The following is a 55,687-nucleotide window of genomic DNA, read 5'->3' on the forward strand; positions in this document are numbered from 1 at the left end:
AATTTCCCCCGGGGGAGATTGCAGGGCGGGTGATGCGCTGGGGGTCGGATCGCCGCGATGCTGGCGGCACGTTCATTCGCGGCGGCCTGGTCGGCCGCGACCCTATGCGGAAAGGAGGCCAGCAATGGCCGCCACCCATGCAGTTCCCCCCGCGGGCGCTGTGGCTCGGAGTTACGAGCACACCGAGCGCGTCGTCTGCGCGATCTTCATGCTCGTCTCCCCGCTCATCCTCCTTGTCGCGACGATCGTGCATCCCAAGCACGGCATCGCGAAAACGGACGGGGCGGAGTACTACGGCGCCGCATACGAGCACACGACCCGGTTCTACATTGCGCACACGGGCTACTTCTTGACAGGGGTCACCCTGATCGTCGCGTTCATCGGGATGAACCGGCTGGTGCGGCCGACCCATCCCAAGGCGGCCTTCTGGGGGCTCGTGCTCTCGGCCATGGGGTTCGTGGGCTGGGGCGCGATCGACGGCATGGACTTCATGACCTTCAACGCCGGCAGGTTCACCGCGGGGTCGCAGTGGGCGGGGAGCCTGGGCGGGAGCCTGGACCACAACACGATGCAGACCTACATCGACAACGCGCTGGGCGACAACTTCGTCCTGATCCCGGTATTCGGCGTCTTCTTCTTGCTCATCATCGGACTCGTCGTGAACGCCGTCGGACTGCACCGCTCCGGCATCGTCAACTTCTTCCACGCGCTGTTGCTGCCGATCGGCGTGACCGGCGTGATCAGCTTCCTCGACTATCCGCCGCTGGAGATCGGCTCCGGCCTCTGCGTGTGCGCCGCCGTCATACCCATCGGGGTGCGGCAGCTGCGGGCGCGGCACGACGCGACGGCAGCTCAGGCGGCCGCGAGCTGATGGCCGCCCGCTAACCACTACTCCACAAACAGGACGATGAACTCGAATCCAGCCCGATCCCGTGCCGGTCGGCCTCCATCCTCAGGCGTGGTGAACGTCGAGTGATCGCGTCGATCGCGCCGCCGCTCGCCCACGCCGGGCACGTGTGGCCCACACTGCTCTCCCTCGTTCCAATACTGTTCGCCATCGCCCTGCTCGCCGTTCAGAGCGTGCGCGATCGGCGGCGCGGCAGGCAGCCCGCGGACACGGCCGACTGGCCTGACCCCTCGGGCGACCGCCTCGAACGCTGAGCCCAGCGGCGGTTCAGCGCCGACCCGCGTGCAGGCGGCGGGCTGTCTACCTCCGCCGACGCGTGCCGCGCAGGAGCCGCCGCTGCTTAGGCGGACTCGATCAGGCCGAGGTCGCGAGCGTGGTCGAGGACCTGGTCGCGGGAGGTACCGTCGAGCTTGCGGTAGATCGACTTCGTGTGCGAGTGGATCGTGCTGTAGGAGACGAAGAGCATCGCCGCGACCTCGCGTTTGGTCCGTCCTTGGGCGAGGAGCCGGAGTACCTCAAGCTCGCGCTCCGTGAGCACGCTGCCAGGGCTCGCCCGGACATGCGCCGTCGTCAGTCGTCGCGCCACGTCCTCGACGCGCTCGGCCAGGATTCCCGGGTCGGGGCAGCTCTCGATCACGGTGCGCGCCTCCGTGAGCATCGCCCGCGCCTCGGGACCCGCGCCGAGGGCTCGGCGGACGAGCGCTGCTTCTAAGAGCGCCTCTGCGATCAACAGCGATTCAGTGTGGCCTCGCAGCTGTTGGAGTCCCAGGCCGATCGCGCGGTCGGCTGGCTCCAGTTCCCCGCGGCGCGCATGTAGCGCACCGCGTATCACGTGGTAGTAGCCGACGTGAGGGAGGTCCGCGATGCCGTGTGTGCGCGCCAAGTCGAGTGCCTCGTCGATCCAGCGATCAGCTTCGGCGAGGTCGCCGGCGACCAGCGTGGCCTTGGCCAGAATGCAATGCGCATCGGCGGCGACGATCCACTGCTCGTGCCGTGGTGCCAGCGCGACCGCGTGCTGTAGCGGCGCGATCGCCGCGTCGCTCTCGCCCGTCAGAACGAGCGCCCAACCGAGGTTGAAGGCGGCCAATGGCTGCCACCCGGACTCCCGCCTGGTCTCGGTCAGGTAGGCGGCGCGGGCGGCGGCGAGCATGGCGCCGACATCAGACCACGACCATGTCGAGCGTGCCAGCGTCGCACTCTCTTCAACCGTTCCGGAGCCGTCGGGAAGCTCTCCCTCGTAGTCGGCCTCCCGCGCAGCGGCCAGGGCCTGTCTGGCCTGCTCAGCGTCGCCGACGAGGCTGAGCATCCATGCCTGAACGATGCAGAGGCGAGCATCCGTCCGGACGGCGTTTGGTGGGAACGCTTCGAGCCAGTGCGCGAGGGTCGCGAGCCGCCCCGAATTCAGATACGCGAACCAGTGGGTCGCGACGAGGGTCGCAGCCGTCTGGAAGTCACCGCCCGTGATCGCATGCCGGATCGCTTCATCGACGTCGCCTGCGGACGCAAACCATGCGCAGGCCCGCTGGTGGAGCTCGGGCTCGCTGTCGTCAGCCCGCCGGCGGAGCTCGTCGCGCAGCAACTCAGCGAACAGATGGTGATAGCGAAACCACTCACGGCGCTCGTCCAGCGCAACGAGAAAAAGATTGGCTCGCTCGATCTCGGCCAGCACCCTGGCCGCGTCGCCTCTGCCCGTCACGCTGTCGCACAGCGACGCACACATGCGATCGAGAATTGAGGTCTCCAGCAGAAACCGGCGATGCTCGTCGCTCTCGGACGCCAGCACGACCTCGGTCAAGTACTCGACGATGTGGCGGCTCGAACCGCCGAACTCCGCCAGCGCGGTCGTCGGATCGCTCACATCCCGAACTGAAAGAAACGCGAGATACAGGCCCGCCGGCCAGCCCTCGGTGCGCCGCTGCAGGCTCGCGATCGAGTCCGGCGCAATATCAAGCCCGAAGGCGTCACCGAACAGCTCCGCGGTCTCGGCTTCGGTGAACGCAAGCTCGCCTGCGCGAAGCTCGAACAGCCCGCCGCTGGCGCGCAAGCGCGCGAACCCGAGTGGCGGGTCCAAACGCGACGCCACCACCAGCTGAACATTCGGCGGCCCTCGCTCGATCAGCATCGCGATCGATTCGTGACACGCCGGGTTCGTCACCCAGTGGTAGTCGTCGAGCACGAGCGCGATCTCGCGCTCCATCGACTCCAGCTCGTTCAGCAGCCGAGGGACGATCGCCTCAAGCATCATGCCGCCCGCCGAGCGCAGCGCCGGCTCGACCGCAGCGCCGAAGCCCGGCTCGATGCCACGAATCGCCGCGACCACGTAGTCCCAGAGCACCAGCGGATCGTTGTCCCCGCGATCCAGCGACACCCACGCGAACGACCGCGAGTCAAGCTCCCGCCACTGCGCGAGCAGCATCGTCTTCCCGAAGCCAGCCGGAGCAACGATCGAAACGACGGGCAGACCGCACGCCGCCGCAGCGTCCGTGAGCCGCCGCCGCGGCAAATTCCCCGAACGCAAACCGGGAGGATGCAACTTGCTACCGAGGACCGTGGCACTCATCGCGCGAGAGCTCATTTCATTGCCGACCAGCGACGCGCCCCCTTGACGGGCGTCGCCGTGAGGATCGTGTCGATCCCCACGCGCGAGCGAATCACCCCGAACGGATGATCTCCGCTCCAGCAGCGCGACGCGGGCCTGATCTTCAGCGTGAACAGTGTCTGCGCCGCGTTCAGTCGATCGGCTCGAACTCGTTGAGCTTCCAGGTTTGGTCGAACCATGGCTCCAGCGGTCCGTAGAGACGGAAGAGCTGAAACCAGGACTTGCCTGGGATGGTCTCGACCCAGTTGCTTTCCATTCCCTCGGGCGCCGCGGGTCCGAAGTAGAGGTCATAGGAGCCGTCGTCGTTGCCTTGGAGGGTTCCGGAGTTGCTCGCCAGGGCGGGGTAGATCGTCGATGCGACCTGGATCAGCGAGCGGGTCTGGGTGTCATAGACATCGACCGCCCAGAAGTTCTTTGCCGGCGGGTCAGGGTCGACGTGCAGCCGGTAGGTCTTAGCGCCGTTGAGCAGGTCGCCGTTGACGTCGTGCACGGTGTAGGCGTACGCGGACCCGGCGCCGATCTGGGCGTGCGCCATGGCCGGGGTGATGACGGTGGCGAGGTAGTGAAACTGCGTGCGGGCATCCAGCAAGCGTGCGCCGTTGCGCAGGAACTCGTGGTTGCCGCCGACGAACGCGTTCTTCCACGAGCCGTAGAGCACCGCGCCGGGATCGCGCGGGGTGTAGGCGATGGCTCGCGCCATGCCGCCGCCGATCCGGGCGGCGTTGTCGAGGACTGCGCGCATCCGGTCATCCGGCGCGAACGGCTGACCCTTGACGATGCCGATCGCCGCGAGCTGGCCGGCGCGCTCGGCGTCAAGCGCCTCGACCGGCTCTTCCTGCACGAGTTCGTCGACTTCCTCATAGAACGAGAAGTCGTTGGCGTGGATCGTGTTGAACACCGCGTCGGCGATGTTGATGAACACGTTTTCGGCCGGGCTGTCGGCCTCGGCGAGCGGGTAGATCCTGGTCTGCTTCATCGCCGGGACACCACCGAGGGCGCGCAGCACCACCCAGTTGGCAAACGTCGGACAGCGGTAGCTGAAGTAGCCGTCCGGGACCTCGCCGTCGTAGCCGGGGGGCAGGAACAGGTAGCTGCCGCCCTTCCCGCGGTCGGGGCCGGCGATTCCCATGTCGGCGACGTAGCGAAACCAGAAGTCGTCGACCACGCACAACGATTCAGGCGGCGCCTCGATCACCGTGGGCCCCCACGCACGCAGATCGAGCATCGTCGTGCCGTAGGTCGTCTCGGTGTTCGGCGTCAAGAACAGCGACCCGGAGTTCGCCCGTGGTTCGGTGTACCCGACGACGTTCGGCGACGTGATCCCGACCGACCGCAACCCGCGCCGCATCGCCACCAGCGACGCGCCCGGCACGGCGTTGAGGAACACCTCGATCCCGCGCATCAGATCGAGCGCGTCGTAGATCGTGGTCACCGTCTCCGGCGTCGGCACCCCATCGAAGAAGTCGAGCGCGCCGAACGGCGACTCGACCCGATCCGCCGACGACAGCGTCGCGATCGCCTCCCGCATCTGCTCCGGCGAAAGACTCCCGGGCAACGCTCCCGACATCACACTCCCCCTGCTCGATCACCCACACGGCCGGGGGCCTGGCCCGGCCGCACACGTCGCGCCGTCTGGCCCCCCCGGATCACGGCCACCCTAGGCGCCGGACAAGTGACCGGTCCTCGCCCGAACCGGGTGATTGCGCGCAACGCCGGCCGCGCTTCGCGGGCGGCGGCCTGAATCTGAGCGGGCGCTATCGCAACCCGCCGCGCTCTCGCTTTCGTGTCTTCAGGCGCTCTCGGATCGGAGTTCATCTCCAACACGGCACGACGCCGCGGCTAGCGGTTGTGGTTGACGACCTCGATGTTGTTCCCGTCGGGATCGAGCACGAACGCGGCGTAGTACCCGTCGTGGTAGTCGGGCCGCTCGCCGGGCTCGCCGTTGCTCTGATAGCCGGCCGCGATCGCGTCGGCGTGAAACCTCCGCACCGCGTCGTCGTCGCCGGAGAAGGCGATGTGGATGTGCTCGGTCGGCTCGCCGGCGAACACCCCGAACACACCACCGTGTCCGCTGACCGAGAACTCCGTGCGCTCCGCGGTTTGGCCGCGGATGGTCAGCCCTGCGGCCGCACCCGCCGCCGCGTAGAACGAGCTTGACGGCTCCAGATCGCTGGCCCGGATGGCGACGTGGTCGATGTTGCCGCGGGGTCGATCGCCGTCGCGGTAAACCGCTTCGAAGCCGTTGCCGGCAGCGTCCTTGAGAAAACCCGCGTAGTAGTCGTCGGCGTAGCGCGGACGCGGGCCTGCAGGTCCGTCATCGACCAGGCCGGCCTCGACACCCGCCTGCCAGAAGCGGTCGACGTCGGCCTGCGTCTTCGCGATGAAGGCAACGTGGCTGCGCCGGGTAGGCGCACGGTCGTCGTTGTCCCGCATGAGGACGAAGTTCCCCCACATGGTGAAGCTCGGCGTGTCGGCAGTCTGCTCGATCCCGAGTTCTCGCAGCCCGGCACCGAGGGCGCCAACGGCAAAGGAGAGATCAGAGACTCGAAGGCTGACATGGTCAAGCATGGCCGGGTCCTTGGTGATGGTTCACGTGGTCGGGATCGTCGTGCGCTTGAGCCCAGACGGCATCATGCCCACCTAGGCGGGCTCGTCCTCCACCACCGCTTATGCGCCCCGAGCCGGAGCGCACGGCGCGTGAGACAGAACCGCCGCGGTCGGCTCAGCGGCTCGCGGCGCTCAGTTCCGCGTTCTGGGCGGCCCGAAGCTTCGCCCAGATCCGAACGATCGCCTCGATGTCTTCTTGGTCGAGAGGTTCTATGAAGTGCCGAAGAATGGCGTCCTCGAACGTCCGCGCGACCTTCTCGCTATAGCGCCGGCCCTTGCTCGTGAAGCTGATCAGCGACTTGCGCCCGTCGCCCTGATCGGCGCCGCGTTGAAGATGTCCGGCATCGACCAGTTCCTGTACGAGGCGCGAGGCGCGGGTGGGACTGACGCTGACGAGCTGGTCAGCGAGCGACCGCACCGACTGCGGCTCCTCGTCGTGGAGCCGACACAGGATCTCGGTGGCGCTGAACGAGATGCGGTGCTGCTCGCGCAGCTCCCGGTCAATCCGATCGGTGACCGACGCGTGAGCGAACAGCAGAGCGAACCAAGCGTCCTGCTGCTCTGGGGTGATCACCTTGGCCACGGTGTGGTTGGGCTTCGAAGGGGTCGTGCCGGACAAAGTCCAAAAAGTCTAACACCGCGCAACTACAACCTAGGGCAAGCACCACTCTGTCAATCCAAATGCGTGCGCCCGCATCTGACAGATGGAGGAGACCTGCCGCGCGGGGCCCGGCGCGGAAAGTTATCGTCGGCCACAACTATGTGCGTGCGCAGGCATCTGTTAGCGTGTTGGTCCTGTACTGCCCACGAAGGAAGTTGGCGCACCATGAGCAGCATCAGCGTTATCGGCCTGGGGAACATGGCCAGCGCCCTGGCCGCCCGGGCGCTCGCCGGAGGCAACGCGGTGGAGATGATCGGCCGCGACCCGGCCAAGGCCAACGAACTGGCCGCCGCACTCGGCGGCGGCGTCACGGCGGGGACATTCGGCACCATCCCGGCCGGCGACCTCGTCATCCTCGCTGTGCCCCACGCCAGCGCCGTGCCGGTCGTCGCCCAATACGGGGACGCGCTGGCCGGCAAGATCATCATCGACGTCTCCAACACCTCCAACGCCGACGCCACCGGGCTGGTCACCCCTGAAGGCACTTCCGGCGCGCAGGAGATCGCCAAGGCCGTCCCGGCGAGCGCGAACGTCGTGAAGGCGTTCAACACCGTCTTTGGTCACATCCTGGCCCAGGGCGGCCCGCTGGACGTGCTCTTCGCGGGCGACGACGCGCGGGCCAAGGCGAGCGTGTCGGCGTTCATCGAGAGCCTCGGGCTGCGCCCGCTGGATGCCGGCGGCCTGGACGTGGCGCGCTGGCTGGAAGGGGCGGGCCTGCTGATGATCAGCCTGGCCCGCAATGGCGTGGGGAACTTCAACTTCTCCCTCGGCGTCGACCTCGCCGGCTGAGCGCGCCCGCACCACCTCTTCCTCCGCCACATCACCCCCTAAGGAGCAGCAACATGCGTGTCTTCGTCACAGGCGGGACCGGCCATACCGGTTCCTACATCATCCCGGAGCTCATCGCCGCCGGGCACGAGGTCACCGGCCTGGCCCGGTCGGACACCGCCGCGACGGCGCTGTCCGCGCATGGCGCGAAGGTGCGCCGCGGCGACCTCGAGGACCTCGAAGGGCTCATGGAGGCAGCCGCCGACTCCGACGGCGTCATCCACGTCGCGCACAGGCAAGACCTGCTTCCGTTTGGCGGGATGGACGCCGTGTCCGCCGCAGAGCTCCCGATCATGCTCGCGTACGGCGAGGCACTCGCGGGAACCGGAAAGCCGCTGGTCGCCGCGGGGAGCATCGGCTCGTCCGGGCAGCTGGGCCGGCCGGCCACCGAGGAGGACCCGGCCCTTCCCGTCGGCGATGAGCACAAGGGAACCCTCCGGGTTCGCAATGTCGTGGAAACGGCTGTACTCGACCTCGCCGAACGGGGAGTGCGGTCTTCGGTCGTGCGGATTGCCAATATCGCGCACAGCACGACCGATCGTGCCGGCTTCCTCCCGACGCTGATCGCGCTCGCGAAGGAGAAGGGCGTCGCCGGCTACCCCGGAGACGGCGCGAACCCGTGGAACGCCGTGCACGTCCGCGATGTCGCTTCCCTATTCCGCGTGGCGCTGGAGAGGGGCCCGGCCGGCAAACACTGGCACGCGGTCGCTGACGGGGCCATCCCGCTCCGCGAGATCGCCGAGGCCATCGGCAGCCGCCTGGGCCTGCCCGCCGTGAGTATTCCTTTGGACGAACTGATGGTGCCGGGATACTTCGGGTTTCTCGCGAACATCGTCACGCAGAGCTACCCGGCGTCCAACCTCATCACGCGCCGGACCCTCGGCTGGGAACCCGCTCAGCCCGGCCTGCTCGCCGATTTGGACAACGGTCACTACTTCCCGTCTGACAGGGCGCTGAGCGCATGACAACGGTGGGATTCATCGGAAGCGGACAGATCGGCACCGCCATCGCGCGGCTCGCCATCGAGGCCGGATACCAGGTCGTGCTCAGCAACTCGCGCGGTCCCGAAACGCTCGCGGACACGGTCGCGGAGCTGGGGCCGCGGGCGTCCGCGGCGACGAGCGGGGAGGCCGCGGCGGCCGGTGACATCGTCGTCGTCACGGTGCCGGTCAAGGCCTTCCCCGACCTGCCCGCCGCGGCACTCGCTCAGAAGGCGGTCATCGACACGTGCAACTACGGCCCCGAGCGTGACGGCCACATCCCCGAGCTCGACGGCACGTCGCTCACCTCGAGCGAGCTGCTGCTGCGGTACATCCCGGACGCCATGGTCGTGAAAGCGTTCAACAACATCTTCTACAAGCACCTGCTGTCACTCGCCCGCCCGGCGGGGGCAACCGACCGCTCGTACCTGCCGATCGCCGGGGACTCCGCGCCGGCCAAGGCGGCGGTGACCGAATTCATCGAATCCACCGGATACAGCGTGGTCGACGCGGGACCGCTGGCCGACAGCTGGCGGCAGGCGACGGGCACGCCGGTGTGGGGAACCCCGTACGGGCCGTACTCGAACGAGAAGGGCCAATCAGCCGGCGAGGACGCCATCCGCGCCGCACTCGCCACCGCAACGCGATAACCGCAAGTTGGCACCGGCAGCGGCTTGGCCGGTGACCGGCCTCAGCCACATCCCCGCGGAACTCCACGACGAGATCCGCGCCGAGGCGGGTACACCCTGTTGCGAGGCGCCGCGCAACAGACGAGCGAACTCAGGCTTCGTGCAACGGGTCGGACGCTGGAGCCAAACACGAGAGGTCAAGGCATGAGCAACCGAAAGCCGGCCCGAGTGAGGGCGGAGCCGGGGAAAGCCGATAGAGGGTTGGTGGAGGCGCCGGAAATCCCGGGCGGATATCCGGACCTCACCGCGTCGCAGCTTGACCTCATCCGCGAGCGTTCGACGGAGACGGTCGTCGACCCGGGCGCGACCGTGGCCAACGCCGGGGATGTCGACTTTGACTTCATGCTGGTCGAATCCGGCGATTTGGAAGTCGTGAGGCTCGCGGCGTTCGGGCTACCGGAGCAGATCATGGCGATCTTCGGCCCAGGCTCGTTCCTGGGCGAGCTGGACATGCTGACCGGGCAGGCAGCCATGTTCTCGGCGCGTATGCCCGCCGGCGGCGTGATCCAACGGATGCCACGTCCGGTCTTCCGGCAGCTTATGTCCGACGCCCCGGAGCTGTCCGACATCATTCTCAAGGCGTTCATGGCGAGGCGCGAGTTCCTGCGGACCAGTGAAGCGGCGCTGAGTGTCCAGATCGTCGGCGGTGCGCTGTCGGCCGAGACGCTGGAGCTTCGCAACTGGGCCACGCGCCTAAGCATGCCGCACACCTGGCTCGACGTCGAAACCGACGACGGTTTCCGGATCCTGAAGTCCTTCGGGCTCGACGTGACAGACCTCCCGGTCGTGATCACCCGAACCGCGATCCTTCGCGATGCGACCCCGAACGTACTGGCGCACGAGCTCGGGCTCGCGTACCGCTCTGTACCAGGGAAGGTCTACGACCTTGTTGTCGTCGGTGGTGGACCCGCCGGATTGGCGGCTGCCGTCTACGGCGCCTCTGAAGGCCTGGGCACGCTGGTGCTGGAAGGGGTTGCCGCAGGCGGGCAGGCCGGCGCGAGCGCACGTATCGAGAACTACCTCGGCTTCCCGTCCGGCCTCGCCGGCGCGGAACTGACTGCCAAGGCGCTGGTACAGGCCCAAAAGTTCGGGGCCGAGATAAAGAGCCCGTTCGCGGTGACGTCACTGCGAATGGCGGACGACCTTGTGGTGACCCTGTCGGACGGGAGCGAGGTCTCGGCCCGCTCGATCGTGATCGCGAGTGGCGCCCACTACCGGAAACTGAGCCTCGAGCGGTGGGAGGACTTCGAGGGCAACGGCATCTACTACGCCGCAACTGAACTTGAAGCCCGTGCGTACGGGATGCACGGCCCTCAGGTGGCCGTGATCGGCGGGGCCAACTCCGCCGGGCAGGCGGCTCTGTTTCTCGCGAGCCGCGGGTCGCGGGTCCGGCTCGTGGTGCGCGCCGACGATCTGGGAATCGAGATGTCGAGCTACCTCGCGACCCGCATACTCGCCGACAGTCGTATCGAGTTGCACTTAGGCACCGAAGTCGTCGGAGTCGACGGTGGCGACCGTCTGGACTCGATCGTGCTCGCGAACAAGATCAGAGGGACTCGCGAGAGCGTGCCCTGCACGGGACTCTTCTGCTTCATCGGCGCCGTGCCCGCGACGTCTTGGCTCGAGGGCGTCCTACTTGACCGAAGCGGCTTCATCCTGACTGACATCGATCTACCGGAGACGCAACCGCGCGACTCGTTCGGGCTACTCGGCCGTCAGCCTCTGGCGTTCGAGACCAGCATCCCAGGACTCTTCGCCGCCGGCGATGTGCGTCACGGCTCGATGAAGCGGATCGCAGCTGCCGTGGGTGAAGGTTCGAGCGCGATCCGCTCGGTCCATCAGGCGATCGGCAAGTAGCGACAGATCACGATGCCCGTTGGTGTCATCTCCCAGGACTGGGGATGAGGCGCCCCGGGTTTCGCGGAGACTGTGATCTGCCCCGGACTTGGTGGAGTCACAGTCTCCGAGGACCGTCCCACCGCAAACCCTGGCCCTCGCAGTGCGTGTTGGCGGCGTGTGCGGCTACTGGCACACCAAGCAGATCCAGCGCCTCACAGCCGACGGCATTCCCGTCCTGATCCGCCCCGAATCCGGACTGCGAACGACGCCGAGTCATCGACCGACTTACGCGACAGCCCCGTCGAAACGCGACACTTGCCGGCCGCCGGTGCCCGGCGTCGCCGCTGTCTCGCCGCGAAGTGTGCCCGTCCGCCGCCGAGGTCGACGGCGCCCAGTTGCGCGCAACCCAAGCGCCGTGGGAGGATCGCCCGACGACCGCGAACAGAGGGTGCCATGCGCCGGATGCAGCTTGGGCTTGTCCTGGTCACCGTGATGCTGCCGACAGCCGCTCCGGCCTCGGCCGCGCCGCTGCAGTTCTCGGCGGTCATGAAGCCGCAGATCAGCGGTGACGTGAACGCGCCGCGGGTGGGCGAGACCCTGACGGAGATCTCCGCGGTGTGGTCGCGCGCCCCGAAGTCAGTCGAGTACCGCTGGCTCGACTGCGCCCCGGGCCAGTCGATTGAGCAGTGCAGGGCGATCCCCGGCGCGACCGGGCGCTCGTACACGCTGCAGGCCTCCGACGCCGGGCTCTACGTGGTCGTGGCGGAGACGGGGCACGACGCCTCCGGGCAGACCGCCGTCGCGGTGACCCCGTCCACGTCACAGGTCCAGCCGGCCGACGGGCAGCCGATCCCACCCCCGCCGGAGCCGCCCCCGGTGCCACTCACCTATCCCACGCTGTCCGGCACGGCGTACCTCGGGGACACGCTCACCGCCACGCCGGGCACGTGGTCGGCGGGCAGCTACACGATCTCCTATGAGTGGCTGATCTGCGGGCTGGGTCGCTGCGTGCCGATCGACGGCGCGACCGGCTTGAGCCACACGATCGGGCCGGCCGACGTGAACTACGCGATCGTCCTGCGGGCTGCGGCCACCGCCGCCGGCGGCACGTCCTACGCCATGACACCGATCCAGCTGATCGCTCGCCGGCTGTCCGCGACGACGCAGCTAAAGCTGGCGACGCTGCCGCATCGGCTGTACACGCCCTACCTGCTCCGCCACGGCGAACACCCGGAGTTCCTGGCGCCGGCCGCCGGCACGGTCACGATCACCTGGACGGCGGGCCGCGTCACGCTCGGGCGCGGGACCGCGCGCTGCGACGGAAGTCACGTCGCGCACGCTGTGCCGTTCCGCTTCACCCGCCAGGGGAAGGCGCTGATGCGGCGAACGAAGTCACGGAAGATCACCATCACCGGCGAGTTCTCGCCCGCCGACGGCACCCCCGCGACGAAATACAGCCGGACCTGGCGCCTGCTGGCCCCCACCTGACGGCGGGCTCAGCCCACGCGCAACGTGTGGCGGCGGTTCTGGTAGGTCCCGCCCGAGTCCTATAGCGACGCTGCGCCTGACTCGAAAGTGTCGTCAGTGTCATTGTCCAGGACCGGTTCGGCGGGTCTGTTCGACTGAACCGGTTGGCTCGGGGACGATCGACCCAGGAGAGACGCCCTACGGTGGCGCGGTGCTCCCGCCGCTGCTGGAGAGCACGCGGCGATCGACCCACGAGCAGGGAGTCGTGGTCCTGGCCGGGGAAGCCGAACGTCACCGGCTGGCAAAGCTCCACGGAGGCGGGGAGGACTGGACACTCGTCGTGGCGGTCGGCCCGCGGGCGTCGTGGCCGGAGTTGGTGCAGATCGGCCCGCACATGCTCGAGTCGTCCTCGGGCAGATCGATGCGGTGTCCGGGCGCGACGCCGTCACGCGCCGGTGAGCTCGGGCAACGCTCGCGCGAGTTCGGCGGCGCTGTGCTCGGGCGGCAGCTTCAGCAGAGCTGGCGGGTTGGCGCGGGTCTCGGCGACGATGCGGTCGACGACGTACGACTCCGCCCGGCGCACCCGAGTGCGTACGGGTGCGCCAGGCGGGCGGACGGGAGGGTCAGCAGACGAGCGCGGCTTCGGTGGCGCTGCGCGACTCGATGGCCTCGAGGCTGTGCTCGAATGCCTTGCGGAGCTTGCTCTTGCCGATGCTGCCGAGGACGAGGCCGAGCAGCTTGCCCTTGAGGTTCTTGCCCTCGCGGACGACGACGGCGTGCACGACCGTCGTTCCCTCCGGCAGCGTCAGGAGCGTGTAGGTGTGGCCCGATCGCCCGCCCCAGACGTTGGAATCGGTGGTCGTCATGACGATGCGGTGGGGATCGGACCAGTCGTAGCGCAGCCGCTCCCAGACGCCGCCGGACCCTTCGGTGACGTCGGCCCAATCGGGCCCGCGGTCGTGGACCTGGAGATATTCATCGGCGCTGTTGGCGAAGATCTGCGAGCGGCCCGGTCCGAAGTCGGTGAGCCCGGCGATCAGCTGCTCGGGAGTCGCGGTGGTCTTCTTGGAGAAGTGCAGGGTGGCCATGGTGTGCTCCTTGTCTGGAAGGTCTTTCTGCTGCTTCCACGATCGCGCTTCCGTGCCCCCGTCGCACCCGTGCGGGACACTGGTCTGCGACACCGGGGCAGGTAGGCCTCGACGATGCAGTCGAGCAGCATCCGCCTCTCGATGCTCGGCGCCCGCGCCGCTAGCCCAGGGCGCGGCGCAGCTCTTTGCGCGACGCGATCTCGAGCTTGGTGAAGACGTTCTTGAGATGCCACTCGACGGTGCGGGAGCTGATGAAGAGCTCGGCGCCGATCTCAGGGTTCGTGTGGCCGGCGAGGGCGAGACGCGCGATGTGCTCCTCGTGCGCAGTGAGGTCGCCGCGCGTGTCGTCGCGGCGCTTGCGGGCGGTCTCGCCCGTCGCCACCAGTTCGTGGTGCGCGCGCTCGGCGAAGCCGTCGGCGCCGACCGCCGCGAACAGGTCGTGCGCGGTCCGCAGCGGCTCGCGCGCATCGGAGCGGCGGCGGCTGCGGCGCAGCCACTCGCCGTGCAACAGGTGAGAGCGCGCGAGCTCCGTCCGCAGCGGCGTGCGTTCGAGGTGCTCGACCGAGGCGCGATAGTCGGCTTCGTCGTCGGTCAGCAGGGCGCGTACCCGCGCGGCTATGCCCCGCTGCCAGTCGCTGTCGACGTCGCGGGTCGAGACCCAGTCGAGGGCGGCTTCGAGCACCGGTTGATCCCCCGTGCGCGACGCCGCCTCGGCCAGCTCACCCACGACGAACATGCCGAGCGCGACGTGGTCGCGGTGCTCGAAGGCCTGCCGTGCCGCCTCGCGGGCCGCGTCGTAGCGGCCGATGCCGTTGTAGAGCACCGCCTTCGCGTAGGTCGCGACGTCGACCATCCGGCCCAGCCCGCGCGCGCTCGCGCCCGCCACCATGCGCTCGATCAGCTCGCCTGCCCGCGCCTCGTACCCGCGCCAGGCCGCGAGCAGCAGCTCGTTGTAGCCGACCGCCGTGCTGTCCGTCGCGACGGCGAGCGCCCGCTCCTCGGAGATCAGCACCTCGGCCTCGGCCAGCTCGCCGCGTGCCAGCGTGCAGCGGGCGAGGAAGTTGAGCGCGAACTGCAGTTGCACGAGCGCGCCGGCGTCGCGGGCGACACGTACCTGCCGCGAGGCGAGCTCATGCCAGGCGTCGATGTCCCAGAGGTCCAGCGCGATCAACCCGGCCGCGCGGAACCCCGTCAGCCACAGCCAGTGGCCGAGCTCTCGATCCGGAGTGGGCAAGGCGAGCACGGTCTCCAGCGCGGGGCGCATCTCCGGCGCGGTTCCCTCACGGAGCCGGGTGGCGAGCGCGTCGAGGACGACGTCGACCGCGGTCGGCGCGGCGGGCGCCGGCGGGGCGGCGCGGGCGGCCTCGAGGATGGTGCCGTCGTCGGCGGACCAGATCGCGGCGCCGAGCGCCTCGAGCTGCGTCATGCGGGCGAGCTGCGGGTCGAGCGGCTCCAGGCGCCTGGCCGCGTCGCCGAGCAGCCGGGCGGCGTCGCCCGCGCGGCGGTCGTCGAACGCTATCCGTCCCCGGAGATGCTCCGCCTCCGCTGCCTGCAAGGCCGAGAGCGGCCCGGCCGCGCTCAGCAGCTGCTCTGCCTCGTCCAGCGCTCCCGCGTCGCGCTTGGCGTGCGCCGCCGCCAACAGGCGGCGGGTGCGTTCGACGGGGTCCGGCGTGAGCTCCGCCGCGCGTGCGAGAAAGCCGGCGGCGGCCGCGACGCCGCCGCGGGCCTGCGCGTCGGCGGCCGCGTGCTCGAGCTCCGCGGCCACCGCCTCGTCCGGCCCCGATGACGCCTGGGCGTGGTGCCACGCGCGCCGATCCGGCGCCTCGGTGACCTCAGCCAGTGCCGCGTGCAGCGCGCAGCGTTCGTCGGCCGACGCCGAGCGGTAGGCCGCGGAGTGCAGCAGCGGATGCCGGAAGCGGATCTGCGCGCCGACCTCGACCAGGTCAGGATCGAAGTCCGCGGTGATCCCGAGCCGGTCGGCCGCGCGCCGCACCAGCGAGACGTCGGCCTCCGGGTCCGCGGCCGCGAGCTGCAGCAGCGTGCGGCTCTCGGCGGAGAGCGCCTCGATGCGCCGGCGGTAGCCGTCCTCGATGTCGAGCGGAGCGGGTCTGGCGAAGCCGCCGTCCGCGGTCATCCAGCGCGGCAGCTCGAGCAGCGCGAGCGGGTTGCCTTGGGCCTCGGCGACGATCCGCTCCCGCACGCCCTCGTCGATCGGGCCTGGGACGACGGTCTCGAGCAACGCGCGCGCGTCCGCCTCGGCGAGCCCGCTCACCGCCAGCTCCGGCAGGCCGCCCAGGAGCTGCTCCTGTCGCACCGCGAACACGAGCCCGAGCGGCTCGGCCAGGGCGCGTCCGGCGACGAACTCGAGCACGCGGGCGGAAGCGTCGTCGAGCCATTGGAAGTCGTCGATCACACACAGGAAGGGTTGCGCGTCGGCGGTCAGCAGGCCGAGCGTCGCGAGCCCCACCAGGAGACGGTCGGGTCGCTCGCCGGCGGCGAGCCCGAGCGCGACCTCCAGCGCAAGCCGCTGCGGCTGGGGGAGGATCGGGAGCCGGCTCAGCAGCGGCGCGCACAGCAGGTGCAGGCCCGCGTAGGCGAACTCGAGCTCGGACTCGACCCCTGCGATCGAGGCGACCCGGAACCCGGACGCCCGCTCGGCGGCGTAGCCGAGCAGGGCCGTCTTGCCGACCCCGGGTTCGCCACGCAGCACGAGCACGCCGCTGCGGCCCTCACGCACCTGCGCGAGCAGCTGGTCCAGCCGCTCACACTCGGCGGCGCGTCCCCGCAGCATGGCCGCGGAGCCTAATGGCCGACCAGTGCGCTGGCCAGGGATCACACCTCTGCGACCCGCGGCAGATCATGGCCGGCGCCTGGCTCTAAGGCACCGGCATCAGCTCGGCCTCGCGCTCAGGCAGTGCATCCGCGAGCTCGCGGCGCGAGGTGATGCCAAGCTTGCCGAGGATCTTGCGCATGTGCCACTCGACCGTGCGGTGGCTGAGGAAGAGCTGGGCGCCGATCTCCGCGTTGGTCAGCCCGTCGCGGGCCATGCGGGCGATCTGCGCCTCCTGCGGGGTGAGCTCGTCGCGCGTGTCGTCGCTGCGCTTGCGGACGGTCTCGCCGGTGGCGGCCAGCTCGCGGCGCGCGCGCTCGGCGAACGCGGCCGCGCCCATCTCGTCCAGCGCGGCGTAGGCAGACTTCAGCTGGACGCGCGCATCAACGCGACGCCCTTCGCGGCGCAGCCACTCGCCATAGACGAGCTCGGCGCGCGCGTGGTGGACGATGACCTTCGAGCGGCTGAGCTGCTCGATCGCCTCACGGTAGAGCGCGTCGGCGTCGTCGCCACCGGCCAGCAACGCACGCGAGCGGGCTTCGATCCCGCGCGCCCATGGGGTGGTGCTCAGCGACGAGCGCTCCGCCAAGCGCGTCAAGGCCAGATCGGCCGCGGCGGTGTCGCCGTTACGCACCGCGGCCTCGATCAGCTCGGGTAGCACCCACACGTTGAAGCCGAGCCCGTCATGGTCGTACGCGCGCTGAGCGGCTTGGTGCGCTTCGGCGTATTCGCCGTATCCGAGGTGCAGCGTGGCGACCGCCCACTCGCCGACCTCGACCGCGAACCCCTCGCCGCGCGCGGTCCCGCCGGCGATCGCGGCCTCACGCAGCGCGAAGGTGCGTTCGCGGTCGCCGCGCCAGGCGGCGAGCAGCACGGCGAAGTCGGCGATCGGGACGCTCGAAGTCGCCGTCGTGATCGTGTCGGCCTCGTGCACGAGTTGCTCGCAGACGCCGAACGCCCCGGCGAACAGCTGATGGGCCGCAGAGTAGTTCAGCGCGAATGGGAGGACGCCGAGCGCGCCGCGGTCGCGAGCGGTCGCGGCCAGCCCGGTGGCGATCGCCGCGCAAGCGTCGTCGTTCCACAAATCCATCGCGAGCTGACAGGCGAGCCAGCACCAGGCGATGTTCTCGTGCCGGAAGCCCTCCTCCTGGAACACGTCGAGCGCGTACGCGACAGCTGGCAGCGCAGGCTCGTATCCGCGGGCGAGCCTGGTGGTGAGGCCGCGGAGCAACAGGTCGATCGAGCGCACAGAGCCCGAGGCGGCGGCCGCGTCGGCGGCTTCGAGGACGCCTTCGGCGCGCGCGAAGCGCCCGCTGCGCACGGCCGCCCACAGCGCTTCGAGGTGGGTCTCGCGCGCGAGCTCAGGGTCCAGCGGCTCGAGTCGGCGAGCGGCGGCGCTGAGCATCGCCGGCGTGTCGCTCCCGCGCGTACGGGTGAACGCGATCCGCGCCCGCAGACGATCCACCCGCGCATGCTGCAGCTCGTCGAGCGGGCAGCTTGAGGCGACGGTGAGCAACGCCTCGGCGGCGTCGGTGGCGCCCGCGTCGAACTTCGCGTGCGCGGCCGCCAGCGCGCGCGTCCCGCGTTGCCCGGGGTCGGGCGTGAGCTCGGCCGCGCGCTCCAGGAAAGCCGCCGCGGCGGTCATGCCTCCGCGTGACCGTGCGCGCGACGCCGACTGCTCGAGTTCGACGGCGATCTCTTCGTCGGGCACGGGGGTCGCGTGCGCGCGATGCCACGCGCGGCGGTCGGGATCGACGCTCGGATCGGTGGCATCGGCGAGCGCGGCGTGAACGCGGCGACGCACGGCGGCGGGCGCGGCGCGGTAGGCCGCCGAGCGCACGAGCGGATGCCGGAAGCGCACGCGCGCTTCGAGCGAGATCAACCCCTCGGTCTCGGCGGCGCTGATGGCGTCGGGCGGGATCCCGAGCCTCTCGAGCGCACCGAACATGAGGGTCACGTCCCCGACAGGTTCGGCCGCGGCGACGAAGAGCAACCGCTGCGTCGCCTCGGGCAGCGCCTCAATGCGACGCAAGAAGCTCGCTTCCACGCGGCCCGCGACGGCCTGCTGCGGGAGGCCGAACCCGCCGGCGAGCTCGGCCGGCGTCAACCCGCGCGGCAGCTCCAGCAGCGCCAGTGGGTTGCCTCGGGTCTCGGCCACGATCCGGTCGCGCACCTGCTGGTCGAGACCGCCGGGGAGGGCCGAGTCGAGCAGCTCGCGTGCGTCGTGATCGTTGAGCCCCGCGAGCGTGAGATCCGCCAACCCGCCGAGCACTCGCTCCTCGTTCGGCTCGCGGACCGCGAAGACGATCGCCAGCCGCTCCGCCGTCAAGCGTCGCGCGACGAACGACAGCATCTGCACCGACGTCTTGTCGAGCCATTGCACGTCATCGACGAGGCACAGCAGTGGCTGCTCGTCGGCGGCGTCGGTGAGCACACCCAGCGCCGCCAGCGCCACCAGGAAGGGATCGGGGACGGGGCCTTCGAGCAGCCCGAACGCGACCCGCAGCGCGTCGCGCTGCGGCGGCGCGAGTGCGGCGGCGCGGTCGAGCAGCGAAGCGCCGAACAGCTGCTGCAGGCCGGCCAGCGGCAGCTCGAGCTCGGATTCGACGCCGGCCGCCCGCGCCACCGCGAACCCGGTGGCGATCGCGGCCGCGTAGTCGAGCAGGACGGACTTGCCGACGCCGGGCTCGCCGCGCAGGACGAGCACCGATCCGTGGCCGCCGCGCGCCGCTTCGAGCACCCGCTCGAGGGCGACGCACTCGGCGTCGCGGCCCAACGGCGCACTCACTTTGGCGACGTCCATTCCAGGTCCCGTCGCGACGTTACCGCAGGCGGCGCATCAGCATCACGATCGAGGCGAGACGACCCAGGTCCACCACGGCCAGATCGTGAGGGGACGACACCGGGATGCCGCCCGTGCCCAGACCGGTGCTCGCACGGGTGCGAGCACTGACGGCGGAGACGACCTTGTCGAGACCGAGCAGCTTCGACGAAAGGGAACCACCATGAACGTCAAGGACAAGGTCGCCGTCGTGACGGGCGGCGCCAGCGGCATCGGCCTCGCGCTGTCGACCCGCTTCGCCCAGGAGGGTGCGCACGTCGTGCTCTCGGACCTCCGCCAGGACGCCACCGAGCGCGCGGCCGCCGCGATCGGCGCCTACCCCGTGGCCGCCGACGTCGGCCGCGAGGAGGACATCAAGCACCTCGTCGAGGCCACGATCGAGCGCTTCGGGCGCGTCGACCTGTTCGTCTCCAACGCCGGCATCGCCATCGACGGTGGGCTCGAGACGACCACCGAGCAGTGGCAGAAGATCATCGGCGTCAACCTCATGTCCGAGATCTACGCGGCCAAGTACGCGATCCCGCACATGCTCGAACAGGGCAGCGGCTACCTGCTCAACGTCGCCTCGGCGGCAGGGCTGCTGGTGATCTACGACACGGTCTCCTACACCGTCACCAAGCACGCGGCGATCGGCTTCACCGAGTGGCTGGCCTCCATGTACGAGGACAGCGGCATCGGCGTCAGCGTGCTCGTCCCGGCGGCCGTGCGCACGCCGATCCTGGCCGGCAAGTTCGACACCCCGGAGGGCCGGGACGCGATCACCACCGACAAGCTCGCCGACATCGTCATGGACGGGCTCGCGGAGGAGCGCTTCCTGATCAACACGCACCCGTGGGTGCTCGACAAGTTCGCGGTCAAGGGCCGCGACTACGAGCAGTACATCGCGATGATGCGCGCCGGCCATGCCGCCGAGCTCGCACGGACGTAACCCGAAAGGAGAAGGAAACAATGACCACCATCGACCATCAATCGGCGGTCGAAGCGAGGATCGCGCAGCTGCGGGAGCTGTTCGCCGACGCGCCGGAAGTGGGCAAGGTCGCGCTGGAGAATGTGATCGAGCAGTTGCGGTCCGACGCCGCGACCACGCCGCCACCGCCGATCGAGAGCGCCGGCCGGGTCGGCAGCCGGCTGGGCAAGGTGTCCGAGCTGACGATCCTCGTCCCGCTCGCGCCGGGCGGCGGCCCTCGGCTGCGGACGTTCCTGCAGCTGTTCGGCGGCAACCTCGCCGGTGCCGACGATGTCGGCAGCGTGCACGACATGCGCTTCGTGTTCCTCGACGACGACACGCGGATGCTGTTCGCCACCACGTACGACGGGGACTGGGACGCGTACATCGACGACTTCGCGACCAAGATCCCGGACTTCCTGGACATCATCGATTCGGCCTGGGAGGGTTGGCCGGGGATCCGCAGCCCCGAGGCCAAGGACTACCTGGCCGCCCATCAGGTCACCGCCGAGGGCTGGTACGTGGCCAACGATCTGACGGTGGCCGAGACGCGCCGCCTGAAGAAGATCGGCCGGGCCGTCGACGAGTTCCTGGACAAGATCGGGGACTGAGCGTCATGGCACGCAACGACCGGCTCGAGCTCGAGGACATCCAGGCCACGGTGCTGCGCTACCGGCCTGAGCCGTACTACGGCACGCACGTCATGCTGCGCGTGGACGATGCCCGGGCCGGTCGTGAGCTCCTGCGCGGGCTGGCGCCTCACGTCGACTCCGCCGCCGAGTGGCGGCAGCCCGGCGAACCGTGGATCGCGGTCGCGATCACCTACGCGGGGTTGGTGGCGCTGGGCCTGCCGGCGGAGTCGCTGAACAGCTTCCCGGAGGCGTTCCGGGTCGGCATGGCGGGACGTTCCGGGCAGCTGCTCGATGTCGGCGACAACGACCCGGCGCACTGGCATCACCCGTTCGGGTCCGGCGAGATCCACCTCGGTGTGAGTGTGTTCAGCGGCTCCGAGGAGGCGTGGCACCGGACGCTGGAGACGGCCCGGCAGCACTATGCGGGCCGGCCAGGTCTGGCTGTCGTCGCGACGCAGGACTTCGGCGCCCAGCCGGGCGATCTCAACCCGCTCGGCTACCGCGATTCGATCGGCCAGCCCGCGATCGAGGGCAGCGGCGTCGCGCCGCTGCCCGGTCAGGGCCGGCCGATCAAGGCGGGCGAGTTCATCCTCGGCTACCCGGGGGAGAGCGGCGGGCCGCTGCCCGCGCCGGCACCCGGCGTGTTGGGCCGCAACGGCACGTACGTCGGCCTACGCAAGTACGAGTCGCGGGTCGCCACCTTCAACCGCTTCCTGCGCGAGCATGCGCAGACCGATCGGGAGCGTGAGCTGCTCGCGGCGAAGCTGGTGGGTCGCTGGCGCAGCGGGGCGCCGCTGACGCTCGCGCCCGAGGTTGACGACCCGGAGCTCGGCGCGGATCCGTCACGCAACGACGACTTCACCTACGCCGGCGATCCCCACGGCCACCAGGTGCCACTCGGCTCGCACATGCGACGCATGAACCCGCGCGACACCAAGATGGCGTTGCTCACCGACGTCAACCTCCACCGCATCATCCGCCGCAGCACCACCTACGGGAAGCCGTACGACCCGGAAGCCCTCGGCGACGCGGAGGACGGCGGTCGCGGCCTGTACTTCATCTTCCTCAGCGCCAAGGCGATGGACACGCTCGAGTTCCTTCAGCGCGAGTGGATCAACAACGGCAACTTCATGAGCCTCGGCGCCGAACGTGACCCGAACGTCGGCCTGCAGGAGGCCGGCGCGACGTTCACGATCCCGCAGACGCCGGTCCGGCGACGCATCCACGAGATCGAGACCTTCAACGCGCTGCGCGGCGGCGAGTACTTCTTCCTGCCCTCACTGAGCGCACTGCGCTGGATCGCCAACCTGCCGTAGCGATAGGGTCGGCCGGTGGACCGGCCGGCGGTGACGCTCCTGGGACGGCAGGCGGAATGTGACTTCCTGAAAGCGGCGCTGGCCGAGGCGCGTGAAGGGCGAAGCCGCGTCGTCGTCCTGCGCGGCGAGGCCGGCGCGGGTAAGAGCGCGCTGCTGGACTTCGTCGTCGGGCACGCCGCGGGCTGGCGCATCTGCACGGCAGTCGGCATCGAGTCCGAGATGGAGCTCGCCTACAGCGGCCTGCACCAGCTCTGTGCGCCGATGCTCGACCAGCTCGACCAGCTGCCTGGCCCGCAACAGAATGCGCTGCGCACGGTCTTCGGCCAGCAGACCGGCCCGCCGCCGGATCGGTTCTTGGTCGCGTTGGCCACGCTGACGCTGCTGGCCGAGGTCGCCGAGCGCCGACCACTCCTGTGCGTCATCGACGACGCCCACTGGCTCGATACCGCCTCGGCCCAGATCGTGCTGTTCGTCGGCCGCCGTCTGCTCGCGGAACCGCTCGCGCTCGTCTGCGCGGCGCGCAGCCCGTTCGATCCCGAGGTCCTCGTCGGGCTGCCGGAGCTGCGCGTGAGCGCACTCGGCGTGGTCGACGCCCGGGCGCTGCTGGTGGGCAACCTGAACGTCCCGTTCGACGCCGCGGTGTGTGAGCAGATCGTCACCGAGAGCCACGGCAACCCGCTCGCCCTGCTGGAGCTGCCGCGGACCTGGAACATTGCCGACATCGCGGGCGGTTTCGGGCTCCCGGCTCGGCATGCCGTCGCGGGCAAGATCGAACAGAGCTACGCCAAGCGCCTTGAGTCACTCCCGGCCGACACGCAACTGCTCGTCCTGGCCGCCGCTGCTGAGCCGCTCGGCGATCCGCTGTTGCTGCAGCGCGCCGCGCAGTACCTCGGCGTCGACATGACCGCGTCCGGCGCGGCCGTGGATGCGGGCCTGCTCAGCGTCAGCGCGCGCGTGGCCTTCGCCCACCCGCTGGTGCGCTCCGCGGCCTACGGGTCGGCGACGGACGAAGAGCGCCGACGCATGCACTTCGCGCTGGCCGAAGCGACGGACCCCGAGCGCGATGCGGACCGGCGCGCCTGGCATCGGGCGCGTGCGACCGTGGGCGCCGACGAGGACGTCGCGGCCGAGCTCGAGCGCTCTGCCGAACGTGCGCAGGCCCGCGGGGGCGTCGCCGCGGCGGCGGCTTTCCTCGAGCGCGCAGCGGCGCTCTCACCGGATCCGGGCCGGCGCGCGCGGCGCTCCTTGGCGGCCGCCGAGGCCAAGCAGTTGGCCGGAGCGCCTGAGGCCGCTTCGGCGCTTCTCGTGGCCGCTGCCGCGGGCCCGCTCGATCCGCTCGACAGCGCACTCGCAAAGCGCCTGCAGGGAGAGATCGCCATGGGCCTCCGGCAGGCGCCGACGGCGTTCCCATTTCTCCTCGACGCGGCACGCCTGCTGGAATCGGTGAACCCGGATCTCGCACGCGACACGTACCTGACGGTGTTGCAAGCCGCGAGCGTCGCCGGTCGATTCGCCCCGCACATGACGCGCTCGGGTGCCGAGGCTGCCCGCGACGCGCCGCCTCCGGACGGCACACCGCGCGCCGTCGACCTGCTCGTGGCCGGCCTGGCGGTCCGTTTCACCGACGGTCATGCCGCCAGTACGCGACTGCTCAAGCGCGCGGTAGACGCCCTGCGAGAGGAAGGCCCGCAAAGCGTCCGCTGGCCGGTGTTCGCGCGTCGCATCGCCTTCGATCTCTTCGACCTCGAGGCGTGCCGTGCGCTCGCGACGCCGGGCGTCGAGCTGGCGCGCGGGCGAGGCGCTCTGGGCCTGCTCCCGCACGCGCTCGAGCTCATGTCACTCCCGCGGATCTTCGCAGGCGATCTCGGCGGCGCGGAGACCCTCCTCCAGGAGGCCGACACGATCGCCGAGGCTACCCACACGGAACCGATCGGGTTCGCGCGCTTCACCCTCGCGGGCTTCCAGGGCGACGAAGAGGCGCTGGCGGCGCTGAGCGCCGCCGTCCTGCCGAGGGCGACCACCCGCGGCGACAGCATGACCGTGACGTTCGGCGAACACGCCCGCGCGCTCGCGTTCAACGGCCTCGGCCGCTACGACGCGGCGCTTGGAGAGGCGCAAAGCGCCGTCGCGCAGGATGAGCCGGCCACCTCGACTTGGTCGTTGCCCGAGCTGATCGAGGCGGCCGCCCGGTGCGGCGCCGACGCGGCCGCGGCGGACGCGTTCGAACGCCTCAGCGAACGGACGCAGGCCGCCGGGACCGAATGGGCGCTGGGCATCGAGGCGCGCTCGCGTGCGCTGCTCGTACCGGAGCCCGAGGAGCTTTACCGCGAGGCCATCGACCGCCTGGGGCGTGACGGCATCGCCCCGGAACAGGCCCGCGCGCACCTGCTGTACGGCGAATGGCTGCGCCGCGACGGCCGGCGCGTCGACGCCCGCGAGCAGCTCGAGGTGGCGCACGGCACATTGAGCACGATCGGCATGCGGGCGTTCGCAGAGCGCGCACGCCGGGAGTTGGAGGCGACGGGCGCGACCGTGCGCAAACGAACGCCGGACACCCTGGACGATCTCACCGCCCAGGAGACCCAGATCGCCGAGCTCGCGCGCGACGGCTACTCCAATCGCGAGATCGCGGGCCAGCTGTTCCTCAGCGCGCGCACCGTCGAGTGGCATCTGCGCAAGGTCTTCGCGAAGCTGGGGATCAAGTCGCGCCGGGAGCTCGTGTCGGCGCTGGAGCGATCGCCCGCCCTGGCCGTCAGAGGCGGGGTGTGAGATGGCAGACGCAGATCGTCCGTACGTCGTCCGGCCGGATCGGTTGTACACGCGCGACTTCCTGATGCAGGGGTGGCGGCCCGGAGAGGATCATTCCGTGACGCTCGACGGGCGCATCTATGACTACGTCAAGGCGCACGGTGGTCGTGCGCCCGACATGGACGAGGGGTTGGCGCAGCGCGTCCACGATCATTTCATCGATGTCGCACTGGCCACGTTCCTGATGCGAACCGGCCGGCCGGTGGTCGGGATCATGGGTGGGTCGACCGCGACGGCCGCCGACGGCAACTACCGGCGTGTCGTCCGCTTGACGGCCGCGTTGAACCGGCGCGGATACCTGGTCGTCTCCGGCGGTGGACTCGGGATCATGGAGGCCGCCAATCTCGGCGCCTACCTCGCTGATGCCTCCGACACCGAGCGCGACGACGCCGTGGACGCACTCGGGGCCGCTCCCCCATGGGCGCGCGACGCTGCCGGATATATGGGCGTCGCGGACGGGATCCGGGAGCGCTTCGCGCCGGGTGGGACGAACCTGGCGATCCCGACGTGGGTGACGGCCGGCGAACCGATCAGCCAGTTCGCGTCACACATCGCGAAGTACTTCTCGAACAGCATCCGTGAGGACGGACTGCTCGCGGTGGCCACGGCGGGCATCGTGTTCGCGCCGGGCGGCGCGGGCACGATGCAGGAGATCTTCCAGGATGCCGCCCAGAACGCCTATCGCGTGTTCGGTCGCAGCCCGATGGCGTTTCTCGACCGCCAGCACTACTGCGAGGAGACCGCTCTCTACCCGGCGCTGACGCGCCAAGCCACGCGACTGGGGTTCGCCGACCTGTTGAGCATCGCCGACGAGCCCGGACAGATTCTTGATCGGTTCCCGATAGTGACGACGCGGCCGGATCTGGAGGACATGCCGCCGGAGATGCTCGTCCGGCGCATCCGCAACCGGGGTTGAGTCACGCGGCCGCGGCGAGGAGATCCCAGCGCGGGTCGTCGCTGCTCCAGCGATTGACGATCGCGTCGACGCTGAGCGTGTGGACGGACTGATCGAGGATGCCGTTGGCCGCGGCCAGGTCGAGGACCTGCAGATAGGTGCTGACGGAGTCCGTGGGCAGCGCGGCGGCGACGCTGGTGACGCTGTCGGCCACGTCGCGCATGTCGACGAGGACGAACACGCCGGCGACCTCGGCGCCCTCGCCGGTCAACGCGGCGGCGAAGCGCTCCACCGCTGTGCCGCTGGCCACGGCGTCGTCCACCAGCAACACGCGCCGACCCGCCACCTCGGCCCCGCGGACCCGCGGCTCGTCGATCTCGTGACCGCGATACCCCGGCTTGCGGACGAACGCGAACGGCAGCCCCGCCGCCAGCGAGATCGCCGCGGCCAGCGGCACGCCGGCGGTCTCGGCGCCGACAATCACCTCGACGCCCAGCTCGCGAGCGAAGCGCGCGCCCCGGGTCCCGAGATCGCGCAGCAGGACAGGATCGGCGAAGGCGCTCTCCAGCGACAGCGGATGGATCGGCGTGCGGCCGCCGTCCCAGCGGCTGGCGCCGGCGCGCACCAGCCCGGGGGCCATGGCCAACCGAGCGGCGAGGGCACGATCAACATCTTCGGTGGGGGCGTACGAGGTCACGATTCTTGGCTCCTGCTGCGCTCGTTGGTGATGTCACCAGCGTCCCGCGCAGCACCCTGGGTCGCACCCGTGCGGGACACTGGTCTCGACAACCAGGGCCCCGGAGGCGGCCGGCGCACCCTTGGCGTTCACGATCGCCGCGCCGCGCCGCAGGCAGACGGGTCACGGCTTTGCGGATTCCACAGGCAATCGGGGCGGAAGTCTTGGGATTCCCCCGGCGATCTTCGGCCGCGGGACCGGTAAACCTGTTCTGTCGGGTCAGCCGTACTCGGGTGGGACGACTGGTCGGATCGCGCCGGGTGCGATGCCGTGTCGGCGCTGAGGGCGCCCGACGGGTTTGTTGCGCGTGCGCGGCCGCGGATGGCGATGTCCAGGTTTGGAGAACGACGCGCACATGCACACGGTCAATGGCGGGCGCACTGAGGGGCTTCGGCTCGGGATGGCGACGCGTGAACTCCACCGGACGGTCGCGCGGCTGCGCGCCGGACTGCTGGTCGCAGTGGCGGTACTTGCGGGCGTCGGGGCGCTCTGCCCGGGGGCCGCGAGGGCCGCGGCCGGGACGCTGAGCAGCGGGAGCTACAGCGGCGCGGTGGGCGCGATTGCCTATCAGTTGTATGTCCCGTCGTCGTATTCGCCGACGACGTCTGTGCCATTGGTGGTGGCGTTGCACGGTTGCACGCAGACCGCCGACGGGTTCCGGCAGCTGACGCGCTGGGACGCGCTGGCGGAGGCCAAGGGCTTCATCGTCGTGTTCCCGCAGCAGGACACGGACTCGAACTCGCTCAGGTGCTGGGACTTCTTCGCGGATTCGAGCATGCACCGCGGAGCGGGCGAGCCGGCGCGGATCGCCGCGGTGACGAGCCTGATCGAGAACACCTACAACGTTGATCCCCACCGGGTCTATGTGAACGGGCTCTCGGCCGGAGGGGCGATGACGTCGGTCATGGCGGCGACCTATCCGGACTACTTCGCCGCGATCGGCATCGGCTCGGGCTGTGAGTACGCGGCGACGGCCGCCTGCGCGGGCTATCAGAGCGCCGACCCCACCCAGGCCGCCCAGGCGGCCTACCAGGAGATGGGCGCACGGGCGCGCCCGATGCCGTTCATCGACTTCCAGGGCGATCAGGACAAGACGGTGCCACCCGTCAACGCCGACCAGTTGGTCAAGCAGTGGCTGTTGACCGACGATCTGGCCGACGACGGCGCGGCCAACCACTCCGTGGCGACCACGCCCGCGTCGACGTCCTCGGGCAATGGGTCAGCGAGCGAGACATACACGCTCAGCACCTACGACGACCACGCGAAACACGAGCTGGGGGACTATCGGGTCGTCCACGGCATGGCCCACGCCTGGTCGGGCGGGGACGGGTCGCAGCCGTACTCCGACCCAACCGGGCCCGATGAGACGGGGGCGATGTATGCGTTCTTCATGCGCCACCCCGACTCGTCACTGACGCGCCCGGCGCCCCCGGCGGTGAGCCAGCCGTCGCCGACCGCGTCGCCGTCGCCGACCGCGTCGCCGGCCGCGTCGCCGGCGCCCGCGGATGCGCCGGTGTCGCCGGCCGGTCCCGCCCGAGTGCCGACCGTGTCCAAGCTGGGGCTCACCCACGGCCGGATCGCCTTCACGATCTCAGGCCCAGGATCGGCGACGCTGCGGCTCCAGCGACGCGTTGCCGGCCGCTGCGCGACCGTAGCCCGCAAGCGCCGCGACGACTGCGCTCGCTACACGACCAAGGTCAGGATCGCGCGCACCGTGGCCCACGCCGGTCGCATCGCCATCGCCGTGCCCAAGCACAGCGGCGGGCACCGGCTGCCACGCGGGCGCTACCGCGCGATGGTGACGCCCGCCGACCCGGCAGGGCGCACGGGCAATCCGCGGACCCTGGCCGTCGTCCTGCACTAGCCCGATCAACCCACCGCAGGCCGCGGCCGCCAAACGACGACTTCAGGCATGTCACCGCCAAGGGGGTCGTTCTGGCCCGCAGGGCCGGGGAGGGGAGCGGAGATACGACCGTCGGGCCAAGCATTCGAAGGGCAAGTGTTGCCTGAGCACAGATTCGCTTCGAAAATTCGAGCCCTACGGGGCTAACGCGCGGTGTGCTCTATCGACATCCTCTAATCATCGGTCTCTTCGATGCAGCTGCAGTCCTCACCACACCGCTTCTTCCGGACGATTTTCTCGGGCAGCTGAACCCGCTCTGGTCGACACGCGAGCCGCGCGGCCGTGTGGAAGCCGTGGTATCCGAGACCCGCGAATGCGTGACGCTGTGGCTGCGGCCGGGTCGCGGTTGGCCCGCGCATCTGCCGGGCCAGTACGTCCGCGTGGGTGTCGACGTCGACGGCGTGCGGCACTGGCGCACCTATTCGCTCACGTCGGTCCCGGGCAGGCGCGATGGTCGGATCGCGATCACCGTCAAGCGAATCGCGGGTGGGCTGGTGTCCGACTACCTCGTCAGTCATGCGCGGCGGGGCATGGTGGTTCGGCTCGCGCCGCCGACCGGGCAGTTCGTGCTCCCGGAAGTGGTCGAGCACGCGCTGCTGTTCGTGACCGCCGGTAGCGGCGTGACGCCGATCATGGGGATGCTGCGAGCGCTGTCGCAGCGCTCGGGGGGCCTTCCCGACGTCGTGCACGTGCACATCTCCCCATCGTTGGACGACACGATCTTCGGCGGTGATCTCCGCGCGCTCGAGTGCCGGCACGAGCGCTACACGTTGCACGAGCACCACGATGATCGGCACGGGCGGTGGGACGTCGCCGAACTCGACCGCTGCGTGCCTGACTGGAGTGAGCGCCAGACCTGGGCGTGCGGCCCGGCCGGCTTGCTCGACGCACTGAGCACGCGCTTCGCGCGCGCCGGCGTCTCCGATCAGTTGCACCTCGAGCGCTTCCGCCCCGTTCTCGCCTCCGTCGACCTGGACCGCGAGGGCGGCCGCGTCCGCTTCCTCGCCAGCGGCAAAGAGGTCGAGACCGACGGAACGACACCGCTGTTGGTGGCCGGCGAGCAAGCGGGCGCGCTGCTTCCCCACGGGTGTCGCATGGGCATCTGCAACTCCTGCATCGGGCGCCTGCGGTCTGGCGCCGTACGCGACCTGCGCACCGGCGACGTCCAGCACGCCGAAGGCCAGATGGTGCGTACCTGCGTGTCCGTGGCTGCCGGCCCGATCGAGATCGATCTCTAACCAGGACTCCCCTCATGAACACGTTTCTCGAACATCTGACGCCCGGCGACCTCGACGACATCGGCCGTGAACTCGATGCCATCCGCGACGAGGTCATGGCCGACCTCGGCGAGCGTGATGCCGCCTACATCCGCAAGGTCGTGAAGGTCCAGCGCGGCCTCGAAGGCGCGGGACGCGCCTCCCTGCTGGTCTCGCTGTTCCCGCCCGCGTGGCTTGCGGGCACGACCGCGCTCGCGGTCGCCAAGGTGCTCGAGAACATGGAGCTCGGGCATAACGTGATGCACGGCCAGTGGGACTGGATGCGCGACCCCGAGATCCATTCCGCGACGTGGGAGTGGGACAACGTCTCGGCCGCCGAAGGCTGGAAGAAGTCCCACAACTACGAGCACCACACCTACACCAACATCCTCGGGAAAGACCGGGATCTCGGCTACACGGTGCTGCGCCTCGATCCCGACCAGCCGTGGAAGCCGTTTCACCTCGCCCAGCCACTGCTCAACGTCGTACTCGCCGTCGGTTTCGAGTGGGGCGTCGCGCTCTACGACCTCGAGCTCGACGAAGCGCGCAAAGGACGCAAGCCCTGGAGCCGGGTCGCTTCCGACGGTGGCCGGCTCGCCCGCAAGGCCGCACGACAGATCACCAAGGACTACGTCGCGTGGCCGCTGCTCTCGGGCCCATCCGCCGTACCGGCCCTGCTCGGCAACCTGACGGCCAACGTGGCGCGCAACGTCTGGACCCACGCCGTCATCTTCTGCGGGCATTTCCCCGACGGCGCGGAGACGTTCGACTTCGACGAGTCAGACCTCGACGGCGAATCCCGCGGCGGCTGGTACGTCCGCCAGTTGCTCGGCTCCTGCAACGTCGACGGACCGCCCGTCGTGCATCTCATGAGCGGCCACCTGAGCTATCAGATCGAGCACCATCTGTTCCCGGACCTGCCATCCAACCGCTACGCCGAAGTGGCACCGCGGGTCCGCGACTTGTGCGAGCGCTACGACCTGCCGTACGTGAGCGGCACGCTGCCCCGACAGTACGCGCAGGTACTGCGCAAGATCCTGCGCATGTCACTGCCCGGCGGCGAAGGCACCCCAAACGCGGCAACGGTGCGCGAGGCCTCTGATCTGCCCTTGGCTGCCTAGGAGCTGACAGCGCGTCCAGTCAGGCGGTGTGTGGACATGTGTCGCGGTACGCCTGGCCGGGCAGGTATTGAGCCCACTCGGTGTGGGTGAGATTGCGCCGGATGACGCCGCAGATGCGATGCTGGAGCGCGTCGCGATCTCGGCTCCAGAGGATCGGGTCCCACAGCCGGACGGTCCCGTCGTCACCGGCGCTGGCAAGCTGGTCGCCGCGCGGGCTGAAGGCGAGGGTGTTGACCCAGCCGGTGGCGTCGTTCAGCGGTTGGCCGAGCGCGTGATGAGCGGACACGTCCCAGAGCCGGACGGTGTGGTCGGCGCCGGCGGACGCGAGGGTGTTGCCGTCCGGGCTGAAGCTGAGCGCGCTGATGACGTCGGCGTGGCCGGTGAGCGGCGGGCCGAGCGGTCGAGAGGTGTTGACGTTCCATAGCCAGATCGAGCCGTCGCCGCCGGCGCTGGCGAGGGTGCGACCATCGGGGCTGAAGGCCAGCGCGTCCACGAACCGGGTGGCTCCGCGCAGCGGTGCGAGCGGGCGGCGGCGGGGGAGGTCCCACAGCCGCACCGTGCCGTCCTGCGCGCCGGCGGCCAGGATCTGGCCGTCTTTGCCGAAGGCGACGCTTCTGATGGCACCCGCGCCGGGGTTGAGCGGTGGTCCGGTGGGTTGGCCGCTGCGGGGGTCCCAGAGGCGCACGGTGCCGTCGTCGCCGCCGCTCGCCAGCGTGCTTCCGTCAGGATCGATCGCCACGGCGTACACGTTGCCGCTTTGGCCGTTGAGCAGCCGGCCGAGAGGCCGCCGGCCTTGGAGGCTCCAGAGGCTCAGCAGGCCGTCCGCGCCGGCGATCGCCAGCCTGTCGCCGTCAGGATCGGCGGCCAGGCTGAGGATCTCGCCCAGATGGCGCACCGGTGGGCCGAGCGTTCGCGCTCGACGCGTGTCCCATAGTCGCAGCGTGCCATCCAGGTCGGCGGAGGCGAGCGTGCCGGCGGGCGTGAACGCGATGGCGCGGATCCAGCTGCGATCGCCGGGCAACTGTCGGTCGAGCGGATGCGCGGCCGCCGTGTTCCAGAGTTGGACCGCGCCAGTCTCGTCGGCGGTGGCCAGGAGGTCGTCGCGCGGGCTGAAGGCCAGGGCCAGCACGCCGGCGACGTGACCGACCCCCTCGAGGTTCGCGTCCCGATTGCTGTCGGTCACCAGCACGCCGCGCGGGCGATGCGTGGCCACGCTCCACAACTGCACCGTGCCGTCCTGGCCGCCGCTGGCCAGCGTGCGCCCGTCGGGGCTGAAGGCCACGACACTATCGATGCCGGTGCGGCCCTCAAGTGCCCGGAGCGGCCGGCCGGACCGCACATCCAACAGTTGCGGATCATCGTCGATATGGGCCACCGTCCGGCCGTCCGGGCTGAATGACACACTCTCGCCGCCCGCGCCCAACTCGGTGACGTGCCACAGCGGGCGGCGGGCGGCCACATCCCACATCGACAGTGTGCCGTCACCGGAGGTCGCCAGCAGTGCGCCGTCCGGGCTGAACTGGAGCTCCGTGATCGACGTCGTGCCGATCTGCAGTGGGCGGCCGAGCGCCCGGCCGCTGGCGACGTCCCAGAAGCGCACCGTGGCGTGCTGCCCGTAGGCGTTGCTGAGCCGTGCGCCCCCCTGGCCGCTCGCCAGGGTCGTGCCGTCGGGGCTGAAGGCGACGGTGGTCGCGGTCGTCTTGTGCTGGACGAGCGGGCGCCCCCGCGGCCTGCGGGCGGCGAGGTCCCAGAGCCGGACCGTGTCGTCGTCGCTTGCGCTGGCAAGCAGCCGTCCGTCGGGGCTGATCGCCACGTCGTTGACCGGTCGCGCGTGGCCCGCGAGCCAGCCGATGTGGCGTCGCGAGGCGACGTCCCACAGCCAGATCCTGCCGTCGTCGGCGCCGCTGACGAGCGTACGACCGTCGGGGCTGATCGCGATGCTCTCGACGGCGGCGCCGTGCTCGAGCGGTCGTCCGACTCGGCGGTAGCCAGTGAGTGTGGGCAGCATGGACAGCACGGCATTGCGGGCCTCGCTGGTCGGCTCGCGGCGGTAGGCCTCAAGCCCCAGCAATCCCGCCAGTGGGGGGTCGTCGCCGAGATGCGCCACCGCGCTCGTGGCCAGGGCGCGTGAGGCGGCGGCGCGTTGCTCGAACCGCGCACGCTGCACGCCGCGCACGGCCACGATCGTGGCGATGCCGGCGATGGTGGCCAGGAGCGCGAGCGCGGAAGCCATCAGCCGGCGACGTCGCACGTGATCGCGCCGTTCGGCGTCGTGGCTCACATGCAGGAAGGCGCGTTCGGCGCGATTGAGTTCGGGATCGTGGTGGGCGTGCCATTCCACGGCGGCTGCGAGGCGGGCCCCGCGGTAGAGGTCGCCGGGGTCGCGGCCGGCCGCGTCCCACTCGCGCGCGGCCTCGGCCAGCCGGCGGTGCAACCGCCGTCCGTCGGCGTCCTCCTCCAGCCAGCCGCGCAGCCGCGGCCATTTTCGCAGCAGTGCCTCGTGTGCGAGCTCGACCGACCCGGCGCTGACTGTCAGCAGCCGCTCGTCGATGAGGATGGCGACAACCTGGGCCACGTCCTCGTCGAGCTCGGCGAGCGGAATCCGCCGCCGCTCGATCGCCCCGTCGCTGCCCTCGGTCGTGAGCCGCAGCAGCACGCCGCGGGCCGCGACCTGCTGCGCGGTGTCGAGGCGGGCGAACGCCTGCTCGGCATGGCGAGCGACCGCGCCGCGCACGCCGCCGCTGGCCTCGTAGCTCGACAGGCGCAGCTGGCGCCCGTCGCGCCGCTGCCAGAGCTCGAGGAGCGCGCTCGACAACATCGGCAGCGCGCCCGGCTCGTGCTCCACCTCGCTGAGCAGCGCCTCAGTGAGCTCGGGCTCGACCTCCAGGCCGGCCCGCTTGGCCGGGCGCTCCACCGCCTGGCGCAGCTCATCGCGGCGCATCGCGCTCACCAACACGTGATGGCCGGCCAGCTGCCGCGCCAGCTCCGGGTAGACGCCGCAGCGGCCGTAGTAGTCGGCGCGGATCGCCAACACCACCGCTGCGCCGTCCCGCTTGGCGGCCAGCTCGCCGATGAACGCGCGGCGCTCGGCTTCGTCGCGACACACCGTGAACGTCTCCTCGAACTGGTCGACCGCCAGCACCATGCGGCGGTTGCGCTCGATGCCCGTGGTGGCCCGCGTCAGCTCGGCCAGGGGATGTTCGCCGGGCCGCATGAGGGCCCGCTCCCAGCCCTCACTGCCCGGCAGCACGCCGCCCGCCAGCGCGGGCATCAGTCCGGCGCGCACCACTGATGACTTGCCACTGCCGGAGGGCCCGACCACGCCCAACAGCCCGGCGCCGACCAGGCTCGCGACCAGCTCTGCCACCAGCCGCTCACGCCCGAAGAAGAACGGCGCGTCGTCGACATCGAAGGCCGCCAGTCCCTTGAACGGGCACAGCACGGGCGCTCCCGGCTCGTCTGCCGCGGCGACGCGGTCACGCGCTGTCTGGAGCGCGAGCACACCGCCGGTCAGCTCTTCCTCCTGGGCGCGCAATCGCTCGCGGTCCGCCTCAGTTCGCCACGCGGCTACGCTCACCCGGCGCGCGGCCTCCCGCTGCGCCCATTGGCCCGCCAGCTCGTGCATGCGCCGGGGCACGCCGCCGCTGCGTTCCCACAGCCGGTCGGGCGGGACGGCATGTTCGACGGCGAACGCCCGTACGACCTCGGCATCCAGCGGCGCCAGCGCGAGCACCTCCTCCGGTTGCGCCTCGGCCACTGCCCGCACATCCCGTCCGCAGACCAACACCAGAGTCGGCGCGACGACGGCCGTCCGCCTCAGCTCAGCCGCCGGAAATGCCAGCTCCCCGTCGGCGACGTCAACGACCATCAGCGTCGGGCGCGCAGCGGAGGACTGCGGACCCGGGCCAGCCGCCGCCGCGGCGGGCGGACCTGGGCCGCCGACCAGCCGGACGACGCCGCCCGCGCGATGCACTTCAGTGGCCAGCTCCGCCGCAAGCCGGGTCTTGCCGATCCCTGCGACCCCGCACACCCCAACGACCCGCCCGGTACCGCCGCGCGCGGCCCGCCAATGCTCGCGCAGCCGCTTCAACTCTGCGTCGCGGCCGACCAGCGGTGGTGCCAAGGTGGCGTCGAGCGCTCGCGGCAGCTCCGGGGCGTCCAGCTCCAGCGACTCGTCGTGGGCGAGCACGGCCTCGTGGAGGCGCGCCAGCTGTGGACCCGGCTCGACGCCGACCGCTTCGACCAGTCTCTGGCGCGCGTCTCGAAACACCTCCAGCGCCTCGGTCTGGCGTCCGGAGCGATACAGCGCCAGCATCAGCTGCCCGGCGAGCCACTCGCGTTCCGGATGCTCGACCAGCAGCGGCCGCAACTCACTTACCAAGCCTGCGTCAGCGCCTGCGGCAAGATCGGCGTCGACGCGCGCCTCGATCGCCGCCACCCGCTGTTCCTCTAGCCGGGCGATCTCGTTGCGCGCGAACGACTCGAATTCCAGCTCCGCCAGGGCGGGGCCTCGCCACAGCCCCAGCGCGTCGCGCAACAGCGCCGCTGCCCGCTCCGGCTGTCCCGCGGCCAGCGCCCGCCGCCCGGCTTCCACGCCCCGCTCGAACCGCTCCAGGTCGAGTTCGCCCGGCCGCACCCGGAGCCGATAGCCCGCCGGCGTGGTCTCGATCAGCGCCGGATCGCCGAGCGCCTTGCGTAACCGCGAGACGTAGACGTGAACGGTCTTGACCGCCCCCGCCGGCGCCTCGTCACCCCACAGCGCCATCGCGAGTCGCTCCGCGCTCACGGGCTCATTGGCACGCAACAGCAGTACCGCCAGCACCACCCGCACCTTGCCGGCGCCGAGCGCCACCGCACCCCGCTCGCCGCGGGCCTCCAACGGCCCGAGAATCCGGAACTGCAGGCCCATCAGTGCCGACTCTACGGCGGTGTTAGCGACTGTTGCAACGATGAAAGCGCGGCGAAAGCGAGCGGGCGCACCGTGACCGGCAGTTCACCCACCCGCGCTCCGTCAGGAGGCCCACATGTCCGCCCAGCTCAGCGCCGCGCCCCGCCGCGACCAGACCGTCGCGCCGGCGCGCCGGCGCGCCCGCATCGCACTTGCCGTCGCTGGCGTCATCGCGGCGATCGCCGCCGGCGGCCTGGTCGCCGGCGAGGTCCTGCTCCCCGACCATTCCGGGCCCGCGCAGGACAGCCCGTATGTCCCCAGCGAACAAGCGCTGCGCAGCCTCAGCAACACGGTCGCCGCCGAGTACCGCATCGGGCTCGCTCCGACCGACGGCGCGAACGTCGCGCCGGACGAAGGCGTGCTGCGCGAGCTCCGCCACAGCATCGCCAACCAGTACCGCAGCCGCTAGCCGCTGCGAACAGGACAGGAGGCTCGAGATGAGGATGTTGCCCACCGTCGCACTCGGGATCGGTCTGGCGCTCAGCAGCACCGGCGTCGCCGTCGCCCAGTCGAGCGACACGATCGTAATGAGCGGTCTACACAATCCACGCGGGCTGACGTTCGGGGCGGCCGACCGCCGCGATCGGTTCGAAGACGGCCCGCACGCCGCGCTCTACGTGGCCGAGGCGGGAACCGGAGGCGACCTGCGCTGCGCGACGATCCGCGGCCCTGTGTGCGTCGGGCTGACCGGTTCGATCTCCCGCTACTGGCACGGGCGGCAGCAGCTCGTCGCGCAGGGACTGCCGTCCTACGCGCCCTTCGCGCCGCCGTCCGCAGGGGCCGTCGGCCCTAGCGACGTGTCCTTCGCCGGCGGACGCGGCTACGTGCTCATCGGGCTGGCCGCCAATCCCGACGTGCGCGCGCAGCTGGCCGAGCACTTCGGCTGGATCGCCCGCTTCCGCTCCAACGGACGCGTGACGTACACCGTCGACGTCTCCGCCCATGAGACCCAGGCCAACCCCGACGGGGGACTCGTGGAAAGCAACCCAAACGGCCTGCTCGCCACGCAGGCCCACGCGTCGTCGCCGACGCCGCAGCCAACAGCCTGCTCTCCCTGGATCGCCTCGGACAGGTCTCAACGCTCGCCGTATTCCCCTCGCGTCCCCAGGGCCGCTCCACCGACGCCGTCCCCACCTCGGTCGCGCGTGGGCCGGACGGCGCGCTCTACGTCGGTGAGCTGACCGGCGTCCCGTTTACCCCCGGCCAGGCCAACATCTGGCGTCTGGCGCCCGGCCAGCCGCCACAGATCTATTGCACCGGCTTCTCCTACATCATCGATCTCGACGTCGACCGCCACGGCCGCCTCTACGTCCTCGAACACGCCAGCGCCGCCAACGGCCCCTTCGCCGGCACCCCCGGCCAACTGCTTCGCGTCGCTCCGGATTGCACCCGCACCCCGATCAGAACCGGCCTGCCCGCGCCGACGTCCGTCGCGATCGGCCCTGACGGCAACCCCTACATCTCAATCAACGGCACCTCAGCCACAACCGGAGAAGTGATCCGCGTCGAACTCGGGCGCCACGACACGCCCCTCGACGCACAGGCCAACTAGCGCCGTCTCACGATCAGAGTCGCCGGGGACGCCTCCGGCGACTCTGAACACGCCCGCGAGCGCATGCGTGTGACGTTTCGGTCGGTCACGATCGTCCGCAACCGCAGCGGAGAGGACCGCGCGGTTCATGCCGGACGCCTACCCGAGTGTTGAAAAGCCTTGCTCGCGCCCGCATCGTCGGCCGCCCCGCTCATCGGACTTCGCCCACGCCTGGCGTGGAGCAGGCCCTGCCCGTTCAAGAAGCGCCGACACCGGGGAACAATCCGGGCCAATGCGCTCACTATTGCTCACGGCCGTCGCCCTCGGACTCGCGGCGCCGCCAGCCGCTCAGGCCGCGGCGTTCGAGGTGCCCTCCCCGCCGACGGCGGGCGTCAGCCTCACCGTCAACGACGACCAGGCGACGATGCGCGTGAGCGCCAAAACGTTCAGGACGATCGCGGGCCGGCCGGCGCTGATGCGCTGCTTCGGCGCCAGCGGCGGCGAGGCCGGTACCGGCGGGCGCGTGCCGCGCAAACGCGCTCCGATCTCGTTCGGGTTCGTGAGCCGTGCAGAGGACTTCTGCATGCTCGCCACTCGCGGCCACCCGAGCGTCGATGGGTGCCTGCGCGCCTACGCGCAGCAGACCTGGTGCGTGCGCGCGGCGGCCGCGCTCACCGACGCCGGCCGTGCCTACCTGGACGAGTTCGCCCGCACCGCCGAGCTCTCGACGGCGTTCACCGCAACCGAGAGCGGCCCCGCGTACGGCCGAACGATGCTGCAGACGCTGCAGGCCGACGTCGACGTCGACGTCGTCGGGCTGGCCACGGCGGACGCTGCCCCGCCGCACCGCAGCATCGGCTACTTCGAGGAGGGCACGACGTCGGTCATCGCGACCGTCCTCGCGGATGGGCGCGTGCGCTACGTCCAGCGCGTCGCTGACGTGTACTCGACCAACGACCCGCGCATTCCGACCAACCTGGAGAAGCTGTCGTTCTTCACCATCAAAGGCCAATACTGAAATCCCGAGCGCAGGCCGGGCGCACCACGCCGGCGACGATCTGAACCGCACACGCGATCACATCGTCGCTTCAGCGTGGCGAGCACACGTTGATCGGACGTGATCGTCGTCTAGGGGGCCTCCTGCGCGGGGTGTCCTCATGCCAATGCAAACGCTGAGTTGCCGACCCAGGAGGAGACGTTCGTCGTGTTGGCCGGCGAGCTGTCAATCTATCTAGACGAGCCGCCGGAGCGCGTAGACGTGCCGACCGGCGGAGTCGTGAACGTGCCCGCCGGGACGCCGCTGCAGAGCGCGAACCACGGCGATGTCGACCTGGTCGTCTACGCCTACGGGTATCCGCCGGAGGACACGACGGCCGAACTGCTCGATCCCGCGGTCTGATCAGCGCACGCGGGCGCTTGAGCTCGGCCTCCTAGGCCTTGGCGGGCGCGCCGCGCGCGCCTGGCTGATGATCGGGATCCCCTCGTGGTGGGTGATCTCGCGCTCGGCGAGGTCGCGGTGATGGAGCCGGTACGCGGCCGGGACCTCGCGCGTGATCCGCAGGTCCTGGCGCACAGTGACGTGGATCTTGGCCGGGTTGACGTCGCACGGTGCTTGTAGCGGCGCGATCGTTGTTCGTGCGCCGGCGCTCGCGTTGCGAGTCGCATGGCGGGAATCGCGCCCTCGAGCGTGCGGCTGGCCCCGCAGTCGATCCCGTGAGCCTCGGGGTGCGTTGCCTTGGCGCATGAGATGCGAGCCGGCGTACCGCCGCTCCGAGGCCGGGATTATTGGCCACAGGGCCAGTCTTCCTGCACGGTACTCCCCCGAGGCCGCCATTGCGAGATGTCGCCGGGCCAGTGCCCGTTCGTCGATGTTGGCAGCGGCGCTGCGCCGGTTAGTGGCCGAGCGCCGAGAGTCCGGGGGACGCAGGGAGCGGATGGCGTGAGAAGAAGGCGGCCAGGGCGTTCGCCATTGCGCCGGGATTTTGCACGTGGAGCAGGTGCGTCGCGGCGGGAAGCTCGAAGGCCTCGACGTTCGGCAGCCAGGCGAGCAGGAGGTCGCGTCGCTCGCGGAAGGTGGGGATGCTGTTTTCCCCGGTGACGATGAGCGCCGGCTGGGCGATGCGAGCCGCTTCGTCGTGGCCGAACGTCCACTGTGTCACCGCGGGCAGTTCCTGGCCGAAGAACGTGTCGGCGTCGGCCACGGCCTGGTCGAACGCGTTTGGGAGCGCCTGATCGAGCGCGGCGCGGTAGTCGGGTCCGCAGACGCCGCGCATCCAGGTCTCGACGGCTCCTGGCTTGTCGCCTGCGCGGTAGCGCTCCAGCGCGGGCTCGACGACCGCCTTGACCATCTGCAAGTGCACGGCGCTGGGGGCTGCTGGCCGCGCCGCGTCCAGCAGGGCGAGGGAGTGCACCGCGTCGGGGGCGTCCAGTGCCAGTTGGAGCGCCATGCTCGCGCTGGAGGAGTGGCCGACGACGTGGGCGCGCTCGATCCCGAGGTGGCGCATCAGCTTGCGGCAGTGCTGCGCCTGCTGGGCGAGGCTGACCGCACCCGGCAGGCGGTCGCTGCCCGCGTAGCCGCTGCGGTGGTAGCGGAGCACGGTGAAGCGGCTAGTGAGAGCGCGCTGTTCGATCAACGGCCGGAAGAAGTCGGCGCAGACGCCGGCGTGAATGAGCACGACCGGCTCGCCGGTGCCGCGGATCTCGTACTCGAGCTCGATGCCGTCGATCGGTGCCCGCTGCATTGCCGCACTCCTCTCGCGTTGAGCGCACGTTCGGCCGCAGCTGCCGCGATGTCACTCGATCCTACGCCTGACCCCACTCGATTTCGACCAGGCTGAGCCCACGCGGGGAACAACGGCCCGCCGCGCTACCGCGAGCGCGTGTGCGGCTCGATCACGAATGTCGAGCCGCACTGCGCGGTATGTGCGGGTCATGTATTGAACCGACGTCGATGGCGAGCCGGGTTAGGCGGCGACGTGGCGGCGGATGCGGATGCGCACGCCGGTGGCGGTGGCGGTGGCGGCGGCCAGCAGGATGACGCCGGCGGCGACGGAGATCAGCGTCCAGTCGTTCCCGGTGTCCGTGGCGGGGGCCGGCGTGACCGCAGGCGCCGGGCCGCTGGCGGGCTCGCGCGGCCAGCGTGCGTTGTGCTCCGAGACCGGGACGGACTGGGCGGTGGCGGGGCCGGCGAGCAGCGCGAAGGCGAGCACGGCGGCGACGGCGAGGCGGTGGATGTGGGTGGTGATCGTCATGGTTGGGAGCCTGCGCCACGCCGGTCTAAACGCGGTCGCACGGCCGTTTAGACCACGCGTAGACCGGGCTCGGTAACCGTCACGTTGATTGAGCCCCGAGGAGGTGATTGGGTTGACGCGACGCATGCAGATCCGGCTCCTCGGACACCTCGAGGCCAATGTCGACGACCGCCTACTCGAGCTCGGCGGCTCGAAGCAGCGGGCGGTGCTGGCGATGCTCGGGCTCGAGGCCAACCAGCTGGTCTCGGCCGACCGCCTGATCGAAGGGCTGTGGGGCGAGGAGCCGCCGGCCAGTGCGGCCAAGATGGTTCAGACCTACGTCTGGCGGCTGCGCAGGGTGATCGCCGCCGATGCCGGGGCGGAGATCGTCACGCGCGGGCGCGCGTACGAGCTGCGGATCGACCGCGAGTTGATCGACGCGCTGCGCTTCGAGCGGCTCGTCGGCGAGGCGACCCGCGGAGCCTCGGGTGACGCCGCGCGCCAGGCGCTGGCGCTCTATCGCGGCGAGCCGCTGGCGGACATCGCCTCCGAGCCGTTCGCCGCTGCTGAGATCCGGCGGCTGGAGGAGTTGCGGGTGACCGCCGCCGAGCTGGCCGTTGACGCCGACCTGGCCGCCGGCCGCCATCAGGAGGTCCTCGGTGAGATCGACGCGCTGCTGGCCGAGAGCCCGCTGCGGGAGCGCCTGCACGCGCAGCGCATGCTCGCGCTCTACCGCTGCGGGCGCCAAGCAGACGCGCTCGAGGCCTACCTCGAGGCGCGCGCGACGCTGGTCGACGGGATCGGCGTCGAGCCCGGGCCGGAGTTGCAGCGCCTGCAGTCCGCGATCCTGCGCCAGGACCCGGCGCTCGCGGTTGAGGACGCGGCGCCCGAGTTCCCGCCCGAGCTCGAGGCTGCGGCCGCGCAGCCGTTGATCGGCCGCGAGCGTGAGTTGCAGGCGCTCCGACGGCGCTGGCGGAAAGGCGGTCTCGTGACGCTCGCGGGTGCGTACGGCATGGGCAAGACGCGGCTCGCGGCCGAGCTCGCCCGTGAGCTCCAGCGCGAGGGCGCGACCGTGTTTTACGCGTCCGGGCTGGGGCCGGCCGAGGTCGCGTTGGCGGCGATCGCGCGCACGGCCGAGAGCCGTCGCCCGGCGCTGCTCGTGCTCGACGACGGCGACCGCGCGGGCGCCGAGGTCCGGCTGGCGCTGTTCTCGCTTCGCGACGGCGCGGTGTGCGTGCTCGCCACGGGCGTCCAGGCGGCGGCGCTGGCGCGACTCGAGCCGCGCGAGGCGCTCGTGCTCGAGCCGCTCGACGCCGAGGTCGTCGCCGCCATCGCGAGCTTCTATGCCCCGCCCGGCGGCGACGTCCCTGTCGACGAACTGCTGCGAACGAGCCGTGGGGTCGCGCGCCGCGTCCACGAGGCCGCGAGCGAGTGGGCGCGCCACGCCGCGACCGAGCGCGTCGACGCGCTCGCCGGCCGCGCGGCGATCGGGCGCGGCGAGGCGTGGGCGCTCGAGTCCGAGCTGGCCGGCAGCGTCGCCGATTTGCAGTCGACGCTCGAGCGGGTCGAGGATCGCCCAGCCGCGACGCCGTTGGTCTGCCCCTACAAGGGTCTCGCGAGCTTCAACCGCGAAGACGCGGAGTACTTCTTCGGCCGCGAGGGGCTCGTGGCCGAGCTTGTCGCGCGTCTGGTCGGCGCGACGCTGCTGGCCGTCGTCGGCGCATCCGGCAGTGGCAAGTCGTCGGTCGTGCGTGCCGGACTGCTTCCGGCGCTCGCGGGCGGCGTCCTTCCCGGCAGCCAGCATTGGGCGCAGGCCGTGATCCGGCCGGGCACGCATCCGGCACGCGCATTGCGCGCGGTGCGAGACCGCGGCGTGCTCGTGGTCGACCAGTTCGAGGAACTGTTCACGGCCTGCCAGGACGAGCGCGAGCGGACCGAGTTCGTGAGCGCGCTGCTGCGCTTCCCGCGCGTCGTGGTGGCCGTGCGAGCGGACTTCTATGCGCGCTGCGCGGCCTATCCGGAGCTCTCGCGGGCGCTCGGCGCCAACCACGTGCTGGTCGGGCCGATGACGCGCGAGGAGCTGCGGCGCGCGATCGAGCGTCCGGCGCGGCGGGCCGGCCTGGCCGTCGATCCGGACTTGGCCGACGCGCTGCTGGCGGACGTCGAGGGCGAGCCGGGCGCGCTGCCGCTGCTCTCGACGGCGCTGCTCGAGCTCTGGGGCCGGCGCGACGGGCGCCGGTTGCGGCTGGCCGCCTACGCGCGCAGCGGCGGCGTCCAGGGTGCGGTCGCGCGGCTGGCCGAGGACGCGTACGTCAGGCTCGGGCCCGCGCAACAGGCCGAGGCGCGGCGGCTGTTCCTCCGCCTGAGCGACGAGGACGAGAGCGGCGCGATCGTGCGCCGCCGGATCGCGCTCGACGAACAGGACGCCGGCGTGGTCGCGCGGCTCACCGACCGCCGCCTGCTGACGGTCTCCGAGGGGACGGTCGAGGTCGCGCACGAGGCGCTGCTGCACGAATGGCCGCGACTGCGCGGCTGGCTGGACGAGGACATCGAGGGACGCCGCCTGCGCCACCGGCTGCGCGAGGCCGCGGGCGCCTGGGAGGCCGACGCGCGCGATCCCGCCGGTCTCTACCGCGGCGCCCGATTGGCCGCCGCGCTCGACTGGGCGGCCGAGCACGGCGACGCGCTCGACGCCACCGAGCGCGCCTTCCTCGAGGCCGCTCGGCGCGCGAGCGGCCGCGCCCAGCGGCGGCTGCGGGCAGGGCTCGCCGGCGTCGTGTCGCTGCTTGTGCTGGCCGTGATCGCCGGCATCCTCGCGCTCGACCAGCGCAACCAAGCGCTCGCACGCGAGACCGCCGCCGACGCGCAACGCCTCGGCGCCCAGGCGCTCGCCTCCGACGACCTCGACCTCGCGCTGCTGCTGGCACGCCAGGGCGTCACGCTCGACGACACCGTGCAGACGCGCGGCAACCTGCTCGCCGCGCTGCTCAAGAGCCCGGCGGCGATCGGCGTCATCCGGGGCGTCGGCCAGCCCGAGAGCCTCGTCCTCAGCCCCGACGGCCGGACGCTCGTGACGACGGCGAATAGCCGGACGTTTGACTTCGTCGACGCGCGCACGGGACGCACCACCGTGCCCACTGGGGGCTGGTTCGACGAGCTGTGGCGCGGCGCGCCGTTGGTCTTCGATCGCGCGGGCTCGCGCATCGCGCTCGGCGCGACCTACTCGAACATCGTCGACCTGCGCTCGCGACGCGAGCTCGCGAGGCTCCCAACGGTGGGCTGGGTCTACAGCGTGGCATTCTCGGCCGACGAGCGCGAGCTTGTCGCCCTTCACGAAACCGCGAGCGGGACAACCGAGGTGGGGCGCTTCGACGCCGGCACCGGCGCCCAGGTCGGTACGGGGCGCACCGTTCTCGTGGGACCCGTGGTCGAGACCGACCAGGAGGCAGCGACGGTGCTCGCGACGCGCGACGGGCGCGCCGTCGTGACGCTCGTCAACGGGCGGGTGGCGATCCGCGACGCCCGCACGCTGGCCGCGCTACGCACGTTCGGCGACGGCTTGACCGGCCACATCGCCCTCACCCCCGACGGCCGGACGCTGCTGCTCGGGCGCAAGGACGGCCGCATCCAGTTCGTCGACCTCGTCTCGGGCGCCGAGCGGCGCGTGCCGGGTCGCCACCAGGGCGCCGTCCTGCAGCTCGTCATCACCCCCGACGGACGCACGGCCGCGAGCGCGGGTCGCGACAACCGGATCCTGCTTTGGGACGTCGAGCGGCGGACGATCCGGGAGACGCTCGTCGGCCACTCCGAGCGCATCACCGGGCTGGCCGCCAGTCCCGACGGGCGGACGCTCTACAGCAGCGGGCTCGACGGCAAGATCATGCTCTGGGACCTCAGTGGCGAGCGCCGGCTCGGCCGTCCGTTCGCGCTCCCGAACGAGGCCGCCGGCCCAGCGCTGAGCCCGGACGGCAGGACGGTCGCGGTCGCCCACCCCGACGGCACCGTGACCGTGGTCGAGCTCGCGACGCTGCGGACGCGCTCGCTGCGGGTCAGCGACGAGGCGCTTGGAGGCGTCGCCTTCCTGCGCGACGGCAGGCTGCTGGCGACCATTCCCCGTGCAGCAGGATCGCCGTCCGGATACGGCGTCGAGGTCGACCTCGCGAGCGGCCGAATCGGGCCGCGGCACGCCGAGCTGGGCTCGCCGCTGGCACCCAGCGTCGACGCCGGCGGGCGGCGGATGGCGATCGTGCAGCGCGGCGCGGCACTGGTGCAGCCGCTAGCGGGCGGCCATCCGGCCGACCGACCGCACTACTACCGGCGGCGCGGCGGAACGCTGAGCGTGGCGCTCAGCGCCGACGGCCGCAGCCTCGCCGTCGCGACCCGCGAGGGCATCGAGATCATCGACGTCGACCGGATGCGGATCCGCTCGTTCCTGATCGGGTCCGCCACGACCGAGGCGCCGCCGCAGTTCTCGCCCGACGGGCGCGTGCTGGCGGCCGGCAGCCGGGAGGGCTGGGTGCGCTTCTGGTCGACCCAGACGTTGAAGCCGCTATCAGCCAAGCTCGCCGCCCACCGCGGCTCCGTGCTCTCGCTCTCGATCAGCCGGGACGGACGCACGCTGGCCTCGGGCGGCACGGACGGCACACTCCGCCTCTTCGACCTCGCGACCCGCCAGCCGCTCGGCGCGCCGCTGCCCGCCGTGGCGAACGGCGCGACGGCCCCTGTCTTCGCGCTCGACGGCGCGTACGTGTTCGCGATCACCGCCGCCGGAAGCGGCGTCCGCTGGGACCTCCGCCCCGCGTCGTGGATGCAGCGGGCATGCACCGTCGCCGGCCGCACGCTCACCCGCGCGGAGTGGGACGACGCCCTCCCGGCCCGCGACTACGCCCCGGCCTGCAGCCGATGACGTCGTCGTCGAGCTCGCACCCCCGACCGGGTTTCGCACGGGGATCAGGCGTTCGTGAAGGGCGCTCCGCAGCCGGCGCTCGAGGGCTATGCCCTCAGGCTGGGAGTCGCCAATAGAGCGACAAGCGAATGCCGGCGGCCAGCCCACAGATCGATTTCTTTGTGAGCTATACCCAGGCCGATGGGGAGTGGGCCGAATGGATCGCAGCAGAGCTCGAGGGCGCGGACCGCACGGTGTTCCTGCAGGCGCGGCACATCGTGCCCGGGGACAACTTCGTCCGGAAGATGGACGACGCGCTGAAATATTCAGACCACGTGATCGCCGTCCTCTCGGACGACTACCTGGCGTCGGAGTTCGCGAGTGAGGAGTGGCAAGCGGCGTTCGCGGCCGACCCGGTTGGCGACGACCGCCGCCTCATCCCGGTGAAGGTGAAGGAATGCACTCCAGCGGGCCTTCTTCGCACCCGCGTGCACGTCGACCTCGTCGGGCTCAGCAAGGCCGGCGCCAGAGATGCGTTGCTGCGTGGCGTGGGCGAAACGCCGACGCGCGCGACGTCGTTCCCCGGGTCCGAGGCCCCCCGTTTCCCGGACGCTTCGAAGCGCGTGTCCAACCAGCTTCCGCACCCCAACCGCTGGTTCGTCGGTCGCGACGCCGAGCTCGCGGCGATCGAGGCCCGGCTCGCCAAGCCCGGGGTCCAGTTCGTGGTGCTCGCCGGGCCGGCCGGCGTAGGGAAGACGCAGCTCGCGATCGAGTTCGCCGAGGCGCATCGCGACCGCTATGAGCTGGTCTGGTGGGCTCACGCCGGCAGCTTCGCCGCCGACCTGGCAGCGCTCGGAGACGCGGTCGGCGCCCCGCGGCAGCTGACCGTCCAGAAGCGGGCGGGGTGGGCGAGCGGATGGCTCGAGCGGCGCGATCGATGGCTGCTCGTCGTCGACGATGTCGACGACCCGGCACGCGGTCTGGAGTTGTTGCCGCGTGCCGGCGCCGGGGACGTCCTGGTGACGGCCCGCGCCGACGTCGGCTGGCCCGGCGGCGCCGAGGTGCCGTCGGTCGACGTGCTCGGCCTGGACGGCGCGGCGCAGTACCTCCAGGAGCGCAGCGGCGAGCACGACGCTGAGGCCGCCGCGGCGCTCGCCGCGGAGCTGGGCAGGCTTCCTCTGGCGTTGGAACAAGCCGCGGCATTCATCGCCGAAACCGGACCGATGTCGCTGGCCGCGCTGCGGCTAGAACTTCAAGCGCGCCCGAAGGCGGTATTGGCCGCGACCGGGGCGCACAACGACATCATCGCGACGATCTGGTCTCAGTCGCGCGAATTGATGCCCGACGCCGCCATCGACCTCATCAGCCTGACGGCGTTCTTGGCGGCGGATGACGTGCCATACCCCCTGCTCACTAACCACGCTCACGTTCTGCCGGAGCCCTTGGCCTCTTGCGCGGGCGACAGGCTCCAGCTCGCAGCCACGATCCGTACGCTGCGCCGCTACGGGGTCGCGAAGGCGGTCACCGACGGGATCGCCGTCCACCGGCTCCTGCAGACCGTCGTTCGCGCCTCGCTCCCTGACGACGCGCGCGATCGTTGGGCCACAGTTGCGGGAGAGTTCGTCCAGGCAGCGGTCGAGGCACTCGACCCGCCGGGCAGGCCGTCGCCTGCCGGCGACCGCCTGCTGCCGCACGTCCTCGCGTATATCGAGTGCGTACCTGGCACCTCGGTCCTGCTCCTGTGGGCCGCCGAGTACACCAAGTCTCGCGGCGACTTCCGCGGCGCGAGAAGCCTCTTCGAGCGAGTAGGACCCACACTTCATGCACGCTGCCAGGTGGCGTTTCTGACTGGCCGGTTGGGCGAGCACGAACGGGCGATCCGTCTCTACGAGCAGCTCCTGCCCGATCAGCTGCTCGTGTTCGGACCCGATCATGAGGAAATGCTCGGCGCCCGCCACAACATCGCTCGGTTCACCGGCGAGGCCGGGCGGCTCGACGAGGCACTTGAGCAACTCGCCGCACTCCTAATCGACAGCCGCCGCGCGCTCGGTCCTGACCATGAGCGCACCCTCGGCATCCGGCATGGCATCGCGTATTTCCTCGGCGCGAGCGGACACGAGGACGAAGCGCTGGAGCAATTCGCGACGCTGCTTGCCGACCATGAGCGCGTGGTCGACGAAGATCACGCGGACACGCTTGGCGTCCGGGGCAACATTGCCCGCTTGCTCGGCGCCTCCGGTCGTCATGCGGACGCGGTCGAGCACCTCGCGGAGCTCGTACCCCGCTTCGCGCGGGTGCACGGCGCCGACCATCCAGACACTCTCGGCGTCCGTCACGAGCTCCAATACCAGACGGAGCAGGCCGGGCGCCACGAAGAGGCGCAAAGACTGCTCCGAGAACTGCGCGAGGATGAACAACGCATATTCGGGCAGTCGCTCTCAGAGGAGCGCTCGGTCCGGTCGTCGTCGGCGCCGGCGACGTGGAGTTCTCGGGGCAGTTGAGGGTCCGGCGGGGGGTACCCCCTGCCAGCCGTGGTGACGGCGGCGTCATCTCAGGTAACGCGAACCGCCCGCAACCCCGCACCTCACAACCACAGGAGGACGCGATGCCTTCCGTCGTCGCCACCCACGACCGCACGAGCGCGGACTATCAACAACAGTGGGACAATCTGGTCCCGCAGGGCTACCGCCCGATCAGCCTGTCTGTCTACGGAGCCGCGAGCGACCCGAGGTACGCCGCCGTCTGGGTGCAGCGATCAGGGCCCGCGTTCGCGGGGATTCACGGCGTCGGCCACGCCGGCTTTCAGACGTTCGTCAACACTTGGGCGGCGAAGGGCTACAGCCCGACGATCATCGCAGCGACCGGCCCGGCCGACGCGCCAGTGTTCGCCGCCGTCATGGAGCTCGAAGGCCACGGGGTGTCATTGACACGCCACGGCTTGAGCACGGGCTCGGACAGCGACCAGGGGACGATCGAGTTCTGGCTCGCCGAAGCCCGGCGGCGTGACTGGATTCCCCGCTGGATCGCGGCGTATGGCACAACCAACGACCGTCGCTATGCGATCGTGCTGGACCCAAACCCCGGACACGTCGTCTGGTCTATCGACGGGCTGCACGGCGAGAACGCCGGCACATACCAGCAGCGCTTCGACGCGCAGCGACAGCAGTGGGCGCGCCCGGCGTTCGTGACAGTGACGCCCGACGGCGGCTATCTGTCCCTGTTCCGCGACGACTCCCTCGGGGACGACTGGGCCGCCCGCCACGGCCTGACCAGCGGCGACTACCAGCGTGAGGCCGACACCTGGATGCCGAAGGGCCTCTACCCGGCATATGTGCAAGCCGGTGGCGCGGTCGGCAATACGCGTTTCGCCACGTTCTTCGCCCGACAGGACCGCCCGCTGCCGCGCGTCTTTCGCGCCACCGGGCCGGCCGTGCCCTCTATGCACGCGATCGACGACGTCGTGGAGGAGCGCATGCGAGCGACGGGAACGCGCGCGACCGCTGTCGCGGTGACCCACCACGGCAGACTGGTCTACGCGCGCGGGTTCACCTGGGGCGAAGCCGCCTACCCGACGACGCAACCAACCTCGATGTTCCGGCTGGCGAGCTGCTCGAAGCCGATCACCGCGATGGCGATCTTCCAGCTCGTGCAGGAGAAGCGCCTGTCACTCGAGGATCGCCTCGTCGACCGAGTCGGATTCGAACTGCCGCCAGGCGCGACACGCGACGCGCGCTTCGCCAACATCAGGATCAAGCACCTGCTCACTCACAGCGCGGGCTGGGAGAACCCGCCGGGCGACTACTGGCAGGCGGCCCAGGCATTCGGGCAGGCGAACATGCCCGTGAGCAAACGGCGCTTCGCCGGCTACATGGCCAGCCGGCCGATGCAGTTCGCACCGGGCACCAAACAGGTCTACTCGAACCTGGGCTACATGATGCTCGGACTCGTTGTCGAGTCCTTGCGCGGCAGCGACTACACCCGCGCGGTTCAGGACACGATGCTCACGCCGCTTGGCCTGACCCGTCCGCACCGGACGCCGACCCGGCAAGCAGACCAACGTCCCGGCGCCGCCCGCCAGCACGACGGCGCTCTCCGCGTCGGGCCCAGCGCGATCGCGGGCCCCGCCGGCGGCCCGCACCCGCTCGCCGCGCTGCCCTATGGCGGCGAGGACTACGCGCTCTTCGACTCCTTCGGCGGCTGGTGCATGGCGCCCGTCGACTACGCGAAGCTGCTCGCCGCCTTCGCGCTCGGCGCGGCCAACCCGCTCCTGAATCCCGACAGCGTTCAAGCCATGTGGACTGTGCCGCCGGTCTCCCCGCCGTCGACGGGCTTCCGCTACACGCACGGCTGGGCGTCCTGGAACGAGCCCAACGGAGTTCGCGGATTCGAGCACGGCGGAGCGATGCCCGGTGTCGCCACCCGCATCCTGCTCCGCACCGACGGCTGGGGCTACGCCATCTTCAGCAACGGCGGCAGCGTGGCCGACATCTACTACGCCATCGCCGGTCTCCCCGCCTCGGCGTGGCCGACCCATGACCTCTTTCCCCAGTACGGCATCCCGGCCTACCAGCTCCCAACGGTCACTCCGGCGGCTGCGACGCCGATCGCCGACCACCGGCCGGCCGCCTTGCGCGGCGAAGCGGCTAGCGAGCTGGAGCCACTGAGAGCCGCCTAAGCAGACGCCGTCGCTTCCGGCACGATCAAATCTGAGCCGCCCCGGGTCTCGCGGAGACCGGTGATCTGCCCCGGGGTTGGTGGAGTCGGGTTTCTAGAGTCGTCCGGTATTCGGAGGATTCAATTTGCCCCGTAGATACCCGCCTGAGGTCCGTCGTCAGGTAGTCCAGGCTGTGACGTTCGGGATGTGCGAGCCGACGATCTACAACTGGCTCAAGCAGGAGCAGATCGATCGCGGCGAGATCGACGGCCTCAAGACCGACCAGGCGATCGAGCTGGCCGCTGCCAAGCGACGGATCCGCCAGCTCGAGACCGAGCTGGCGGTCTCGCGCAAGGTCAACGAGGTCTTCCTGGATCAGAACCTCGCCCCAAAAGCCTCTACCCGGTGATCGAGTCTCTGACCGGGCAGGGCATCGACGTCAGCCACGCCTGCCGCGTGCTGGCCGTCTCCCAGTCGGGCTATTACGCGTGGAAGACGCGGCCGGCGTCACCGCGCGAGCTACGCCGGATCTGGCTGGCCGGCGAGATCACCGACATCCACAAGGCCTCCGGCGGCACCTACGGCGCGCTGCGCGTGACCGCCGAGCTGAAGTACGGCCGCAGCATTCGTGCCGGGCACGGCGCGGTCGAGCTGATCATGCGCCAGCTCGGCATCAAGGGTCTCGCGACGCGCCGCCTGCCCAGAGGCGCGCGGGTCGGGAAGGTCACCTCGTTGGACCTGGTGCGCCGCGATTTTCGCCGTGACGCGCCGGATCGGCTGTGGATGACTGACATCACCGAGCATCCGACCCGCGAGGGCAAGGTCTATTGCTGCGTCGTGCTCGACGCGTTCTCCCGGCTGGTGGTCGGTTGGGCGATCGACAGCGCCCAGACCACCACGCTGGTCCTCAACGCCCTTGGCATGGCCACGCGGCGCCGCCTACCCGCCGGCGAGCTCGTGATCCATTCCGACCGCGGCGTGCAATTTACGTCCTGGGCCTTCAGCCACAACGTCACAGACGCCGGATTGGCACCCTCGATGGGCGCCGTCGGCAGCCCCTACGACAATGCCATGGTCGAGTCCTTCTGGGCGCGGATGCAGGTCGAGCTGCTCAATCGCAAGACCTACAAGACCCGGATCGAGCTCGCCACCGCGATCTACGACTCCATCGAGCTCTTCCACAACACCCGACGCCGACACAGCTCACTCGCCATGCGCACCCCGACCGAATACGAACACCTACACCACACCACCATCAACGCCGCCTGACTCCAGAACCCCGACTCCATTTTTCGCGGGGCAGATCAAGGTCTCCGTCGAACTCGGGATGGCTCAAAACGCACTACCAGCGCAAACGAGCCGAGCACAAAAGCCCGACCGAAGCGCTCCGCAGCCTCAAGCGACAGCTCGCCGAGGTCGTCTACCGCCAGCTCCGCCACGACCACCTGACTCGGCCAATTTCAGATTCAGGATTGACATAGAGGCGCTATCAACTCACGCTCGAGCGTCCTGAACCGGCGAGCGCTGACACATCGTTATCAAGCCAACCCGCCGAGCCGGTAGGCAGCGACTAGAAGTGAGTCAAGCGTTCGCCGGACAAGACCATCCATCAACTGCCGCCCGCCATGCAAGCGGCTCGCAAAGGCTCTCACTGAGGCGACTACGGAAAGCGCCGCCGCGGATCCTGACTCCGCCGGGTCGCCGGCGGCGGTACCGCCGCGGGGCCGGCGGCTTGCGGGCACGGTCGGCCAGCATCAACAACGACCGCTGGGCGTGCTCGTCGGGCAGTGCCGAAGCCGGCGTGTTCCGGAACGTCAATCACTAGGAGGGGTAGTCAAAAACTCTGGGATGCCCTCCTAGTGACCGGCCTCCAGCGGGGAATTAGGTTGGGCCATGCCGCAGCCGACGCATGACGAACACGGAGGCCCATGGCATGGCGGAAATGGTCATCCCCGGTACCTACATCGAGGTCCGCGCGGAGGGTTTGATCTCGGCCGGACAGATCGCGACCGGGATCGTCGGAATAGTGGGGACCGCCGCTCGTGGTCCGGTCGGCACCCCGGTCACGCTGTCCGGCTTCAGCGCCGCGCGTGACGCGTTCGGAGCGGCCGACACGTTCACGCGACCGAGGGACGGGGCGAATCCGCTGACCCTCGTGCGGGCGCTTGAGCACGTCTACAACAACGGCGCTTCGGGCGTGATCGCGGTGCGTGCGGCGGGCTCGACCCAGGAGACCGCGGACTTCGCGCTGCGCGACGCGTCCGGCAACGCGACGGTGACGCTGTCGGCGAAGACGCCCGGCAGCTGGGGCAACGACATCCACATCGCGGTCGCCCAGGCGGAGGACGACGCACGGGTCGACGGCGAGACCCAGAGCGCGACGTTCGACAAGCTTGGCTACTCGCCGGTGGTCGCCTCGCCCGAGAACCAGCTGCGAATCCTCCGCGGCACGACGCGCCGTATCGAGACGCCGCAGCTCGACTACAAGCGCATCCGCGAGGAGGACGTGCTGCCCGACGCCGACGAGCGCTTCCGGCTCTCGGCGACACCGGTCGAGGACGTCGAGACGCTCAATGTGGTCCGCATCCTCGACGCCGCCGGCGGCGCGGTCCGCGAGTACGGGTCGGGCGCGATCCTCTACGGCTCGGGGGCGGCGCCGAAGGCCGGCGAGGTGCGGCTGAACAACAGCACCGGCGAGCTCACCTTCGCCGCCAAGGAGGCGCCTGAGACGGGTCAGCGTGTCCACGCGCGCTACGGCGTGGGCCACGACGACCCAGCGTCCGGGCACGTGCTCATCACGACCTGGGACGGCACACTGACCTTCCGCGCGGGAGAAGCGCCCGACGAGGCCAACGGCGACCGCCTGACCGCTTCCTACGTGGTCTCGCGCGAGAGTGCGGTCGAGGTCACGCTCAGCTACGGAGTGACGAGCGAGAGCTACGTCATCCCCGCGGGCAAGGCGCTCGGCGACCTGCTCGGGCCGAACTCGCTCGTCAGCGCCGCCACCGACGCGACGCACGGCGGCGCGCTGCCGGAGGCGCCGATCGACGCGTACTTCGGAACCGGCACCAACACGCCTGGCGCCGACGGCGCCGACGCGACACCCGACGACTACGCCGCGGCGCTCGAGGCGATCTCGAACGAGTTGGTGAACATCGTCGTGCTGGCCGGCCAGGACGCGACGCAGATGGGCTCGAAGCTGGCCGGGCATCTGCACGCCACCGAGGCGGTCGACCTCGAGCGCATCGGCGTGATCGGCGCGCGCGGCTCGACCGTGGCGGAGTACCTCGGTCAGCCGCTGTCCGACGAGCGCGTGGTCGCCGTCGCCCCGGGCCTGGCGCTCGAGGACGGCACGGCGCTCCCTGCCGGCTACACAGCGGCCGCGGTCGCCGGACTGATCTCGTCGCTGGCTGTCCAGAGCAGCCTCACGAACAAGACCCTGACCGTCCCCGGGCTGTCGCTGAAGGCCAACCGCGGCGAGCAGGAGCAGCTGATCCACCGCAACGTGCTGGCGGTCGTCCCGAAGGACGGCTTCCGGATCGTGAAGGGCATCACGACCTCGGGTGAGGGGACGCCGTTCGCCGCGATCCCGACGCGGCGGATCGTGGACTACGCGAAGTACGGCGTGCGCTCGGCCTCCAACCCGTATATCGGGCGCCTCAACAACGATCGCGTGCGCTCCGCGCTGAAGGCCACGCTCGACGGCTTCCTGACTCGGATGGTGCTCGACGAGGCGTTGACCGGCTACGCGCTCGACGTCACAGCGACGCGCGCGCAAGAGATCGCGGGAGAGGTGAGCGTGGTGATGACCCTGCAGCCGACGTTCAGCATCGACTATGTCCGCGTCGTCATGAACCTCAAGTAGCCGGGAGGAGCGATGGCGAATACCGTCTTCAGAGCGATCGACTCGACCCTCGTACTGGGCGTCGACGACGCCAACTCTCCGGAGGGCGCGGCGGCCGACGCGTTGATCTCGCAGTTCGACCTCAGCAACGTCGTCGGCCGGCTTACCGCGGTGACGCTGACCGTCTCGAGCGACGTGCGTCCGTTCTTCGAGCTCGGGAGCCGCTACGCGAGCGTTCTCCGCCCGGGCGTCGTGCTCGTTTCCGGCAAGGCCGACCGCGCGCACGTCAACGGCGCACTTCTGCGGCTGCTGCTGGGCGACGGCGCGACGAGCCCGCCGGCCGCGGCGAACTTCGTCCAGCCGGCGCTCAACATCGTCACGACGCTGCGTGACCCGGCGTACCCCGACGGGTCGACGAAGGTCATCGTGTTCGGGGCGAAGTTCGACTCGTGGGGCTACACCATCCCCGACGACGACTTCGTGATGGAGTCGGTGACCTTCAAAGCGTTGCGGGTCGCCTTCGAGGAGACCTGAGCCGGTGGACGCGACCGCGGTGCCGACGGGCCGCTGGCTCTCGGCTGAGGACCTGCTGGCCCCGAGCGCGCTCACGCACGACGTCGACGTGCCCGAGCGGATCCTCAGGCCCGGCGTCGGCGAGACGGGCGAGGCCCCCGGGCGAGTGCGACTGCGGCCGCTGACCATCGGCACGCTGGCCGCGATCTCGCGCGCGGCTCGCGAGGACGCGCGGCTCGTGCCGCTGCTGATCATCAAGGAGTCGCTCGTCGAGCCCTCGCTGAGTCTCGACGGCGTCCGCGCCCTGCACGTGGGGCTCGTCCAGTTCCTCGTCTCGCGCGTCAACGAGATCTCGGGTCTGACACCCGACGGGGAGCTCGCCGAGGACGCGGCGGCGTCGCCTGCCGGGCAGATGCATCTGCTGCTGGCGCGGCACTTCGGCTGGACGCCCGAGCAGGTTGCGCAGCTCACGCCCGCGCAGGTCGCGATCTACCTGGCGGGCGCGGCGCGGCTGGCGGAGCTGGAGCCCCGCGAGTGATGCCGCTGAACCGGCTCGAGCGCACCGGCGAGCGCCTGCTGGCGATGGAGGCGCTGCTGTGCACGACGCAGATGGCCAACCTACCCGTGGCGCCGGGTGGCGACCTCTGGGAGTGGCTGGTGGCTGCGCTCGAGCGCTCCGCGGTCGAGGCGCCGGAGGAGCCGGTGGACGACCGGGTCAGGCGCTGGAGCGGTGAGCGCCTCTCGACCGCGCGCCGCGCGCGCCCGGACGGGGCCTCCGCGGAGCGCAGAGAGGCCGCCGCTCGGCTCGGAAGCGAGGCGCGGCGGTATCCAGCGGGCGAGCCGGCCGAGGCGACCACGCTCCGCGAGCGCGCCGGCGGTGGGACCGCGGCGCGCAACGGGCGAGGGGCGAGAGACGCTGCGGCCGCGGCCTGGACGGGGAGTGCGGCGCCCCGCGGGTACGCCGCGGACCGGCCGCAGCGCGCGCGGTACGCACCGGACCCGGACGAACGCGCCGCCGGCCGTGCAGAGCTCAACCACACGCCGGCCGCTGCCGCGGCGGGCGGCGGCGGCCCCGCCCTTGACCCGCCGGCCCGCGCGCCGGGCGCGACCGGCGCCAAACCGGCCGCCGCCG

37 protein-coding genes and 2 pseudogenes are annotated in these 55,687 nt (G+C 70.7%); 26 read left to right on the forward strand and 13 right to left on the reverse strand.

Annotated features, from left to right (window positions below; all coding sequences use genetic code 11):
* Nucleotides 1-124 precede the first annotated feature (124 nt).
* Nucleotides 125-871 carry a hypothetical protein gene (locus OM076_RS37410; protein ID WP_270045288.1) on the forward strand — a complete coding sequence of 249 codons (747 nt, stop codon included), beginning with the start codon at nt 125-127 and terminating at the stop codon, nt 869-871.
* Nucleotides 872-1,247: 376 nt separating this feature from the next.
* Here OM076_RS37410 and OM076_RS46535 read toward each other — a convergent pair whose 3' ends face one another.
* The 4 genes from OM076_RS46535 to OM076_RS37430 form a co-directional block, all read right to left on the reverse strand.
* Nucleotides 1,248-3,482 carry a helix-turn-helix transcriptional regulator gene (locus OM076_RS46535; protein ID WP_308214369.1) on the reverse strand — a complete coding sequence of 745 codons (2,235 nt, stop codon included), beginning with the start codon at nt 3,480-3,482 and terminating at the stop codon, nt 1,248-1,250.
* Between the two features lie 154 nt (nt 3,483-3,636).
* The gene (locus OM076_RS37420; RefSeq protein WP_270045289.1) at nt 3,637-5,034 is read right to left on the reverse strand and encodes a DUF1254 domain-containing protein; all 1,398 of its coding nucleotides are present in this window, start codon (nt 5,032-5,034) and stop codon (nt 3,637-3,639) included.
* Nucleotides 5,035-5,345: 311 nt separating this feature from the next.
* On the reverse strand, nt 5,346-6,074 hold the full coding sequence (locus tag OM076_RS37425; protein WP_270045290.1) for a VOC family protein: 729 nt from the start codon (nt 6,072-6,074) through the stop codon (nt 5,346-5,348).
* Between the two features lie 154 nt (nt 6,075-6,228).
* Nucleotides 6,229-6,732: a MarR family winged helix-turn-helix transcriptional regulator gene (locus OM076_RS37430; protein WP_270045291.1), complete on the reverse strand. Its 504-nt coding sequence runs from the start codon at nt 6,730-6,732 to the stop codon at nt 6,229-6,231.
* Between the two features lie 207 nt (nt 6,733-6,939).
* Here OM076_RS37430 and OM076_RS37435 point away from each other — a divergent pair, with 207 nt between their 5' ends.
* The 5 genes from OM076_RS37435 (at nt 6,940) to OM076_RS37455 (ending at nt 12,598) form a co-directional block, all read left to right on the forward strand.
* Nucleotides 6,940-7,563: an NADPH-dependent F420 reductase gene (locus OM076_RS37435; RefSeq protein WP_270045292.1), complete on the forward strand. Its 624-nt coding sequence runs from the start codon at nt 6,940-6,942 to the stop codon at nt 7,561-7,563.
* Between the two features lie 53 nt (nt 7,564-7,616).
* Complete coding sequence (locus OM076_RS37440) at nt 7,617-8,567, forward strand: SDR family oxidoreductase (protein WP_270045293.1); 951 nt, start codon at nt 7,617-7,619, stop codon at nt 8,565-8,567.
* A 5-nt stretch (nt 8,568-8,572) separates the two neighbouring features.
* Complete coding sequence (locus tag OM076_RS37445) at nt 8,573-9,232, forward strand: NADPH-dependent F420 reductase (RefSeq protein WP_270045294.1); 660 nt, start codon at nt 8,573-8,575, stop codon at nt 9,230-9,232.
* 243 nt (nt 9,233-9,475) lie between these two features.
* Entirely contained in the window at nt 9,476-11,128 is a 1,653-nt protein-coding gene (locus tag OM076_RS37450) for an FAD-dependent oxidoreductase (protein ID WP_270045295.1), read from the forward strand.
* Nucleotides 11,129-11,572: 444 nt separating this feature from the next.
* Nucleotides 11,573-12,598 carry a hypothetical protein gene (locus OM076_RS37455; protein ID WP_270045296.1) on the forward strand — a complete coding sequence of 342 codons (1,026 nt, stop codon included), beginning with the start codon at nt 11,573-11,575 and terminating at the stop codon, nt 12,596-12,598.
* Between the two features lie 424 nt (nt 12,599-13,022).
* On the opposite strand, the gene OM076_RS37460 is transcribed toward OM076_RS37455, so the two are convergent.
* From OM076_RS37460 to OM076_RS37475, 4 genes are all read right to left on the reverse strand, one after another.
* Nucleotides 13,023-13,160 (reverse strand): hypothetical protein, encoded by a 138-nt coding sequence (locus OM076_RS37460; protein WP_270045297.1) that lies wholly within the window; start codon nt 13,158-13,160, stop codon nt 13,023-13,025.
* Between the two features lie 40 nt (nt 13,161-13,200).
* Nucleotides 13,201-13,665, reverse strand: a complete 465-nt coding sequence (locus tag OM076_RS37465) for a hypothetical protein (protein ID WP_270045298.1) — start codon at nt 13,663-13,665, stop codon at nt 13,201-13,203.
* Nucleotides 13,666-13,825: 160 nt separating this feature from the next.
* Entirely contained in the window at nt 13,826-16,456 is a 2,631-nt protein-coding gene (locus OM076_RS37470) for an ATP-binding protein (RefSeq protein ID WP_270045299.1), read from the reverse strand.
* Between the two features lie 85 nt (nt 16,457-16,541).
* Nucleotides 16,542-19,298: an AAA family ATPase gene (locus OM076_RS37475; protein WP_270045300.1), complete on the reverse strand. Its 2,757-nt coding sequence runs from the start codon at nt 19,296-19,298 to the stop codon at nt 16,542-16,544.
* A 202-nt stretch (nt 19,299-19,500) separates the two neighbouring features.
* Between OM076_RS37475 and OM076_RS37480 the strand changes: the two genes are divergently transcribed.
* The 5 genes from OM076_RS37480 to OM076_RS37500 are packed head-to-tail and all read left to right on the forward strand — an operon-like array spanning nt 19,501 to nt 25,955.
* Nucleotides 19,501-20,265, forward strand: a complete 765-nt coding sequence (locus OM076_RS37480; RefSeq protein ID WP_270045301.1) for an SDR family oxidoreductase — start codon at nt 19,501-19,503, stop codon at nt 20,263-20,265.
* A 20-nt stretch (nt 20,266-20,285) separates the two neighbouring features.
* Nucleotides 20,286-20,894 (forward strand): hypothetical protein, encoded by a 609-nt coding sequence (locus OM076_RS37485; RefSeq protein ID WP_270045302.1) that lies wholly within the window; start codon nt 20,286-20,288, stop codon nt 20,892-20,894.
* A gap of 5 nt (nt 20,895-20,899) precedes the next feature.
* Nucleotides 20,900-22,231: a Dyp-type peroxidase gene (locus OM076_RS37490; RefSeq protein WP_270045303.1), complete on the forward strand. Its 1,332-nt coding sequence runs from the start codon at nt 20,900-20,902 to the stop codon at nt 22,229-22,231.
* Between the two features lie 15 nt (nt 22,232-22,246).
* The gene (locus OM076_RS37495) at nt 22,247-25,000 is read left to right on the forward strand and encodes an AAA family ATPase (RefSeq protein WP_270045304.1); all 2,754 of its coding nucleotides are present in this window, start codon (nt 22,247-22,249) and stop codon (nt 24,998-25,000) included.
* Nucleotide 25,001: 1 nt separating this feature from the next.
* Entirely contained in the window at nt 25,002-25,955 is a 954-nt protein-coding gene (locus tag OM076_RS37500; protein ID WP_270045305.1) for an LOG family protein, read from the forward strand.
* Nucleotide 25,956: 1 nt separating this feature from the next.
* Here OM076_RS37500 and OM076_RS37505 read toward each other — a convergent pair whose 3' ends face one another.
* A complete protein-coding gene (locus OM076_RS37505; RefSeq protein ID WP_270045306.1) occupies nt 25,957-26,574 on the reverse strand; it encodes an orotate phosphoribosyltransferase in 618 nt (205 codons plus the stop codon).
* A 496-nt stretch (nt 26,575-27,070) separates the two neighbouring features.
* Between OM076_RS37505 and OM076_RS37510 the strand changes: the two genes are divergently transcribed.
* The 3 genes from OM076_RS37510 (at nt 27,071) to OM076_RS37520 (ending at nt 30,950) form a co-directional block, all read left to right on the forward strand.
* Nucleotides 27,071-28,534 (forward strand): extracellular catalytic domain type 1 short-chain-length polyhydroxyalkanoate depolymerase, encoded by a 1,464-nt coding sequence (locus OM076_RS37510; RefSeq protein WP_270045307.1) that lies wholly within the window; start codon nt 27,071-27,073, stop codon nt 28,532-28,534.
* A 323-nt stretch (nt 28,535-28,857) separates the two neighbouring features.
* Nucleotides 28,858-29,811 (forward strand): ferredoxin reductase, encoded by a 954-nt coding sequence (locus OM076_RS37515; RefSeq protein ID WP_270045308.1) that lies wholly within the window; start codon nt 28,858-28,860, stop codon nt 29,809-29,811.
* Nucleotides 29,812-29,825: 14 nt separating this feature from the next.
* On the forward strand, nt 29,826-30,950 hold the full coding sequence (locus tag OM076_RS37520) for a fatty acid desaturase family protein (protein ID WP_270045309.1): 1,125 nt from the start codon (nt 29,826-29,828) through the stop codon (nt 30,948-30,950).
* A 19-nt stretch (nt 30,951-30,969) separates the two neighbouring features.
* Here the strand turns inward: OM076_RS37520 and OM076_RS37525 are convergent, their stop codons facing one another.
* Entirely contained in the window at nt 30,970-35,859 is a 4,890-nt protein-coding gene (locus OM076_RS37525) for an nSTAND1 domain-containing NTPase (RefSeq protein WP_270045310.1), read from the reverse strand.
* A 115-nt stretch (nt 35,860-35,974) separates the two neighbouring features.
* Here OM076_RS37525 and OM076_RS37530 point away from each other — a divergent pair, with 115 nt between their 5' ends.
* The 4 genes and pseudogenes from OM076_RS37530 (at nt 35,975) to OM076_RS37545 (ending at nt 38,828) form a co-directional block, all read left to right on the forward strand.
* Nucleotides 35,975-36,307, forward strand: a complete 333-nt coding sequence (locus OM076_RS37530) for a hypothetical protein (protein WP_270045311.1) — start codon at nt 35,975-35,977, stop codon at nt 36,305-36,307.
* A gap of 118 nt (nt 36,308-36,425) precedes the next feature.
* Nucleotides 36,426-37,450, forward strand: a pseudogene (locus OM076_RS47045) (ScyD/ScyE family protein).
* Between the two features lie 271 nt (nt 37,451-37,721).
* Nucleotides 37,722-38,447: a hypothetical protein gene (locus tag OM076_RS37540; RefSeq protein ID WP_270045313.1), complete on the forward strand. Its 726-nt coding sequence runs from the start codon at nt 37,722-37,724 to the stop codon at nt 38,445-38,447.
* Nucleotides 38,448-38,606: 159 nt separating this feature from the next.
* A complete protein-coding gene (locus OM076_RS37545; RefSeq protein ID WP_270045314.1) occupies nt 38,607-38,828 on the forward strand; it encodes a cupin domain-containing protein in 222 nt (73 codons plus the stop codon).
* Here the strand turns inward: OM076_RS37545 and OM076_RS37550 are convergent, their stop codons facing one another.
* From OM076_RS37550 to OM076_RS37560, 3 genes are all read right to left on the reverse strand, one after another.
* Nucleotides 38,829-39,002, reverse strand: a complete 174-nt coding sequence (locus tag OM076_RS37550) for a hypothetical protein (RefSeq protein WP_270045315.1) — start codon at nt 39,000-39,002, stop codon at nt 38,829-38,831.
* Between the two features lie 319 nt (nt 39,003-39,321).
* Nucleotides 39,322-40,170 carry an alpha/beta fold hydrolase gene (locus tag OM076_RS37555; protein WP_270045316.1) on the reverse strand — a complete coding sequence of 283 codons (849 nt, stop codon included), beginning with the start codon at nt 40,168-40,170 and terminating at the stop codon, nt 39,322-39,324.
* A 222-nt stretch (nt 40,171-40,392) separates the two neighbouring features.
* Nucleotides 40,393-40,680 (reverse strand): hypothetical protein, encoded by a 288-nt coding sequence (locus OM076_RS37560; protein WP_270045317.1) that lies wholly within the window; start codon nt 40,678-40,680, stop codon nt 40,393-40,395.
* Between the two features lie 124 nt (nt 40,681-40,804).
* Here OM076_RS37560 and OM076_RS37565 point away from each other — a divergent pair, with 124 nt between their 5' ends.
* The 8 genes and pseudogenes from OM076_RS37565 to OM076_RS37600 form a co-directional block, all read left to right on the forward strand.
* Entirely contained in the window at nt 40,805-45,565 is a 4,761-nt protein-coding gene (locus OM076_RS37565; RefSeq protein WP_270045318.1) for an nSTAND1 domain-containing NTPase, read from the forward strand.
* Between the two features lie 128 nt (nt 45,566-45,693).
* Nucleotides 45,694-48,045: an FxSxx-COOH system tetratricopeptide repeat protein gene (fxsT, locus tag OM076_RS37570; protein WP_270045319.1), complete on the forward strand. Its 2,352-nt coding sequence runs from the start codon at nt 45,694-45,696 to the stop codon at nt 48,043-48,045.
* 104 nt (nt 48,046-48,149) lie between these two features.
* Nucleotides 48,150-50,219, forward strand: a complete 2,070-nt coding sequence (locus tag OM076_RS37575; RefSeq protein ID WP_270045320.1) for a serine hydrolase — start codon at nt 48,150-48,152, stop codon at nt 50,217-50,219.
* Between the two features lie 124 nt (nt 50,220-50,343).
* Nucleotides 50,344-51,467 (forward strand): IS3 family transposase gene (locus tag OM076_RS37580; protein ID WP_372518129.1). Its coding sequence is split into 2 segments (ribosomal slippage): nt 50,344-50,593 and nt 50,593-51,467, totalling 1,125 coding nucleotides; the frame shifts between segments, so codons are not numbered across the junction.
* Nucleotides 51,468-52,131: 664 nt separating this feature from the next.
* Nucleotides 52,132-54,063, forward strand: coding sequence for a phage tail sheath subtilisin-like domain-containing protein (locus OM076_RS37585; protein ID WP_270045321.1), 1,932 nt, complete (start codon nt 52,132-52,134; stop codon nt 54,061-54,063).
* 12 nt (nt 54,064-54,075) lie between these two features.
* The gene (locus OM076_RS37590; RefSeq protein ID WP_270045322.1) at nt 54,076-54,576 is read left to right on the forward strand and encodes a hypothetical protein; all 501 of its coding nucleotides are present in this window, start codon (nt 54,076-54,078) and stop codon (nt 54,574-54,576) included.
* Nucleotides 54,577-54,580: 4 nt separating this feature from the next.
* Nucleotides 54,581-55,093, forward strand: a complete 513-nt coding sequence (locus OM076_RS37595) for a hypothetical protein (RefSeq protein WP_270045323.1) — start codon at nt 54,581-54,583, stop codon at nt 55,091-55,093.
* Nucleotides 55,093-55,687, forward strand: a pseudogene (locus OM076_RS37600) (hypothetical protein); the annotation flags it as partial. The gene OM076_RS37595 and the pseudogene OM076_RS37600, both read left to right, overlap by 1 nt.

Source organism: Solirubrobacter ginsenosidimutans, from assembly GCF_027587205.1.

Excerpts from the sequence above, each read along its gene's own strand:
- OM076_RS37575 (WP_270045320.1), top strand. The coding sequence starts at position 48,150 with ATGCCTTCCGTCGTCGCCACCCACGACCGCACGAGCGCGGACTATCAA.
- OM076_RS37510 (WP_270045307.1), top strand. The coding sequence starts at position 27,071 with ATGGCGACGCGTGAACTCCACCGGACGGTCGCGCGGCTGCGCGCCGGA.
- OM076_RS37410 (WP_270045288.1), top strand. The coding sequence starts at position 125 with ATGGCCGCCACCCATGCAGTTCCCCCCGCGGGCGCTGTGGCTCGGAGT.
- OM076_RS37500 (WP_270045305.1), top strand. The coding sequence starts at position 25,002 with ATGGCAGACGCAGATCGTCCGTACGTCGTCCGGCCGGATCGGTTGTAC.
- OM076_RS37505 (WP_270045306.1), bottom strand. The coding sequence starts at position 26,574 with ATGGCCCCCGGGCTGGTGCGCGCCGGCGCCAGCCGCTGGGACGGCGGC.
- OM076_RS37520 (WP_270045309.1), top strand. The coding sequence starts at position 29,826 with ATGAACACGTTTCTCGAACATCTGACGCCCGGCGACCTCGACGACATC.
- OM076_RS37590 (WP_270045322.1), top strand. The coding sequence starts at position 54,076 with ATGGCGAATACCGTCTTCAGAGCGATCGACTCGACCCTCGTACTGGGC.
- OM076_RS37435 (WP_270045292.1), top strand. The coding sequence starts at position 6,940 with ATGAGCAGCATCAGCGTTATCGGCCTGGGGAACATGGCCAGCGCCCTG.
- OM076_RS37455 (WP_270045296.1), top strand. The coding sequence starts at position 11,573 with ATGCAGCTTGGGCTTGTCCTGGTCACCGTGATGCTGCCGACAGCCGCT.
- OM076_RS37490 (WP_270045303.1), top strand. The coding sequence starts at position 20,900 with ATGGCACGCAACGACCGGCTCGAGCTCGAGGACATCCAGGCCACGGTG.
- OM076_RS37585 (WP_270045321.1), top strand. The coding sequence starts at position 52,132 with ATGGCGGAAATGGTCATCCCCGGTACCTACATCGAGGTCCGCGCGGAG.
- OM076_RS37475 (WP_270045300.1), bottom strand. The coding sequence starts at position 19,298 with ATGGACGTCGCCAAAGTGAGTGCGCCGTTGGGCCGCGACGCCGAGTGC.
- OM076_RS37540 (WP_270045313.1), top strand. The coding sequence starts at position 37,722 with ATGCGCTCACTATTGCTCACGGCCGTCGCCCTCGGACTCGCGGCGCCG.
- OM076_RS46535 (WP_308214369.1), bottom strand. The coding sequence starts at position 3,482 with ATGAGCTCTCGCGCGATGAGTGCCACGGTCCTCGGTAGCAAGTTGCAT.
- fxsT (WP_270045319.1), top strand. The coding sequence starts at position 45,694 with ATGCCGGCGGCCAGCCCACAGATCGATTTCTTTGTGAGCTATACCCAG.
- OM076_RS37555 (WP_270045316.1), bottom strand. The coding sequence starts at position 40,170 with ATGCAGCGGGCACCGATCGACGGCATCGAGCTCGAGTACGAGATCCGC.
- OM076_RS37525 (WP_270045310.1), bottom strand. The coding sequence starts at position 35,859 with ATGGGCCTGCAGTTCCGGATTCTCGGGCCGTTGGAGGCCCGCGGCGAG.
- OM076_RS37465 (WP_270045298.1), bottom strand. The coding sequence starts at position 13,665 with ATGGCCACCCTGCACTTCTCCAAGAAGACCACCGCGACTCCCGAGCAG.
- OM076_RS37565 (WP_270045318.1), top strand. The coding sequence starts at position 40,805 with ATGCAGATCCGGCTCCTCGGACACCTCGAGGCCAATGTCGACGACCGC.
- OM076_RS37485 (WP_270045302.1), top strand. The coding sequence starts at position 20,286 with ATGACCACCATCGACCATCAATCGGCGGTCGAAGCGAGGATCGCGCAG.
- OM076_RS37560 (WP_270045317.1), bottom strand. The coding sequence starts at position 40,680 with ATGACGATCACCACCCACATCCACCGCCTCGCCGTCGCCGCCGTGCTC.
- OM076_RS37440 (WP_270045293.1), top strand. The coding sequence starts at position 7,617 with ATGCGTGTCTTCGTCACAGGCGGGACCGGCCATACCGGTTCCTACATC.
- OM076_RS37470 (WP_270045299.1), bottom strand. The coding sequence starts at position 16,456 with ATGCTGCGGGGACGCGCCGCCGAGTGTGAGCGGCTGGACCAGCTGCTC.
- OM076_RS37530 (WP_270045311.1), top strand. The coding sequence starts at position 35,975 with ATGTCCGCCCAGCTCAGCGCCGCGCCCCGCCGCGACCAGACCGTCGCG.
- OM076_RS37420 (WP_270045289.1), bottom strand. The coding sequence starts at position 5,034 with ATGCGGGAGGCGATCGCGACGCTGTCGTCGGCGGATCGGGTCGAGTCG.
- OM076_RS37480 (WP_270045301.1), top strand. The coding sequence starts at position 19,501 with ATGAACGTCAAGGACAAGGTCGCCGTCGTGACGGGCGGCGCCAGCGGC.
- OM076_RS37425 (WP_270045290.1), bottom strand. The coding sequence starts at position 6,074 with ATGCTTGACCATGTCAGCCTTCGAGTCTCTGATCTCTCCTTTGCCGTT.